Below are 57,671 nucleotides of genomic sequence, written 5' to 3'. Positions count from 1 at the left end.
AATATTGGCAAATTTATGGGGCTAATGGACCAGCCCGTGCAGCAGGGACTGGTCAGTGCGCTGAATATGGCAGCGCTGGGGGCGGGCCTCATCGTCCTGTCACTGATCGTGGTTATTCTCATTGATGTCCCATTTCAGCTGTGGAATAACGACAAACAGCTGCGTATGACCAAAGAAGAGGTGAAGCAAGAGCATAAAGACTCTGAGGGCGACCCCCATGTGAAGGGCCGTATTCGCCAGCAGCAGCAGGCCATGGCCCGCGGGCGCATGATGAGCAAAGTACCTGAAGCTGATGTTCATTATTACCAACCCAACCCACTATGCAGTGGCGCTGGTTTACCAGGAGGGGCGTATGGGGGCTCCTCGGTTGGTGGCCAAAGGGGCCGATGCTGTTGCCGCTCGAATCCGTGAGATTGGCGAGGAAGCAGGTGTTCCGCGCTTGGAGGCAGCACCTCTGGCGCGCGCCCTGTATCCTCATGTCGACTTAGAAGCTGAAGTGCCCGCCGAACTGTACACTGCCGTGGCCGAAGTGATGGCCTGGGCCTACCGCCTGAAACATGTTGCACAACAAGGAGGCGAGGTGCCCCCCACACCCGATAATTTACCGGTACCCCCGGAAATGGATAGTCCCGGCCGTCGTGCCGATGGCAATGAGGCGCAACCATGAAAGGCTTAAGCCAGTTGATCAATCAGCGTAACTGGATGAACGATGTGAGCATGAAGCTGCTCGCCGGTCCGCTGCTGATTTTAATGATTCTGGGCATGATGATTCTGCCCCTTCCGCCGTTCGCGCTGGATCTGCTGTTCACTTTTAATATTGCGCTATCGATCATGGTGCTGCTGGTCAGTATGTTTGCCGAGAAACCGCTGGATTTTGCCGCGTTTCCGGCCGTTCTACTGTTTACCACACTGCTGCGACTCTCCCTTAACGTGGCTTCGACTCGTGTGGTATTGATGGAAGGCCATGAAGGGGGAGATGCGGCCGGCAAGGTCATTGAGGCCTTTGGTACGTTCCTGGTAGGTGGTAACTTTGCGGTAGGCTTGGTGGTCTTCTTAATCCTGGTCATCATCAACTTCATGGTGATCACCAAGGGTGCCGGCCGTATTGCCGAAGTGGGCGCTCGCTTCGTGCTTGATGCCATGCCCGGTAAACAGATGGCAATTGATGCCGACTTGAATGCCGGCCTGATTGGCGAAGATGATGCGAAAAAGCGCCGCGCCGAAGTTGCTCAAGAAGCTGACTTTTATGGCTCAATGGACGGTGCCAGTAAGTTCGTCCGTGGTGATGCCGTGGCAGGCTTGGTCATCATGGTAGTCAATATCATTGGCGGCCTGCTGATTGGCATGATGCAGCACGATCTGGGATTTGCCGATGCTGCCCGCACTTATACGCTGCTAACGATTGGTGATGGCTTGGTTGCCCAGATTCCGGCGCTGGTGATCTCCACGGCGGCAGGTGTGACTGTTTCACGCGTCAACACCGAGCAGGATGTTGGTCAGCAGATGATCAGCCAACTGTTTGTGAACCCCCAAGTAATGATCTTGGCGGCCATGGTAATGGGCCTGTTAGGCCTAGTACCTGGTATGCCCAACTTCGTGTTCCTGCTGTTTACAGCGCTGCTGGGTGGTTTAGCCTGGTACCTGATCCGTCGAAAAGAGCAGACCTTGGTGAAGGAAGAAGTCTCCGCTGCACCGCCTCAAATACAGGAAACCCCTGAAGCCAGCTGGGAAGATGTTCAGCTGGTAGACACGCTTGGTTTAGAGGTGGGGCATCGCTTGATCCCCTTGGTGGATTCCCGGCAGAAGGGTGAACTGCTGGGCCGTATTAAAAGCGTACGCAAGAAGTTTGCCCAGGAAGTGGGCTTCCTGCCGCCCGTGGTGCACATTCGCGATAACTTAGAACTACCACCCAATACCTATGTGCTCTCCATGAAGGGAGCGGAAATTGGCCGCGCTGAGGCGCAGACCGGTAAATGGCTAGCCATTGATCCTGGTCAGGTCTCTGGGGAGCTTCAGGGTACACCGACCCAAGACCCTGCCTTTGGCTTGCCAGCAGTATGGATTGACGCTAACCAACGGGAGCATGCTCAGGTATACGGGTACACGGTCGTGGATGCTAGTACGGTCATCGCCACGCACCTTAACCATCTGCTGCACCGTCACTCGCCTGAAATGCTGGGCCGCCAGGAGGTTCAAAAGCTGCTGGACAAGTTGGGCGAAGATCAAAAATCGCTGGTCGAAGAAGTAGTGCCGAAGTCCATCACCCTCACCGTGCTGCAGCGCATTTTGCAGAACCTACTGGATGAGGATGTCTCGATTCGTGATATGCGTACCGTGCTGGACACCCTGGCAGAGTATGCGGGTCAGCAGAAAGATCCCAACGAGCTAACGGCTCTGGTGCGTATTGCGCTGGGCAGGGCCATTACCCAGCAGTGGTTCGCGGGCCAAGATACGCTGCATGTGATGGGGCTGGATGCGCAGTTAGAGCAAGTGTTGTTGCAAGCAATGAACGGCAATGGTGCGATGGAGCCAGGGCTGGCGGATACCTTGATGAATCAAGCGCAGCAAGCGCTAGAGAAACATGAAGGCAGTGGTGAAGCGCCTGTGCTGGTGGTTCAGCACTCGCTACGGGCCGTGTTGTCGCGCTTCCTGCGCCGCCGCATGCGCCACTTAGTGGTGATGTCTCAAGCGGAAATTCCCGACGACCGCACCCTGCGCGTTACTACGCTGGTGGGTGGCCGCTAATGGCCACACTTCGAACGGTAACAGCCTTTTACGTTTTGGCAACAGGTGAAACATGAGCGTTAGACGTTTTGTCGGAGCAAACAGCCGCGACGTAATGCGCCAAGTGCGCGAAGTGTTAGGTGATGATGCACTTATTGTCGCCAACCGTCGCACCGAAGGCGGCGTTGAAATTCTCGCCATGGCGGATGACGCCGTTGACCAGTTCGACCCGTCGCCGACGACGCCAGCGGAGGAGCCGAAGGCTAGCCCCGCGCCAGCGCCTGTCTTTTCACTGCCAAAGCAACCAGACCCCCTAGAGGCGATGAGTGAGCGTCTGCTTCGGGAAATGCAAGATATGCGCGAACTACTGGCCCGCCGCCAGCCGTTGCCAACGACTCAAAGCGGTGCAGACACCGCCTACGAGCACCTACGGCAGTTGATGGCCCGGGTTGGCTTCAGTGCAGAGCTGAGCGAAGAGGTGCTGGAAGCATTGCCAGATGAGTTGAGCGCGCTCGAGGCTACTAACGACGCGCCGCTTAACTGGCTGCGTGAGCAGTTAATGGCACGGCTTAACGTGCTGCAGCACGAAGAGAGCTTCTTTGATCAAACGGGCATCGTCGCATTGGTTGGCCCCACTGGAGTGGGTAAAACGACCACTACTGCGAAGCTTGCGGCACGCTTTGTGATGCGCCACGGCACTCGCCCAGTGGCGCTAGTGACCACCGATAGCTTCCGTATCGGCGCTCATGAGCAGCTGCGCATTTATGCACGGCTCTTGGATACGCCAATGTATGCCCTAGACGCTGAACAGCCGATTGATGAATTGGTTGGTCGGCTACAAGGCAAACAGTGGGTGATTATTGATACCGTGGGGATGAGCCAGCGGGATCAGCGGGTGATTGAACAGATCGCCCATTTACAGGGTGGAAAGTCCACCGTGCGTCTGGTGCTGTTGCTCAACGCCGCCAGTCAGCCGGAAACGCTAGAAGAAGTCGTATTGCGCTACCGCCAAGCGGCGAGAGCCGCAGGTGCCGAGTTAGACGACTGTATCATCACGAAGCAAGATGAAGCTGGGCGGCTTGCGCCGGTATTAGACATCGTCATGCGCCACGGTATGAGGGTGCTGTTTGGCTCCTATGGCCAGCAGGTGCCAGAAGATATGGCGGTCGCGACACCACCCGCGCTGATTGATCAAGCACTGTCGGCCAACGTTTCGAGGAGCGCGCGTGCTGAAACAGCCCCACTCAGCTTGCCACGCTGGTCGCGGGATGTGTTAGGGCAGGGGCGCAGGCTCTCCTCGGTGTTAACCCGCTTGCGTCAGCGTGTCGTCGATTTTCACCGCTTGGAAGCCGCCTGGGACATCGCAGCGCTGCCGGGGGTGATACAAGACCAGCGCCTAGATGAGCTGCTAGCCGGAGCCGCCGCCACTCGTGACGCGTTAGGGGTGGTTTGGTCGCCCCGCCGTAACGAGCGAGGTTGTGACTGGTCGATGCCAGATGTTGCTCTGAATGAGCAAGGTGCTTGGCTGGCGCTGACTCGCCTTCAGCACCGTCAGCCAGCGGGCTGGCAGCCACGTTTGGTGCGTTGTGCAGGAGATGTTGCGGTTCATCTTCTGCCTACCCTGCCAGACGCTGAGGCGCTGGCTTGGCTAAACGCTCAGCATCTGACGTGGGTCAGCATGGTGCCCGCGAGCCAGCGGGTACACTGCCAGGGCGAGCGCTATACTCTGCGCTCCCTGTTCCAAGAAAGCACCTTAACCCATAGCGTGGGCATCCGTTTCCGCGGGCAAAGCATGCAGCTTTCCAGCGCCTATGTTGAAGCGCAGGACGTATCAGGTAACCCCGTATTGGCGTGGGTCGGTGAGGTAAGCGACCCTGAAAGCACTAAGCGAATCGTGCGCGCTACTGGCTAACGCCTGCACGTTTGGGCAGCGATGTGTTAACGCTTTTAATCACCCAACTGCAGAGTGACGGACTGGCATCGCTCACCAAGCGTGCTTGGCAGCAGCTTAAAGAGGCCGACGGTGGTGATGTCAGCAGCGAGCTGCGCCTGCTGATGGCCAGCGGCGCGGCTGCAGTAGCCGGCCATCTAGATATCGTTGACGATGAGGACGCTCAGGCCCTGCGAGCCGATTTGCTGCGCTTGTTAGGAACCCAGCGCAAGCGGCGTGATACGGCACTGCTTGATGCATTAGTACACGTTCTGATGGCGCGCGATGCCATTCGTCAGCTAGGTAGCGTCAGTCGTGAGGGCGTGGTTTGAGTGGCCAGGATCAGGCGGCTGGCCTGCGCAAATGGGCCGATTTACAGCGCCAGCAGCGTGGTGCTGATGAAGTCGGCCATAACGTGGAAAGTGACGAGACAGTGCCTGCCGCTCCCGTTAACGAAGAGGAAGCCGCCGCGTATACCCAGGAGGCCATGGCACCTACGGTAGCTGCTGCTGCCGAGCCTGCCACCGTGGCGCCTCCAAGACCGAAAAAAACGCTAGTGGTAGTAGGCTTACCTCATGCTGGTGTAGCGCAGGTGGACAAAGTGCGAGGTCGGCTGGGGCAATGGTCGGCCCTGGGGCGGCAATGGGCAGGTGACCCACAGGATTGGGATATTCATATTGTCATGCCTAACAGCGCCTCGCTGACTGACTTAGCCGAGCGTTACTCACGCTGGGCGTTGTGGATCAACAGTGATGCTGACGCCTTTGCCACCAATGTACCGAGTGTTGCGCCAATTACGCGAGCATGGTGGTCCGCAGCGTCTTCTAGCGGTTCATGAACCCCACCTGCCGCGCCAGGGGTTGCTGGATAGTTTGGGCAATGATTCCGCTCGATATTTAGATATTGAGCTTCTGCTGCTGGCGCGCTAGCGGCGGGCCAGGGGGCATTTGTCGCTCCAGGGGAGAGTTATGCAGAGTTTGGGGGGGTGGGTAAGTAACGCTAAGCAGATGGCTATTGAGGCGTTGATAAAAACTGCAAAGTTGTTAACAGTAAGAAAAATGGGCTGTTTAGGACTAGTAGCGGGGTTATGGTTTTTCGCGTTGAATACGCAGGCCGCAACCGGTAGTTGGAGCAGCCAAGTGCCTAGTGTGATGGTAGCAATGAGCGACCGTACCAGCAGCAGCCAGGCGATAACCCCGCCAGCGGGCGTCCCGCTGCGTAATGCTGCGCTGTCGCGAATTCAATGGCGCTTTGAGTCACCGCCGGGAACGCCTGTGAACGCTTGGCTATGTCATCCTGAACGCTGTGTTGCACTATCAGGCATGCGCGGTAGCACGGCCGCTCTATCGGGAATGTTGGCGAGCGCACCGCTGTACTTTCGGTTTACGCTGCAGCCAGGGCAACGCCCTGTGCGAGTACAGGGGTTACAAGTGATCGTGAACTATCAGTCAAGGTTGTTAAGCCGCGAGGCACGAGGATGTATACAGCACAAGGCAGGATCAAACAGAGTGAGCTGTTAACTCAATACATGCCACTGGTGAGACGTCAGGCCTTAACGCTGCAGGTAAGGTTGCCCGCAAGTATTGAGCTGGATGATCTGATCCAGGCGGGTATGGTGGGCTTGGTAGAGGCGTTAGGGCGCTTTGATGCTGCCCAGGGAGCAACATTTGCTACCTTTGCAAGCCAGCGCATCCGTGGCGCGATGATGGACGAGCTGCGCACTCGTGACTGGCTGCCCCGCAGGTACGCCGCTCGGCACGGGCGGTAGATGATGCTGTGCGTCGTTTAGAGCAGCAGCTGGGGCCCCCCCGGAAGAGGGGGAGATTGCCCGTGAACTGGAGATGCCGGCTAAGTGATTACCAGCAACTGCTCAACGATACCAATAGCGGGCAATTATTGCCGTTCGAAGAGCTCATTGCGGATGGCAGCGAGCCTGCGGGGGACGACACTCACCGACAGCCGTTTGAACAATTATTGGATGAACAGCAGCGGCAAACGCTGATCGACGCCATTGAAGCACTTCCCGAGCGCGAGAAGCTGCTAATGGCGCTGTATTACCAAGAAGAGATGAATCTAAAAGAAGTGGGCGCTGTGCTCGGTGTCACCGAATCACGGGTTTCACAGCTTCACAGCCAGGCGGTGAGTCGGCTGCGTGCTCGCCTACATGAGACTAATTAACCCTCTCACTCACTAACCATAACCGGCGAGGAGCCGTTGATGAATCCATCTACGCTGATCGGTATATTTGCCAGCATGCTGCTGTTGGTAAGCGTTTTATTTTTTACCGCAGAGTCGCCCGAGAGCTTTATTAACTTACCGGGGCTTGCCATTGTGGTCACTGGCACGCTGGCGGCCACGTTTATCAGCTATCCGCTGAAAGAAGTGCTGCGTGTGGTGCGTCTGGTTGGTTTAGTTTTCCGCCGTGAAAACACCTATGTGCGAGATGACATCAATGAGTTGGTTTCCATGTCGCGCCTTTGGTTTAAGGGGGATGTTAGAGCGGTTGAGAAAGAACTGGAACATACCCGTAATCCGTTTTTGCGCACCGGTATCCAACTGGTCATTGCGAATACAAAAGAGGATGAAATCTTCGACATGCTGCGCTGGCGTATTGCGCGGCTGAAAGCCCGCGAGCATGCTGAAGCCCAAATTTTCCGCACCATGGCCACCTATGCACCGGCCTTCGGCATGATTGGTACTTTGGTAGGCTTGGTCAACATGCTCGAAGTGATGGATGCGGGTGACCTGGAAGTAATTGGGCCCCGGATGGCAGTGGCGCTGTTGACTACTTTCTATGGCATCCTGTTGGCCAATTTGGTGTTTAAACCGATTGCCGTGAAGCTAGAGCGGCGTACGGAAGAGCGTCTTATCACTATGAACATGGTGCTGGAAGGCATTTCGCTAATTACCAAGCGCCGTCTGCCATCGTTTATTGAAGAGACGCTTAACTCCTTCGTAGCGAATTACCACGACGAAATTCGTGACGCGAACGTTAAGCCTCGGCCCGATATGGGTTCCGCATTAAAAGGTTACCGCCATGCTCGACCGCGATTCACGGCATGCTTTGGAGCTTCCCGCCGAAGTGGGGGAGAGTGACGAGAGCTGGCTGACCAGTTACCTGGATGTATTGACGCTGCTGATTACCCTGTTTGTACTGCTGTTGGCGCTTACGCCATCCGGCGGTGGCGAAGGGAGTGAAAGCAGTATCATGGATCCCTCGAATGCCGTTACGTCACTGCCATTGGCTAGCTTAGCCACAGGAATACTTCCCCGCCACGATGGCTTACATCCCCAAATGGCAGGGCTTGATATCCCTGGAAGTGAGTGTCTCCCAGGGGCAAGAGGGCGTTACGCTACGTATTGACGATAGCCTTTTATTTCCCAGTGGCAACGATGTACTAACGCCCCAGGGGCAAGTTGTGTTAGAACGGCTCTCTTCGGTGCTACAGACTTTTGATGGTCAAATTTCCATTGAGGGCCACACCGATAATGTGCCGATCGCGACCGCTCGGTTTCCGTCTAACTGGGAGCTCTCAGTGGGACGAGCCATCGCAGTGGTACGCCAGTTAGAGCGGCAAGGTATTGCCATTTCACGTATGCGGGCCGTCGGCTATGCCGACACCCAACCCATGGAAAGTAACGCTACTGCGGCAGGGCGAGCTGCCAACCGACGCGCTGAGTTGTTGCTGAAGCAACAGGTCAAGGGGTAAAGAGATATCTCGAGGCTATCTTCGTGTCGAAGCATCATTCGCTACTTCAATCATTTGGTGCCGTTCTGGTACTGGATGAAGAGTGTAGACACATTCAGGCGGTGAGTAATAATCTCACCCAGCTGTTGGGCATTGCTGAGCAAGAGCACTCGCAACTCTCGCTCAGCAGTGTGCTGGGTAAACGGCTAAGTCAGCGGTTATGCAAGGAGCTGCAGGGACAGCAGCGACTAGCGGGGCCACTGGCATTTAGTCGTGCCCAGCGCGCTACCCGCTTTCAACTGCACGCTTACCGCACCGAGAGTAGCGTGATAGTGGAGATTGAGCCGTTGAACCCACTCGGCAAACGCCGCTTGTTGGGCACCGTCAACGAGCGGCTAATGCGCCTAGCGGAAGCCACCCAACAAGAAGAGCTGTTGGATTATCTCGTAACGGCGGTGCAGCAGCTAACTGGGCATACCGTGTCTCCGTTTGCCATTTCGACACCGATTGGCATGGACTGATTGTCGCTGAAGCGCGGGGGGGGCATCTGCCTGCCCTTTTAGGACAACGTTTTCCGGCCAGTGATTTTCCCCTGACGCTGCGGCGCGCTTATGGAAGCCATCCGGTTCGGCTGATTGAAGATACTGATGCGCCAAGCGAACCACTTGTGCCAAAAGGCACAGGCGCAAACCTGCGTCACTGCTTTCTACGTGCGCCTGCCCCTGCCCGTCGCGCTACTTACGTCGTCTTGGCGTGCGGGGTGCGCTGAGTATGGCCATGCAGGGTGATGCCGGCTTATGGGGGCTGATGTTTTGCCACTCGGCCCCTCCCCATCCAGGAGCGCCGCCCGTACGTGACGCGGTGCGTACTCTGGTACAGATGGCCACCCAGCGGCTGCTGTTACTCCGAGCACGCCAAGAAGCTCGCTACCTGCAACGCGTTCAAGATAGCTTGGTACTGTCGGCCAATGCCCGTTTAGAGCCGCAAAGCCCACAGGAGATTACCCATCAGCAGGCTGCAACGTGGTGTTCGCTATTTCGTGCCCACGGCGTTGCGCTATCGCTGAAGGGCCGTGCTCATGCGAGTGGTACTACACCAGACTCACCTACCATTAGCCAGTTTGTTAAGCGTCTTGAAAAAGCACATCAACATAGTGGCCCCTGGTGTACGCGGGGGATTGCCGCTGAGCCGCTAACGTCATCGCTTTGTATGCCTGAGCAGTGCGGTATCCTGGCTGTACCACTTCCGATGAGCCCGGCGCAGCGAGGGTGGGTGATCTTCTTTCGCCCAGAACAGGTGGAAACACTCTATTGGGCGATGCAGCCAACCTCCGTACCCCAACCCCAGCCTGCGATTATGATGGCGCCTTCTGCTGCCTGGCGTGAAGAGGTAGTGGGAAAAAGCGAGGCGTGGCAGCGTGTTGAGCGACTTGCCGCTAAGGACTTAGGCGAAGATTTGACGCTGGCAATTTCCGCCTATGAAATCAGTACATTAAATATGCACCTGGAGCGGGCACGCATAGCGTTAGCCGATGCCAATCAGCGCTTAGAGCAACTGGCGCATTTTGACCCGCTCACCCAGGTATGGAACCGCTACCGTATTGAGCAGGCTATTGATGCTGAGCTGGTGGCCGCCAAACGCTATGGGGCTTCTTTTGCGCTACTGCTGTTTGATGTTGACCGTTTTAAACAAATTGATGATACCCACGGCCACCATGTAGGGGATGACGTGGTCGTGTCGCTGGCGCGTCTAGTCGAGGAGTCACTGCGTGGCTGCGACCATCTAGGCCGTTGGGGCGGTGAAGAGTTCGTGGTATTGGCTACCCACTCCGATATGGAAGCGGCGGTAGGGCTTGCCGAGCGCCTGCGTGGCTTGGTGGCCACCCTGCAGGTAGAGGGAGTTGATCAGCCAATTACCATTAGCATTGGTGTCGCTGTCTGGCAGCCAGGCGACAGCTGTAAAACGCTGATGGCCCGGGCCGATGCCGCTATGTATCAAGCCAAGCACAGCGGCCGTAATCGCGAAGAGGTTGCGGAAGAGCGTGCGCTTAACCCGGAGGAGCAGGTGCCTCTGTGAGAGAGGCGCCGCTACACAGCGACTGCATGCGTTGAATGGCATCGCCAGCACCTTCCAAACTAAAGGTCATGTACCACGGTTCCTGCTCACCCTGGTCAAATCCTAAAACCAGCTGCTCGCCCGACTGCATCTCAGCGATCAGCGTCTCCATATCGCTCAAATAAAAATGGGCATAAAAGCCGTCATCGCCCCGCTCGGTAATAAACTCCGCCATGGTATCGACAATCGGGTTGTCACCAATCCGCAGCCGAGTGGGTACCAGATTCACCGCTCGGCTCTCTCCCTGCTGCTGCGCTAGGGTGACGCGCATCTCCAGCCACGGTAAATCACAGACTTCTTGAGTAGCATTTATGCTTAGCGTGGCATCGGAGTAGCTGTGGGTCTCTACAGCACGAAAGTGGCGCTCTTCTCCTAGGGTCAGCGCCATGGATTGCCAGTGCCCATGGGTAGCCACTGATTCCACATTAAATGTAGCGGCCAATGAAAGGGGAGCTGTGACAAGCAGCATGGCGGTGACGGCGAAAGTTGATGTTTTCAGGAAGTTCATAGGTCGTATCGTCATCGAAAACCTTAAGCCTATAGCGTGTTGGGAATAAGCAAAAGGGTAAGGTGCTGATTTTTCTCTATCTAGTGTTGTTAACGTCAAAAAACGGCCCATATAGTAGAAAGTCGGGGCTATACTCCCCTACGATGCCACGTATAATCGGCCCGTTTTTTAGCGCTATCGCTACCCATCGTGAAGGAGTTTCGTGAACATGAGTACCGCAGCCAAGGCGATGAAGACATCCAGTGAAGTCCCTATGCAGGCTCCATCTAGGGAAATCTGGGATGCCAAATATCGGTTAAAAGATCGTCATGGCCAACCGGTGGATCAAGATGTCGCAGCGACCTTTGAGCGCGTGGCTCGTGCCCTAGCCGCCGTAGAAGGTGAAAAGGCCGATGAGTGGCTACCCAAATTTCGCTGGGCGCTGAAATGGTGCTATTCCCGCTGGGCGAATTCTCTCTAATGCGGGGGCCGAAGCCTACAAGCCCGCCGTCAGTCTGATTAATTGCACCGTTTCTCGCACTATTCGTGACTCCATGCGCGATATCCTCGACTCCGTGGTCGATGCGGGTATGACATTGAAGTCGGGCGCCGGTATTGGCTACGACTTCTCGACCCTGCGCCATAAAGGTGCCTTTGTGTTTGGCGCAGGAGCAGGCACCAATGGCCCGCTGGCGTTTATGGATATCTACGACAAGATGTGTTTTACCGTGGCGTCTGCCGGAGGCCGTCGCGGCGCTCAAATGGGCACCTTCGATGTGGGGCACCCGGACGTGCGTGAGTTCATCCAAGCCAAGCGCGAAGCAGGGCGGCTGCGTCAATTCAACTTGAGCCTACTCATCACCGATGAGTTTATGGAAGCGGTGAAGCACAACGCCGATTGGCCGCTGGCCTTCCCACTGCATCCTGGTGAGAAAGAGGATGTGAGTGCTGAAGAGGTGATTTACCGTGACTGGCCGGTAGTGGAAGAGGGCTACACGGTGGATGCCGAAGGGCGCGTGGCCTGCCGTGTTGTCGAGGTGATTAAAGCTCGTGAGTTGTGGGACACGATTATGTCCTCTACCTACGACTACGCCGAGCCGGGCTTTATACTGATTGATCAAGTGAATCGCATGAACAATAACTGGTTCTGCGAGGATATCCGCGCGACTAACCCCTGCGGCGAGCAGCCGCTGCCGCCGGAAGGCGCGTGCCTGTTAGGGTCTATCAACCTGACGAAGTTTGTGATCGAACCGTTTAGCGCCGAGCCGCGGTTTGATTGGGAGCGCTATCGAAAAGTCGTAGCGATTTTCACCCGTATGCTCGACAACGTGGTGGAAATTGCTGGCCTGCCGCTCCCCCAGCAACAGCGCGAAATTGAAGCTAAACGCCGTCACGGCATGGGCTTTTTGGGTCTTGGTTCGACCCTGACCATGCTGAAAATTCCCTACGGCTCCCAGGCGTCGCTGACGTTCACTGAAGAGGTCAGTCGTCATTTAGCGTTGGAAGGGTGGAAGCAGGCGCTGGAGCTTTCTAAAGAGAAGGGCATGGCGCCAGTGCTTGAAGAGGAGCACACCATTACGCCCAAGATGATGCGCGAGCGCCCTCAGCTCGCCAGCGACGGCTACGAGGTAGGTGACAAGGTGCCGGGGCGGATTCTGCACGCCCGCTACAGCCAATACATGGCCAAAGTGGCCGAGCTTGAGCCGGAACTGGTGGCACAGTTGGCCGAGCACGGTGCGCGGTTTACCCACCACAGCTCGATTGCCCCCACGGGTACCATCTCGCTCTCCATGGGCAACAACGCTTCCAATGGCATTGAGCCGTCGTTCTCCCATCGCTATTTCCGCAACATCATCCAGTCCGGTAAAAAGACCAAGGAGCAGGTGGAGGTAGTGTCGTTTGAACTAGCGGCCTACCGTCACTTTATGGCTGCCGATGCGGTAGAAAGCGATCTGCCGGACTACTTCATCCGCAGACTCTGTCACTCCCGAGCAGCACGTCGCCGTTCAAGCGGCAGCTCAGCAGTGGGTGGACTCGGCGATTTCCAAAACGGTCAATGTACCCACCGAGTTCCCCTTTGAGCAGTTCCAAGACCTCTATCTGCAGGCCTACGAGAGCCGTTTGAAAGGTTGCACTACCTTCCGCTTTAACCCGGAAGCCTTCCAAGGCGTGTTGGTGCGTGAGGATGACCTGAAAAACACCACCTATGTGTTTGAGCTGGAAAATGGTGAAACCCTTGAGCTAACCGGCGATGAGAAGGTGCTTTACGACGGTGAAGAGCATAACGCCGCTAACCTGTTTGATGCCTTGAAAGAGGGCACCTACGGCAAATGGTAATCGTAAGCGCAAGCAAGGCTTAGCTTGATGAGCTGTCTAAAGAACTGGGGAGAACGTTATGGCGGTTGAAATTACGTCGAAAATTGTCGGTTACCGTATTAAGCAACAAGGGCAGCCCGCGCCTGCTCCAGAGCTACCAGATGAAGACCCATTAACGGTCCGCATTCCATCGCGCCCGGAAGGCACACTGGAAGCAGTGTCTGAAAAAATCTCTTATGTGGGGGCTGAAGGGCGCAAGAAGGTCTACTTGCTGGTCTCGTTTATGCCAGTGGAAGGCGTGATTGGCGGCCAGCGTGTGGTGATTGAGCGTCCGGTGGAGTTCTTCTTTCCCTCGGGCCAGCTCTCCAGCGAGCACCAGTGGATTACTGCGACCATGCGCAGCCTGTCGCTTGCAGCGCGTGGGGGCTATGTCACTCAAGCCGTGGCAGACCTGCGCAAAGTCGCCTGGGACAAAGGCTTGGTACGCTGTGGCATGAATCGCTGGAACAAGCCTATGTTTCACGACTCGGAAGTGGCGGCGATTGCTTGGTCGATTCAGCGGATTCTCTATCGGCGCGGTTTTTTAGATCAGGAGGGCAACCAAGTGCCGGTGGAGACGTTGGTTGCACGCTATGCGCACCGCATGCAGCATGGACATGCTTGGCAGCCGGAGGAGCCCCCGGCGGCTGAAGACTCTGCCGTCGCATCGGCTTCTGGCGAAGCAAGCGGCGGCCCCGCTACGGTAGGTACGTGCCCTGAGTGTCGAGGTGATTTGATCATGATGGATGGCTGCCCGACCTGCTACGCCGGTTGCGGCTGGTCAAAATGCGGTTAATAGCACGCTGATGAAACTGCCGTGTGCTTGGCAAGGGCGCGGCGTTTTATTGTCGCAACCTCAGTCCTTAAATAGCGGCCTGACATTATCGGTAAGATAGCAGTCGTCAAACTCACCTTCCGTGGCCAGCGCCTCAAGGTTTGGAATCGAGACATGGTGGCGGTCGCGGAAGACCAAGCCATCTTCGCTCAGCGCGCTAAAGGTGCGGCTCACGTGTACCGGGCTTAAGCCTAAAATATCGGCGAGCTGCTCCTGAGAGAGCGGAAGACGAAACTGCCCGCCAATATCGTCGTTGGTTTGGCGCAAACGCAGGTACATCTCATGGAGAAAGTGTGCCATTTTCTGGCGTGCGCTGCGTCGGGCCAAGTTCACCAAACGCTCAGTGAGCAGCGCTTGTTGACGGCTGCCGATGGCAAACATGACCGACGTGAGCGGCAGTGACTGGCTAAATATATCCAGCATACGTTTATGGGGGAAATGGCACACCACGCCATCGGTAATCAGGCGCACGTTCTCAAGGCGTTGAGAAAAGGCAAATTCCCGCAGGCCAATGATATCGCCCGGGAGAAACACTTCGAGAATCTGCCGATCACCGTTTTCCAGATGACGGTAAGAGTAAGCCCAGCCGCTGCGCAGCGTGCAAAACTCGTTGGCTGGCGAGCCCATTTCCCACAGTAGTGCGCCTGACTTAATCTCAGTCGGGCTCTCCTCTAACGAGTTTAGCAACTGCTTCTCATCGTCCGTCAGCGTACAGTAGTGGCTAAAGTGGCGAATAATGCAGCTTTTGTCCTGATCCACAGCGTCCTTCTCCTAAACGGTATCAACCATTGTTAAACGGCATCGCTACATACTATAAGAAGTACCCGTTGGGCTTGCTTACTCTTTTGATGTTCCCGGCCCGGGTGCCGGGTAGCTAAGCGCTAGGAAGTGGATGATGCGCGTTTGGCCCGCTCCAGTAGTGGCGCCAGGAAGCGCCCGGTATGCGAAACGCTCTGCTTGGCAATCTGCTCGGGCGTGCCCTCAGCAATAATTTGCCCGCCGCCAGAGCCACCTTCCGGCCCAAGATCAATGAGCCAGTCGGCGGTTTTGATCCCATCCAAGTTGTGCTCAATCACGACAATCGTATTACCGTGATCGCGCAGTCGGTGGAGTACGGTCAGCAGCTGGCGAATATCTTCAAAATGTAGGCCTGTGGTAGGTTCATCCAAAATGTAGAGCGTTTTGCCGGTGTCGCGCTTAGCTAGCTCTCGGGCCAGTTTGACACGCTGTGCTTCACCGCCGGATAACGTGGTGGCGCTTTGCCCTAAGCGAATATACGAGAGCCCTACGTCCATTAGCGTTTGCAGGCGGCGGGCAATGGCGGGCACCGGGCTGAAGAATGCCAGCGCGTCTTCCACGGTCATTTCCAGCACTTCGTGGATGGTCTTGCCTTTATAGTGAATATCCAGCGTTTCGCGGTTGTAACGCTTACCTTTACATACATCGCAGGGTACGTAGATATCCGGCAGGAAGTGCATCTCTACCTTGATCATGCCCTCGCCCTGACACGCTTCACAGCGCCCGCCCTTAACGTTAAAGCTGAAGCGGCCCGGCTTATAGCCCCGCGAGCGCGCCTCTTGGGTACCCGCAAACAGCTCGCGAATGGGCGTGAAAATACCGGTGTACGTCGCAGGGTTAGAGCGCGGCGTACGGCCAATGGGGCTCTGGTCGATATCGATCACTTTATCGAGCTGATCAAGCCCTTCAACCTTCTCATAGGGCGCTGGGGTCAAGGTGGTGGCGCGGTTAAGCTCACGGGCGGCAATGGGCATCAGCGTGCCGTTAATCAGCGTTGATTTACCCGAGCCAGAAACCCCCGTCACGGCAATAAATAGCCCCAAAGGCAGGCTCAGCGTGACGTTTTGCAGGTTATTGCCTGTCGCGCCGCGCACGACCAACTGCTTTTCCGGATTGCCGGGAATACGGTAGGGCGGCACGGCGATTTCACGAGTGCCGGAAAGATCCTGACCGGTGGGCGAGTTGGGATTACCCATCACTTGCTGGGGCGTGCCTTGGGCGACGATTTCACCGCCATGAACACCGGCGCCGGGGCCGATATCCAGCACATGGTCCGCCGCGCGAATGGCGTCTTCGTCGTGTTCGACCACAATCACGGTATTGCCGTGGTCGCGAAGTCGCTCCAGGGTTTTCAACAAGCGGTCGTTGTCCCGCTGATGCAGGCCGATAGAGGGCTCGTCCAGAATGTACATGACGCCCACCAGCCCCGCGCCGATTTGGCTGGCTAGACGGATGCGCTGGGCCTCGCCACCGGAAAGAGTGTCGGCGCTGCGCTCAAGGTTCAGGTAATCCAGGCCCACATTGGCCAAGAACTCAAGGCGGGCATGGATCTCGTTGACGATCTTATCGGCAATTTCGCCTTTACGCCCCGGCAGGGCCAGCTCGGCAAAGTAGCGCCACGCCTCGCCAATGGGCAGGTGCACAATATCGGCAATGTTACGGTCATCCACATAAACGTGGCGCGACTCTTTGCGCAGCCGTGAGCCACTACAGGTAGTGCAGGGCTGAACCGCAATATATTTGGCGAGATCGTCGCGTACCATATTGGATTCGGTTTCCCGGTAGCGGCGCTGGATATTGGGCAGCACGCCTTCAAAGGCGTGTTCCCGAGTGACTTTGCGGCCGCGATCGCCTACGTAGACAAACGGAATTTGCTCGTTGCCGCTGCCGTTAAGAATAATCTCGCGCTCGTGGCGAGCCAGCTCCTGCCAGGGGGTTTCCAGCTCGAAGCGGTAGTGCTTGGCGAGTGTCTGCAACTGGGTGAAATAGTAAATGTTGCGCCGATCCCAGCCTTTAATGACGCCTTCTGCGAGGGAACGCTCTGGATGGCTAATCAGCTTATCTGGGTCAAAGTACTGCTGAACGCCGAGGCCATCACAGGTAGGGCAGGCGCCCGCAGGGTTGTTAAAAGAGAACATGCGCGGCTCAAGCTCTGAGAGCGAGTAGCCACATACCGGGCAGGCAAAGCGCGAGGAGAAGGCGAGGTCTTCCTGCTCGCCATCCATAAAGTGAATCATCGCCGTGCCGTCGGCCAGGTTTAGCGCGGTCTCAAACGATTCCGCTAAGCGCTGGGCGATATCGTCGCGCACTTTAAAGCGGTCCACTACCACGCTGATATCGTGCTTTTTGCGCTTATCCAGCGGCGCGATATCGTCTAACTCCAGCACCTGACCGTCGATTTTCACCCTGACAAAGCCCTGGGCGCGAAGTTCGGCGAGCAGTTGCAGGTGCTCACCCTTGCGGCCTTTTACCACAGGGGCCAGCAGCATTAGCTTGGTGTCCTCGGCGAGGTTCATCACTTGATCGACCATCTGCGAAATGGTCTGGGCTTCTAAGTCTTCACCGTGCTCTGGGCAACGGGGCGTGCCTGCGCGGGCAAACAGCAGACGCAGGTAGTCGTAAATTTCGGTGATAGTACCCACGGTTGAGCGCGGGTTGTGGGAGGTGGATTTCTGCTCAATAGAGATCGCAGGAGAGAGACCTTCGATGTGGTCCACATCGGGCTTCTCCATCATCGAGAGGAATTGGCGTGCATAGGTAGAGAGCGACTCCACGTAGCGACTCTGCCCCTCGGCATAGAGCGTGTCAAACGCCAGCGATGACTTACCGGAACCGGAAAGCCCGGTAATGACGATAAGCTTGTCGCGAGGCAGCTCCACATCGATCTGCTTGAGGTTGTGGGTGCGGGCACCCCTGACCAGAATGCTGTCCATCAACACCTCGAATCGCGTGGCAAAAGCGTAATTATACGATTGCTGTCCCCTTCCCGGCAAAACTGTCTCTGCCTGCGTCACCGCGCTTGGCGTTTCCAGCGTGATGACAAAGCGCTAGAATGGACGGTTATCTCAGGCCGTTCGGCCCATCCACCATACACAAGGGCATTATGCGCAAGGTTTCCGCACTGCTGCTGGTCGCTGAACGCCGTGCAATCAGCGGTTTGGCCGGTCTTTACGCGTCTCGTATGCTGGGACTGTTCATGGTTCTGCCGGTGCTCGCGCTTTATGCCGACACGTTGACAGGCGCTACGCCGTTACTGGTTGGCGTGGCGTTAGGCCTTTATGGCTTAACCCAGGCGACGCTGCAAATCCCGTTTGGTTTGCGCTCTGACCGCATTGGTCGTAAGCGTGTCATTGCGATGGGGCTGCTGATTTTTGCTTTTGGCAGCGTGGTAGCGGCCATGGCAGATAGCATTGGCGGGGTAATTTTAGGTCGCGGCCTTCAGGGGGGCGGTGCCGTGGCGGCCGCCATAATGGCTCTATTGCAGATCAAACCCCCGAGCAGGTACGCACGGCGGCCATGGCCACTATTGGCCTTTCGATCGGCGTATCGTTTGCCCATTTCCATGGTGCTTGGCCCTTGGTTAGCCTCCTGGGCGGGGCTCTCTGGGGTGTTTTGGTTTGCCGCGCTCCTAACATTGGTGGGACTGTTATTCCTTTGGCGCTGGGTGCCGCCTGCGCCGCGCCGGTTACGCCACCGTGACGTAGGGCTGGATCGGAAGCAGTTTAAAAGTGTGATTACCCGGCCGGATTTGTGGCGGCTTGATCTATCGATTTTTGCGCTGCATCTTGTCCTCATGGCAATCTTTGTGGCTATCCCCTTCCGCTTACTCAATGCGGGGGTAGCAGTGGAGTACCATGGATTAGCCTACCTAGGCATTATGGCACTCTCTTTTGTGGCGATGGTGCCGCTGGTGATCATAGCGGAAAAGCGCCAGCGTATGAGGCTGATGTGCCTATTGGCGATTGGAGCCATCGCTGCCAGCCTAGCCAGCCTAGGGTTGTCGCTTTCCCAGGGGCATTGGCTGTTTGTTTGGCTATTTGTTTTCTTTACCGGCTTTAATTTGCTGGAGGCAACGCTGCCTTCCATGCTTAGCAAGTTGGCCCCAGCGTGTGCTAAGGGCACCGCAATGGGGGTGTATTCCACCAGCCAGTTTCTCGGCGCTTTTTTAGGTGGCACGTTGGGCGGCTTGCTGGCGAATACCTGGGGGCTTAACGCAGTATTTATTGGTTGCGCGGTGCTAGCGCTGGCTTGGTGGGTAGCCATGTGGCGGATGCCTTCTCCTCCGCCGCTCTCCAGCGAAGTGGTGGCGTTACACGATACGCAGCCTGATGCGATCAACTTATTGATGGAGCATCTTGCCGACGTGGTTGGTGTGGAAGATGTGATGGTCGTGCCGGAGGAGCGCCTCATGTATTTGAAGGTAAACCGCAAAGAACTCGATCAAGCGGCGCTGGCAAAACTGATTCCACCGCCGCGACCCTAAAGAATTAGCGCTCACCTGCTAAAAACCAGCAGGTAGCGACCTACTCAGTTATTTGTCCGATTACGTAAAGGAGCGACCTCATGGCGCGCGGTATTAACAAAGTTATTTTGATTGGCAACCTGGGCCAAGATCCTGAAGTGCGATTCACCCCTTCTGGCACGGCGGTAGCAAATTTAAACCTAGCCACTTCCGATACCTGGATGGATCGCCAAAGTGGCCAGCGCCAGGAGCGCACCGAGTGGCATCGCGTGGTGCTATTCAACAAAACCGCTGAAATCGCCCAGCAGTACCTTAAAAAAGGCTCAAAAGTGTATATTGAGGGCCGCCTGCAAACGCGCAAATGGCAGGACCAGAACGGTCAAGATCGTTACAGCACGGAGATCGTGGCTAACGATATGCAAATGCTGGATAGCCGTGGCGGCGACTTCCAGGGCGGTGGAGCCCCGCAGGGTGGCTACGCTCAGCAGGCCCCGGCTCAGCAAGCGCCTCCTCAACAGAACTATGGCCAAAACCAGCCCCAGCAGGGCGGCTACCCGCCTCAGGGTGGGGCTCCTCAGCGCGGTGGACAGCCAGCGCTGCAGCACCCGCAGCCGGCACCGAATAACCAAAACAACAGCTATGGCGCCCCCGATCCGGGCAATTTTGATGATTTCGACGACGAAATTCCGTTCTAAAAAGACCTTACACACGTTCGTCGATGCGTGGCGCAGTTGCCGCCACGGTTTTGGGTTGAGTGGGAGAGGCTGTCTTGAAGCTGCTGATACTAGATGCCGGGCACTGCTTAAGTTTAGCGCTAGCCCGTGAAGCGAGCCGGCGCGCGGATACCGAGCTAGTCATTGAGCAAGGCCTTGCTGTTTCGCCGAGTCAGCTACAGGCGATAGCGCCCGATGCGGTGCTCATTCCCCCGCTGGCGCACGCGCTGAGCATGACGCCCGCCGAGGTGAAAGCCCATGCGGATGCCGTTGATCGCTGTGTGGATGCCTGCCAAGCCCAAGACGTGGCGTTGGTGTGGTGTGTCTCGGATCAGCCCTATGAAGAGGGATTTGATATCCCGATTGATGAGCATGTCGTGCCTGCCCCACGTGATGAGTGTTTGCGTCGATTGGTGCAAACAGGCGATCGTACCCGTGCCGAATACCATCGCCATCTGATTGTGCGCTTAGGGCCGCTGTTTGCGTTGGAAGGTAGCCACGCCTGGCTGAGTGAAATTATCGACAGCTTTATCACGGGGCAGACGGTGCGCGCAGCAGAGGACGTAGTGTTTTGCCCCACCTCTGCCGACGCGGTCGCCATGGCGTTGATTGGCATGCTACAGCAGCAGGCCTGCGGCGCTGACGCCTGGGGAGCCTATCACTTGGCGGGCACTGAGCCGGTCAGTGCGTTCACTTTTACATCAATGGTGCGTACTCAGCTGGCCACTCACCTAGAAGGGCGTGGCGAACATATTGATTTAGGGGAGATACAGGCCCTTAATCATCATCACGACGCCAAGCTGCGTCGGGTATTAAACTGCCGTCGAGTGTTGGATGTTTTTGGTGTGCATCAAAAACCTTGGCGGCTGGAAGTGGGACGCATGCTGGATGCGTGGTGCTTAACCCGTGACCAGCAGCGTGATGACGTTGGGACAGGAGAATCAGTTTGATCAATGTGGTGCGCAGCCTGGTGTTCTAAGCGGGTTATTTTACTGCCATGCTGCTTATTGGCGTTCTGTTTCTACCCATCGCGCCGTTTCTGCCGTTGGCGGGTCGCTATCGATTGTTAAACCTCTATAACTACTTTTTGGTGGTTTGGTTTCGCATTGCCTGTGGCGTGCGCTATGACATTCAGGGGCGAGAGATATTCCGTCAGGGCCCTGCGTAATTCAGGCGAACCACCAGTGCGAGTGGGAAACCGTATTTCTGCAGGTAATGAAGCCGCCGGTATGTACTGTGCTAAAGCAGGAGCTACTGCGCTTTCCCATCTTTGGTTGGGGGCTGCGTCTGCTACGCCCGATTAGTCTTGATCGCTCAAAGCCAGCCCGCGCCATGAAGCAGGTACTTACTCAGGGTGTTGAACGCTGAGGCACAGGCCTTTCCGTGCTGATTTTTCCCGAAGGTCCTCGCGTTTCCCCCGGCGTGCGTAAGCGCTACAACAAAAGCGGTAGCGTGGTGTCGTGCCGTGCAGGTGTGCCAGTCCTGCCGGTGGCACACAACGCTGGTGAGCGCTGGCCTGGGCGGCACTGGGTAAAGCATCCAGGTGTACTGCGGGTGCGCATTGGAGCGCCCATTGAGACCTCCGGGCGTACGCCCGATGAAGTCTTGGAAGATGGTAGGGGCTTGGATAGAGGGTCAGCTACAGGAAAGTTCAGAGGTGCCACGGCCAGCGTCTCGCTAATCGTTTTATAACGCAAAACGGCGCCTCGAAAGGCGCCGTTTTTATGCTGCTTAAGTGCTGATCAACCGTTATAGCGCTGGAAGACTAAGCAAGCGTTCGTACCGCCAAAGCCAAAGCTATTAGACAGCACGCGGTCGATGGTGACGTTATCGCGACGCTGGGTCACAATATCGAAGCCATCGGCCTGCTCATCCAGCTGATCAACGTTTGCCGAGGCAGCTACAAAATTGTGCTGCATCATCAACAGTGAGTAGATGGCTTCTTGTACGCCTGTTGCTCCCAGGGAGTGGCCCGTTAGCGACTTGGTCGAGCTCATAGCAGGCGTTGAGTTGCCAAACACATTGCGGATGGCCTTCAACTCAGCCACATCACCAACCGGCGTAGAGGTGCCGTGGGTATTGATATAGTCGATATCGCCCTGCACGGTCGCCATCGCTTGGTGCATACAGCGTGTAGCACCTTCGCCAGAGGGAGCCACCATGTCGTAGCCATCAGACGTTGCGCCATAGCCCACCAGCTCGCCGTAAATCTTCGCGCCACGAGCTTTGGCATGCTCCAGCTCTTCAAGCACCAGCATGCCGCCGCCGCCAGCGATCACAAAGCCGTCGCGCGCCTGGTCGTAGGGGCGAGAAGCCTTGTCAGGCGTGTCGTTGTAGTGGGTGGAGATGGCGCCCATTGCATCAAATACGCGCGAGAGCGTCCAGTGCTCCTCTTCGCCACCACCCGCAAACACCACAGCTTGCTTGCCTAGCTGGATCTGCTCCATGGCATTGCCGATACAGTGAGCTGAGGTTGCACAGGCGGAAGAGATTGAGTAATTCACACCTTTGATTTTAAACGGCGTTGCCAAGCACGCAGACACTGTGCTGCCCATGGTGCGGGTAACACGGTAGGGGCCTACGCGGCGTAGGCCTTTCTCGCGCATGGGGTCGGCAGCTTCAACTTGGTTGGCGCTTGATGCACCCCCCGAGCCTGCAATCAGCCCCGTTCGCACATCAGAAGCCTGGGCTTCAGTTAGCCCGGCGTCTTCGACTGCTTGAGCCATGGAGACATACGCATAGGCTGCTGCGTCGCCCATAAAGCGGTGCAGTTTGCGGTCGATTAACGCGTCCAAGTCGATATCAACGCTGCCTGCTACATGGCTACGGAAGCCACGCTCAGCGTACTCTTCCTTAAAACGAATACCGCTGCGCCCGTTTTTGAGCGCGTCTAGGACCTGTTGCTGGTCGTTGCCTAAGCACGACACGATGCCAAGGCCGGTGACTACCACTCGTCGCATGGGAGCCTCCTGTTAGAAATTCGCAGTGGAGGTGAATAGGCCAACGCGCAGGTCATTAGCCTGGTAGATGTCGCGTCCGTCAACGGACACAGTGCCGTCGGCAATGCCTAGGATAAGCCGACGAGTAATAACGCGCTTCATATTAATGCGATACGTCACTTTTTGTGCGTCGGGCAAAATTTGGCCGCTGAACTTCACTTCGCCACAGCCTAGCGCACGGCCACGGCCAGGATGGCCAAGCCATCCCAGATAGAAGCCCACCAGCTGCCACATCGCATCAAGCCCTAAGCAGCCGGGCATCACGGGGTCTCCTGGGAAGTGGCAATCAAAAAACCACAGATCAGGTGTGATATCCAGCTCGGCGATCAGTTCGCCCTTGCCATGCTCACCGCCTTCTTCGTGAATGTGCTTAATGCGATCAAGCATCAGCATGTGTTAGGAGCTGGCAACTGTGCATTGCCGGGGCCAAATAGTTCGCCGCGCGAGCATGCCAGCAGTTCTTCGCGATCAAAGGCATATTGCTTGGTCACTGAATCGTTCCGAGTATGAAGATGGTTGTTGCGCCTAGTCTACTTCCCGAAACCGCTGAATGCACGTCGCGGGCGGCTTATCGTAACGTTCTAACACTTTTTAATGGGTTGCCGATAACCCAGGTTACCTTATTGTGCTGTTCGGATTAGTGAATTCGCCCAATAAACGGTGTATTGACGTAATATGCTCTATCCAAGATTTTAGTGAGACGGCATGATGTCGTCATCGTTTATTTTTATTAGTGACTGATTAGGACAACAAGAATCGCCATGTGGCTGCCTGTCTCTCTTAATCGCCCGTTGGTATGGGTGGCGCTGATGGCGCTACCTGCCTGCGTGTGGATCCCCGATGCGGCGCTGCGTATGGTCGCGGCTAGCTTCGTTACTTTAGGCTTGTGGGATGCCTGGAACCAAGTGCGTCAGCAGCGTCTACGCCTGCGTCTTTCACAGGATGCGTTGGGGTTGTCTGGTGATGCGATGGTCATTAGTGATGTCCAAAACCGTGTGCTAGCGGTGAATCCGGCGTTTACCGAAATTACCGGTTATGAAAGCCAAGAGATGATAGGCCGAAAGCTAGACACCCTGGCGGCTCAGCGCCATGACAAAGCGTTTTATGAAAACTTTTGGAGCACCCTAAAAGCCACTGGGCGGTGGGAAGGCGAAATGTGGAACCGTCGCAAACATGGCGATGAGTACCCTGAATGGCTCAAAGTGCGTGCCGTCACCGACAAGCGAGGCAAAATCACCCACTTTATCAGCTGGTTCTCCGATATTTCGGCACAAAAAGCTCGTGAGAACGATTTAAGACGTATCGGCTATGAAGATCCGCTAACAGGCCTACCTAACCGGCGTCGCTTGCATGACTTAATGGCGTCCAGGCTGCGCCACCTGCGTGCAGGTGAAAGCTTGGATATGGCGCTGATTGATATTGACGGACTTAAGTCGGTTAACGATAGCTTAGGCGTTGAGCAGGGCGACCGGCTGCTGGCTCGATTTGCCCAGCGGCTCACCAGCTATATGGCGGGAAGCGGAGTGGGGCGGCTGGGGGGTGATGAGTTTATGGTGATTCGCACCACCACCTTTGATGACCACGACAAGTGGCTAGGGAATCTGCGCGACCATATGTGCAGCCCCTTCGAGATTAATGAGCAGTCGCTGCGATTAGGCCTCACCATTGGTAGCTGCCGTGCGCCGGAAGATGGTCAAGATTCCAGCGTGCTGTTTCAGCGTTTAGAGTCAGCGCTTTACAGCGCCAAGCGGCTGGGTCGCAACCACAGCCTGCGGTTTCGCCCCGCGCTGGATAAGCAGGATAATCCCCAATTAGCATTAGTCAGCGACCTGCGTGCCGCGCTGATCTCCGGTGACCAGTTAGAGCTTCACTACCAAACCCAACACCATCCCGGTAGCGGTGAGTTGGTAGGTATGGAAGCACTGCTGCGCTGGCGTCACCCCAAAGGTGGCATGATATCGCCGGGAGAGTTTATTCCCCTGGCCGAGCGTCACGGCTTGATGGCAGAGTTAGGCAGTTGGGTGATCGAAAAGGCCTGTGCTCAGCAAGCGCACTTGCAAAATAGCGGCATGCCGAAGACCACTGTTTGGGTCAATATCTCTGCCCTTCAGCTCTTTCAGGGCGATCTAGAAACCCAGCTTGCCACCTGTCTTGAGCGTTACCAGCTAGAGCCGTCACAACTTGGTTTGGAGCTGACCGAATCGGTGTTACTAGACGAGCGAGCAGGGGACATGGGGCCACGTCTGCAGGCACTAAGAGAGCTTGGCTACTCAATCGCTATTGACGACTTTGGCACCGGTTACTCGTCGCTGGGGTATTTGAAGCGGCTGCCAGTAGATAAAATTAAATTAGATCGCGCTTTTATCAGCGAGTTGCCCAACGATCAGGCAGATGCCGCGATTGTTACAGCGGTACTAGCCATGGCAAAAGGCATGGGGCTGGAAGTGATCGCCGAAGGAGTCGAAACCCAGGCCCAGTGTCAGTTCCTGGTAGAAACAGGCTGCACCCTGGTACAAGGATTTTACTTTGCTAAACCGATGCCCGCCGCCGAGCTTGAGCAGCGCTGGGCACCGCTACCGCAGGCAGAAGGCGCACATTAATTAATCACTAGCGGCTAAACGCTGAATGTAACGGCTGATGCCCCAGCAGAGCGCTGCCCAGATGACGGCCGGTGCTGGAAGGAGCCACGGTGCCAAGCTAACGTTTGCCAGCGCTGCACCGCCTAAGTAAGAGAGCGGCCCGCTAACAGCACCGCCCACGGCGGCAACTAGTGGGTAGCGCCACAGCCAAGCCAGGGAGTGAAATACCAGGGTGGCGAACAGGGGCCACAGCATCCATAACCACAGCGGCAATAAACCCGCTATTAACGTCTGCTCGCCAAAATCAAAACCGCCCGCCAAGTGCAGCCCGCCGTCTAACACCAGCCCCAGCAGGGCAAAAGCTGCGATAAAGCGCCATTCTCCTGGCTGGGCGCAGCGCCAGAAATGCCAGCCAAGCAGTACCGCCCCCGTTAGCGCGGCGACCCAGGAGCCGCCCAATACGCACAGCAGCCAGCCGGCTTCAAAACGCAATGCGTTGAACAGCATCATGCGCAGCGGAGTTTGCCGTGGCGCAGGCTGTGCAGCCATTTACAAGGCTCCGGTAAGCGGCACGGGCTTAGCTGCGGGCTTTGCTAATAGTAGGTGGCAGGTGCCGATGGAGCGCTCAATAAAGCCCCCTTCGCAGTAGCACAGATAGTAACGCCACATGCGAATAAAGCGCTCATCGTAGCCCTGGTTGCGTACTTGATCGAGGCTCGCCTCAAAGCGGTGGCGCCACTCCCGTAGCGTACGCGCATAGTGCTGACCAATCTCGTCAAGGGGGACCACGTTCAGCGACGTTTTACGCATCACGCCAGAGAGCATAGCGTGGTGGGAGGGCAAAAACCCGCCGGGGAAAATGTAGCGTTTGATAAAGTCCATATCCCGCTTGGCCTCTTCAAAGCGCTGGTCACGAATGGTGATCGCCTGCAGCATGGCCTGCCCTATCGTCGGTCAGCAGGCTGTCCACCTTCTCCAGATACGTATTGAGATACTGGTGGCCAACCGCTTCGATCATCTCCACGGAAATCAATCGGTCAAAACGTCCGGTGAGTTCGCGGTAATCCTGCTTAAGCAGGGTGATTTTATTTTCCAGCCCCTCTTCTTTGATGCGCTTGGCCGTATGCGCGTGCTGCTCTTCGGAAATCGTGGTGGTGGTGACGCGGCAGCCACGCGTCTTTGCCGCGTGTATGGCCAGCCCGACCCAGCCTGTGCCAATTTCCAGCAGGTGGTGCTCAGGCCGCACATCCAGCTTTTCTAGCATGATATCGAGCTTGTAGGTAGAGGCCTCCTCCAGGCTGGCTTCCGGATAGGGGAAAACGGCGCTGGAGTACATCCAGTGGCGTTTATCCAGGAACGTCGCAAACAGGTCGTTACCAATATCGTAATGGGCGGCGATATTGCGCTTAGAGCCGGACAGGCTGTTGCGCTGGAAACGGTAAACAAGCCCCAGTGGCCAGCGGGTAAAGCGCGCGCTACCGTTCTCCATATTGCCGTTGCAGTGCTCCAGGTTCGCCGCAAATAGGCGCACCAGAGCCACCAAATCATCGGCATCCCAATCGCCATCCATATAGGATTCCGCAGCGCCGGCCGTGCCGCCAAAGGCAAGCCGTTTCCAAGCGCGGGAGTGTCGGATCACCACGGTCACCTGGATTTCTCCCTCCTGGCCTAGGTGGTGGCATTGGTTGCCTTCAATCAGCGTAATTCGGCCGCCGCGAAAGGCACCCAGCTGCGCCATTAAGCGCGGCTTTAGCCAGCGGGTGAAGCGATCTTGACGCGCTGGCTGACTGTTGGGGGGTGTGGTACGCAGGGTGGTCACTTTGAAGTCTCCTTGCGCTTAGGGTGGTTATAAACGGGGATGCACTTAAGCCATAGGCGAAGCGCTTCAAAATGGATTCCCGCGACCGTTTTCAGACTCATCCAAGGGTGCTTGGCGAGGGTTCCCAGCAGCACATCGCGCGTGGCGGGCGCTGCCTCAAGGGTGAGCGTGGCATCAAAATGAAGCTGCTCGTGCTGCCAGTTTTCCATGTGTAGATAGAGCTGCTCGCCGGGGGCCGTTGAACTTCCAGCGGTAAGTCATCTCCATGGGATTAAACGGCGATACGTGCATCGCTTTGGCAAAGCTTGCCTGATGGGTATGACGGCCAGTCTCAACGTGGCAGGCGTAGCAGGTGCGCTCTCGCCAGGGCATATTGGTGACTTCGCCTAATACAGCCGCTAGGCGGCCATGCTCATCGTAAGCGTAATACATCGTAATCGGGTTAAACATCGTGCCCAGGATGCGTAGCTGGGTCAGCATGCAGATCCGCCCGCTGGGAGCGCTGCCCAGCTGGCGGGTTAGCTCTTCACGCACGGCGGTACGCAGTGGCCGGTCAGTAGGGGCCAGATAATCTTCGCGGCGAAAGCGTGCCAGTGCAGGCCTGCGGGCGCTAAACCCAGGCACGCCGTCGAACAGCGTCGGCAGCCCATCAAGGTCGAGCCAGGCCATCCACACTTGGTAGCTAAATGCATGAGTCTTTGGCGTAAAGCGGCGGTGGCGTAGCGCACCGCGATAGATGCGCGAACGCGGCGCGGCAATCATCCCAGCCCCCCCCCCACGCTATTAGGCATCAGTTCATGCGCAGGTAGCGCGGTAGGCGTGGCAGGTGGCTCTGCTGCTTCATCGCAGCCGAGCGCCTGCGCCACGCGTAGCGCGCTCCAAACGCCGTCTTCATGAAAGCCGTTGCGCCAATAGGCACCGCAAAAGTGAGTGCGTCGCGCTACGGGCGAAATTTCATCGTGGCGCATTTGCGCCGCTTGGCCCGCCAGGGTGAACTGGGGGTGGGCGTAGGTGTAGCGTCCCAACACCTTGGCAGGGTCGATGCTGTCTGAATCGTTGAGCGTGACGCAGAAGGTGGTATCCGCCTCTAGGCATTGCAAGATATTCATGTTGTAAGTCACTGAGACGCGCTCATCGACACCTCGCCCGTCCAAGCGGTAGTTCCAGCTTGCCCAAGCGCGCTGACGCCGGGGTAGCAGCGCTGTGTCGGTATGCAGCACCACCTCGTTATCCTGGTAGGGCATCGCCGATAGAATATCGCGCTCGTCAGGTGTCGCATCGCCTAACATGGCCACCGCTTGGTCGGCGTGGCATGCCAACACCACCTGATCAAAACGCTCGCTGCCTTGGGCGGTTGTAATGGTCACGCCGGTATCGCTACGAGTAATGTTGGTCACCGGTGTATTCAGGCGAATACGTGCGGCATAGGGAGCGGTCAGCGCCGGAATATAGCGCTTTGAACCGCCTATCAAGGTGTACCACTGGGGGCGGTGATTCACCGACAGCAGCCCGTGGTTACGGAAAAAGGCGCACAAAAAACGTCAAAGGAAAGGCGCGTAAGGTCGCCGAAGCTGGCTGACCAAATGGCAGCTCCCATGGGGAGTAGGTAACGGCGCTGAAACGCCTCTCCATAGCCGTGTTGGTCAAGGTTCTCACCCAAAGTCATGTCGGCAGGTAGCCGCTTGCTCTCAAGGTCGGCCGTGGCCTGCTTGTTAAAGCGCAAAATGTCGCTGAGCAGGCGATAGAACGAGGGGTTGAGCAGGTTGCGCCGCTGGGCGAACAACGAGGCTAGCGTATGGCCGTTGTACTCAAAGTCCACATCCGTCTCGTGAACCGAAAAGCTCATTTCAGTGGCTTGGCTGGGCACGCCAAGGGTGGCCAGCAATCTCTGAAAGTGCGGGTAGGTCCAATCGTTGAAAACGATAAATCCAGTGTCGATGGCGTAAGGCGTGCCGTTCACCGCAACGTCCATGGTGGCGGTGTGGCCCCCCAGCCGGCTATCGGCTTCAAACAGAGTCACCTCAGGCTGACTGGAGAGGTACCATCCGGCAGCCATGCCGCTAATGCCGCTGCCGATGATAGCGATGCGCTGTGACGCTGAGGCGCTCATGAGTGCTCCTTGGTTTGCCGCGTCATACGCGGGCCAATCCACCGCCGCAGGGCAGGGGGTAAAATGCCCAAGCATTTCACGATATAGGTGAAGCGCCGTGGAAAATGAATATCCAAACGTCCTTTTGCGAGCCCAGCAATAATTGCTTCGGCAGCTTCATCGGCAGTGACTTGCATGGGCATGGGAAAGTCGTTGCGGTCGGTAAGCGGCGTTTTCACAAAGCCTGGGTGAATCAAGCTCACGTCAATCCCTTCCTGGTGAAGATCAAGGCGCAGAGACTCCAAGAAGTAACTCACGGCGGCTTTTGAAGCCCCGTAAGCCTCCGCGCGGGGCAGCGGCAGATAGGCCGACGCGCTCGAGGTAGCGGCCAAGCGGGCAGGTTTGCCCTCTCGGCGGGCGGCACGCAGTAGCGGGAGTGCGGCTTCAACGCCGTAAAGCGTGCCAAACAAGTTAGGAGTAAAAACGCGCTCGACTAGCGCCATATCGAAGTGTCGGGCATCCAGGTACTCACAGGTGCCGGCATTGAAGAGCGCAATGTCTAATGCGCCCAGCCACTCTGCGATCTGTTCCCCCGCCGCAAGCACGGCTTGATGGTCGCTCACATCCAGCGGCAGCGGGTAAGCGTTGCTATGACCATCGCAAAGGGCATTGAGCGCCTCTTCGTTGCGGGCGCTCAGAACAACGCTGTGGCCCTGGGCGATGAACTGCTTGGCCAGCGCCTCCCCAATACCGGAGGTAGCACCGGTTAGCCAAATGCGTTGGGGCGTTTTCCCATGTGCTCATCCTGCTCTCCTATAGCGGCCTGTTAGCACGCAACGGGCGTGCACATAAACGAGGTCACCCTTTTTTCAACTAAGGCGTTGCTTTAACCAGCGTATGACGCGCCCCATGATAGGAAGGTGCTCATACAGCATGGCGCCAGCGTCAAAGTAGTCACGGGCGCGCGATACTCTCCCGTCCTCTTCAAACGTTAAGGCGCTGCAGCCTTCAACACGAATCGGCTTGCCACCCGCCAAGCGTGGATGAACGAACTCCATTGTCCATGTCACAAAGGCCTGATTCGCTTGTCGTTGCTGCGAGTGATAGGTGAAACGGCCGCGTTCAACGTTCTCATACATCGTGGCGAGATAGCGCTCAAGCGCGTCTCGACCTTCAATGTGATGCAGCGGATCGTTGAAAACAACACCCTCAGTATATACCTCGTATAGTTTTTCTGTACAGGTATTGTCTAGTTTATTAAAGAAGGCGCAAAAGTTGGCCAAGGCTTGATCGTTGTTCATCACGGATTCCTTGCCTGGTTGCGTTGCGTGTTGGGGAAGAGGGACGCGATAGTTGCAGAATAGCGGCGGGACGCCGCTATGGAGAGGTGCTGAGGTTAACGTTATTTGGAGAGCGCTTTGAAGGCATCCAGCGCCCGCTGGCGAGCCGCTTTGTGGTCAACGATGGGCGCTGGGTAGTCAATCGGGTTGAGCATGTCCTGAGGCGGCGCATGGCGCGCTTTGGCAGGCAACGTCTTGAGCTCGGGTAGCCACTGAGCAATAAATTCGCCGCCTGGGTCGAAGCGCGTGGATTGGGTCGTGGGGTTGAAAATGCGGAAGTAAGGTGCCGCATCGGTCCCCGTTGAGGCTTCCCACTGCCTGCCGCCGTTATTGGCGCAAAACTCGCCATCGACCAAGTGGCGCATAAAAAAGGCTTCGCCCCGCCGCCAGTCAATCAGCAGATGCTTGCTGAGAAACATGGCCGTAATCATTCGCAGGCGATTGTGCATCCAGCCGGTCGTCACTAGCTGGCGCATGGCGGCATCCACAATCGGATAACCGGTGCGGCCTTCGCACCAGGCGGCAAACCCTTCGTCGTCATCCCGCCATTGCAACTGCTTGGTGTGCGCTTGAAACGGCTGGTAGCGGCATACCTGAGGAAAGCCGACCGCTACATGCTGATAAAACCCGCGCCAGATGAGTTCGTTTACCCAGGTGGTAAGGCCTGCATCGCCATCGGCAAGGTGCCCGCCGTTTTCGCTCATGACCGCTTGCAGGCACTGGCGGTGGGAAATAACGCCCAGCGCTAAGTAGGGCGAAAGCTCGCTCGTGCCGCGCACCTTAGGAAAGTCACGCTGATCTTTATAGTGACGACCCCGAAAGCGTAAAAAACGCTCAAGGTTATCGCTGGCAGCATTTTCACCCGCAGGCCAGAGACGCCCATCCAGCGGCTCATCATCTAGCGTTGGCAGTGCTGGTAATGGATCACTGTCAATGGCTAGCGGTGACTGCACGCTGGGCGTGTCGCGCAGGGCTAACTGCTCGGCGGTAACTTGCTTGTGCCACGCTTTTGAAAACGGCGTGAAGACGCCGTAGTAGTCGCCTTTGCCTGTCTGCAAGGTACCGGGGGCAAACGCCACCGCGTCGTGATGGCCTTGGGCGGTAATACCGGCCTGCTGAAAAGTCTCCAGCACCGACTGGTCGCGGCGCTGCTCGTTCAGCGGATACTAATAATTGAAGTGGAGCTGCTTGATGCCATGCTCGCGGGCAACCTCTAAAAGCGCCTTGGGGGCGTCGTCGAAACGCCCAATATCGCGATGCAACAGCGGAATATTCAAGCCATTGAGCGAGGCCTTAAGCGCGCTAACACCACGCGCCCAGAAATCGAGCTTATTTGCGCCGTGGCCGTGGTCACGCCACTGCTCAATGCTACGCAAAAAAACCGCCACTACCGGCCCTTTGGCGGCAGCGGCGGCGAGTGCGGCATTGTCATGAATACGTAGATCACTGCGAAACCAAACAAGCTGCAGGTTCATGCAAAGCCCTTAGGTTGGCGACTTTTCGTGCGCTTAAAGAATGCCTGATTCACGCAGCAGAGGGCGTAGTCGGGCGATCGCCTGGGGTAGATCGTCGCCCAGCATATGAACAGGACCGTCGCGCAGATCGTTCTCACGCAGGCGCGCGACTTCACCGCATACGCCGATAGTCACGCCCAGCGCTTCAGCGGCTTTGGGTAGCGCTACGCGAATATAGTTGTCGCATTTCCCGCTGGCCGCTAGAGAGCAGAACCATTGAGGAGTGCAGGCGAGACACCGCTTGTGCAAGGTCTTCGAGTGCCAGCGAATGATCAAACAGCTGGACTCGGTAGCCCTGCTCGCTGGCCATCAGTGCACTCATCAGTACCCACAGCGGGCCTGGGTCATCGGGCATGGCGCTGAGCAGAATCAGCGGGCCGCGGGTTGCCTGGTTGGCGTAGTGCAGGCGAGTACCCACCTGACTACGCAAAAAGGCCTCAAAGGTGCGGCGCACCAAATCATCTGGCTGCGCCGCCCATTTAGCTTCTAGGGTTAGAATGACGGGCTGCCACAGCTCGTTAATCGCCACGCTTAGCGGATAGAGCGCTAGGCTTTGATGGTAGAGCGCTTCCAGCTTGGGAAGGTCGACGGCTTCAATGACCGCCAGAAGCTGCTGGCGCTGGCTAGACCAGTCCCCGCATCTGGGGCGGGGGCCTCTACCGTTTCGGGCTGGTCAAGCAGGTCGGCGACCTGGCTGACCGGCACGCCTCGGTTGAGCCACTGGAGAATGCGTTCAATACGGCTGATATCGTCCTGGGCATAGAGCCGGTGACCCTTAGGGGTCCGCTGGGGGCGAATTAATCCGTAGCGTCGCTCCCAGGCGCGCAGGGTGACCGAGTTCACACCCGTTAAGCGGGAAACTTCCCGAATCGGATAGAGCGGGGTATCGGGTGGGTGGGTCGCCTTGTTGCTCATGGGCGCCATTGCCTCTTGGTTGCCTGCGGCAAATGCCGCAAGGGTCTGTCAATAATTGCGGTGGCCGTGTTGTCGCACCAGTTCGGCGCTAGGCCACTTAGTCGTGTAGCGATTTGCTGAATAGCACCTAATCGGTTAGATAGGTTCACGCTATTATAGGCACCTTTGTACAACTTGTGGCTACTAGGTACAACCTTTGCTGTGTCCCTTTGGGTGTGGCCTCGCGTTAGCTTCCATTAGACCGACCGGCCTAATAATGCCTCTCCCAACTCGTCACCGGAGAGCCATGCATCCTCCACGCGGCTGCCACGAAAGCTGCCGCCGTATAGCCATAAACCGCGCTCGCTGTATAAGAATGACTGACTGCCCGCAGCGCTTTTGCCTGGGGAGGCGGCGCGCTGATCACCACATGATCGAAGTGGCCATACTGTTCAGTCGGCAACTTTGCTCGCAAAGGTGGGCGCGGTGGAGGGAGTGAAGGTTACACTTGCCGGTTCAGCCATAAATCCTCGCGAGTAAGGTAGTGCTCAACTAAATTTATTGTAGCAGTTATGTATAAGTATTGTACAATTAAGCGCTATGCAACGTGCGCGACGGTGCGGTGACCACTTTTTGATATCAACCATCTGATGGATCAGTCGTGGCGACTACGCTGGCGCAAGTGACGTCCAACGCCAAAGGAGTGACACCATGCGGGTATTAATTACCGGGGGAAGCGGCTTTGTAGGCCAACGGCTCTGCCAACAGCTCATTGCCCAGGGGCACGATGTACAGGTGGTATCTCGCACGCCCCACGACGTGCGGGGAAAACTACCCAAGGCATGCGATATCCGTGATAGTGCCCAAGCCTTTGTGGATACACCGCCGGATGCGTTGGTAAACCTAGCGGGGGAGTCCATCGCGGCAAAGCGCTGGAGCGCCGAGCAGAAAGAGCGGCTGATTCGTTCACGGGCGGAAAGTACTCAGCAGCTGATTGCGCTCTGTGAGCAGCTGGCGGCCAATGGTCAGCCCTTACCGAAAGTGATGGTGAGCGGTTCGGCCATGGGCTACTACGGTGATCAGGGCAGCAAAGTGGTGGATGAATCCACCACGCCCCATGACGAGTTCGCCCATCGGTTGTGCGCTCAGTGGGAAGCGGCGGCCAAGCCCGTGGAGACGATGGGCATCCGGCTGGCGATTCTGCGTATTGGGCTGGTGCTCGAAGCGGGGGGCGGTACACTGCAGAAAATGCTGCCGCCGTTCAAACTCGGCCTAGGCGGGCGATTTGGTGATGGTCAGCAGTTCATGCCCTGGATTCACCGGGATGACTTGGTAGCGGCGATTATGTTTCTGATCAACGAGCCGACCTTGTCAGGTGCCTTTAACGGCAGCGCACCGCATCCGGTGACCAACGCCGAATTCACCCAAGCGCTGGCCAAGCAGCTGCATCGTCCGGCCATGTTTCCGGTGCCCGCTTTTGTGCTGAAAGCGGGCTTTGGGGAGATGTCACAACTGCTGCTTACCGGTGCGGATATGCGCCCGGCGCGCTTGAGCGAGGCAGGCTTTCATTTCCAATACCCGACGCTGAAGCAAGCGCTGGCGGCGATTTTATAGCGCCACCAGCGGGTACTTGCCTAGTTCAAGCGGTCGGGTCGACGGTGATAATGACCCGTACGGAGTCAAGCCGCAGGCGGGTATTCTCAATCGCGCTGCTCAGTGCTTGGCGCTCCTGTTTCAGCGCTTCCAGCTCTTCGCTGCGTACTGCCGGATTGTGCTCTGCCAGCGCCGTCAGGCGGGCCCGCTCGGCATCCAGTTGGGCACGCATACGGGTTTCAGCGGCCTCAACAATGCTCGGCAGCTCCCGTTCGGCTTCTCCTTCCCCTTGTGGGAGGAGTTCGCGTAGCTGGTCATGGCGGCGTTTGATCAAGTCCCGTGCAAGCGAATTGTTCACCTTCTGCAGATTTTTGCCCAGCCCGGTGAAGGAGATCTTGCTGGTCAGGTTAGCCCCTGATTCATCCAACAGTACCCGCACGGCGGTGGGTGGCAAAAAGCGGTTCAGGTGCAGCGATTTGGGTGCCGGGCAGTGGGTGCGGAACACCAGTTCCGCCATTAAGCGCCCGCTGGGGATCGCTGGGTGGCGCAGCAGCGCCAGCGCCGTGTTGCCCATGGTGCCGTCGAGAATGCGGCCCATCATTTCGCGCAGCAGCGGGTGTTCCCAGGAGAGCCGCTGAACATCATCCCGCGCCAGCGCCTGAGTGCGGCTATAGGTGGCGGAAAAGCCCTCTTCGCCTTTTACCAGCCCCGGCAGGCCATCCAGCATATGCTGGCTGGGCTGAAGGTGGAGCAGGCCATTGCCGATCTCCTGGCTATCGACCCCGAAGATATCCAGCGCGCGCTCCACGTAGCGGGGCAGTGCCGGGTCCTCGTCCAGCTCGCGTACCGCCTCAATCACCTGCTGTGCTCGTGCTGGGCGGCAAGCATTAAGCTCCAGCAGGCGGTTGCGACCCGCATCCCGTTCGGACAGCTTGGCAGTGAACATCTCGCGCGTCTCTTCGCTAATCTCGTCGAGCGCTTCATCGTCGAGCAGCGCCTCGGCCAGGGCATCGCCAAAAGCACCGAACAGGTCGCTGCCCACCCCATGGGGCGCGCTGAAGGCATCCATACCCTCGTGGTACCAACGCATCAGACGCTCGCTGGGGCTGCCGGTGAAGTTGGGCACGTGCAGCTCGATGGCGTGGCGCTGGCCGATCCGGTCAAGGCGGCCAATACGCTGCTCTAGCTGGTCGGGGTGCTGCGGCATGTCGAACATGACCAGGTGGCGGCAGAATTGGAAGTTACGCCCTTCGGAGCCAATCTCAGAACACACCAAGACCTGGCAGCCATCCTCTTCATCGGCAAACGCGGCGGCGGCTCGGTCGCGCTCGACGAGCGACAGCCCTTCGTGGAAGACCGGCGCATGGTAGCCGCCCAAGACCCGCAGGCCCTCCGCGAGCCCTTCGGCGGTTTCGCGATGGTGGGCAATGACCAGTACTTTGTCGTTGGCAAAGCCCGTCTCGCTGTCGTCGCTGAGTTTTTCCAGCAGCCAGTTGACGCGGGGGTCGATATGCCACCAGGACTCGGTGTTCAGCGGATCGTTGCTTAACTCGCGGTACATGGCGTCCGGGTAGATCAGTACGTCCGGGTGGTCCATGCCGGTTTCGATCAGCAGCTCGTCCAGGTAGTCGTCGTCGCGCTCCAGGCGGCGCAACACGCGGCGGTAAGCCGACGGCAGCTCCAACTCGGCCAAGTGCAGGCGGCGCTCAGGGAAGCCACCCACATGGCGGCGGCTGTTGCGGAACATCACGCGGCCGGTGCCATGGCGGTCTAACAGCGCATCGCGCAGCTGGACGCGGGCGGCGTCCTGCTGCTCAGGGCTTGCCTCTGGGTGGCACAGCGTGGCGAGCAGCGCTTGGCTATCTCGGTCGTCGGCTACGGCGGCGACGCGTTCACGGGCGCTCGCGGTCTGGGGCAGTTCCTCGAGAGCATCGATGGCCTCGGCCACCGCCACGTAGTGCTGCTCCTCCTCTTTGAAGCGCTCGATATCGTGGTAGCGCTCGGCATCCAGCAGGCGCAGGCGCGCGAAGTGGCTCTCCAGCCCCATTCTGTTCTGGCGTGGCGGTGAGCAGCAGCAAGCCCGGGATCTCAGAGGCGAGCTGTTCCACGCACTGGTAGCCGGGGCCGCTGCTTTCTGGGCTCCAGTCCAGGTGATGCGCTTCATCGACAATCAGCAGGTCGAAGCGGCTGGCCAGGGCTTGGTCCTGGCGATGAATGTTGGCGAACAGCCAGCCTTGGCTGGCCAGCACGAGCTGGGCGCTCTCGAACGGGTTGGCGCTGCCGTGGGCTTGGCTCTGGTGCTCGTCCAGCAGTGTCACGTTTAGTGAGAAACGGCGCAGCAGCTCTACCAGCCACTGGTGGGTCAGGCTGTCGGGCACCAGAATCAGCGCGCGCTCTACCCGGCCTGCCAGCAGCAGGCGGTGGAGAATCAAGCCCGCCTCAATGGTTTTGCCCAGGCCTACCTCGTCGGCCAGCAGTACCCGCGGCGCATGGCGTCCGGCCACTTCGTCGGCGATATAGAGCTGGTGGGGAATGAGATCAATACGTGGCCCAGCAAAGCCCAGCGCGCTGTGCTGCTCAATGCGCTGATAGTGGTGCAGCGTACGAAAGCGCAGATCAAACCAGTCGTTACGGTCTACCTGACCGGTCAGCAGGCGGTCACGGGCTTGGTCAAACTGCATGGTGTCGGCCAGCTTCGCCTCAGGCAGTTCGCGCAGGTTGCCTTCGCTATCTTCACCAATGTAGGTGATCAGGCCGCGGGTCTCTTTGCTGTCATCAACGATCATCTGCCAGCCGTCGGCAGAGAGCACGCGGTCGCCGCTGCCGAACATGACGCGGGTGAGCGGTGCTTGGCGGGTGTTGTAGGTACGGGTTTCCTGGCTGGCACTGAACAAGATGGTAACGCTACGGGCGTCGCAGTTAAGCACGGTGCCGAGTCCAAGCTCAGCCTCGCCGTCGCTAATCCAGCGCTGGCCGGGAGAAAAATCGCTCATGATGCCTCGAGGAAGTCGTCAAAATCGGTCGTACGCCGCTGGGCAGGTCACCAGTGGCAAACAGGGCGGGGGATTCTAACGCAAAGCAACGGGGGTATTAAGGTCTATCGTGGTCAATCGCTTAACCAGCGCTCTAACTGTGCTCGAGTGAGCTCTCCCACATGGACGTCCAGCGTCTTGCCTGTCTGGTCAAATAGCACAGTAGTGGGGAGGCCTGGGGCTTGAAACTGGGCCATTAGGGTTTGCTGTGGGTCGCGCAACGGGTAGCGAAAGCTCAGCGACTGCTCGTCTAGGTAGCGTGCGATAGGTAGTAAGTCCTCGCCCTGATTGGCCACCACGACAGTAACGCCCTCGCGCTGGTCGGCCTCTTCCAGCAGCGGCATTTCACGCAGGCAGGGGGGACACCAGGTGGCCCATAAATTCACGATAATGAGCTCATCTTGATTCGTCAGCGAGGAGAGACTAACCGCGTTTCCATCGAGGTCTTCCAGGGTGACGTCGGGCAGTGATGCCACGGCAAATTGCTGGCCTAGCGGGGCCAGCGTGACCAGCACCAACCAGAGGCTAACGGCCCCTACCGTCATGGCGAGTCCGCCGATCATCGCCAGCAGACGTGCACGCAGTGTCCAGCCGGTCCACAGTAAACCGGCAAGTAGTCCACCCAGCGCGTGATAGCCCGGCTGCCACACTTTTAGGGCGTCGAGCGGGGTAGCGCTATAACTCTCCCAGTTAAGGGCCACAAACGCCACGCGTGCCCCCAGTAGCCACACCACCAGCAAGCCATTAAACCAACGGCCATGCTGCTTAGCGGGCAGCCCCAGCAGGTAGCGACTACTGACAAGCAGCAGCAGTGCACAGCCAAAGGCATAGAGGCGGGGTGTGGAAATCAGCAGTGGACCGAGAGCAATGGCATTCATAGTCGTTCCGATAAGCAGGTACACTGGGCCACCATACCATGCACGCTTCACATGACGGAGATGTCGATGCCGCAATCCTCTTTTGACACCCTGCGCGCCCTGGCCATAGGTACCCAGGCACTTGGCCTGGCGCTCATCATTACCCTCGAAACCGTCCTCGGCGACGCAGCACGCCCCTGGCAGGGCGGTGTGCTGGCCGCTATGGTGGCGTGTGCACTGGTCATTGCGCTGGTGCGTATGTACCGCAACAAGCGCCGCCAGAAGCGCTTGGCAGAGCGACTAGACGCGTCGGCGTCAGAAAACCACGAGTGTTAGAAACCGTTGCTTGTGTTTTTGGCGTGACGGTTCCAGATTAAGCCCGGCTTATTCATGAGGCCGACCTGATAACGAAGATAGCGAATGGTATTCTCTTGAAAATTCAGTGTGTTCCGCCAAGAACCTGAACCAAGAGAGCCATCCGCTATGGGTGAAAGCCTATCCATCTGGACGCCCTCATGCAACGGCGATGCACGCGGCATGACGCCCCTGGTCCAGGACCGGCCGTCTCAAGCCACGCTGTCGCGGCTGCTTGGACGGCCGCAATTGATTCCAAAGAGCTATAAGAAAGCGGGAAAATTCCAGCGTTTTGGCATTACTCAACAGCCACTCGCGCTGAAGATGCGAATCCTGATAAGCAATGCCAACAGCCAGTACCTTCAGACCGCTCAATCAGCGCCCTCGTGAATGAGGCGGGGGTAGCTTTACTTTTTGCTAGCGCGCTTACGCTCGTTTTCGGTCAGGTGCTTCTTGCGCAGGCGGATGTGGCTGGGCGTGACTTCTACCAGCTCATCGGAGTCCAGGAACTCGATGGCTTGCTCAAGGGTAAACTTGATCGGCGGCGTTAGAACGATGTTCTCATCGTTACCGGTAGAGCGCATGTTATCGAGCTTTTTACCCTTGGTCGGGTTCACCACCATGTCGTTGGCACGGTTGTTAATACCGATCAGCATGCCCTCGTACACTTCGGTCGCGTGGTCGATGATGAGCTTGCCGCGCTCCTGAAGGGCGTACAGTGCGTAAGCCAGCGCTTTACCGCCTACCATAGACACCAGCACGCCGTTACGACGCTCGATAGACGCATCGGGCTTCAGCGGGCCGTAGTGGTCAAAACGGCTGGTCAGGATGCCGGTGCCGGAAGTTAGCGTCAGGAACTGGCCAGGGAAACCGATCAAGCCACGCGCCGGGATAATGAAGTCCAAACGAACTCGGCCTTTACCATCCGGGTTCATGTTGGTCATCTCACCTTTACGGTAGCCAAGCTCTTCCATGATGGAGCCCTGGTGCTGTTCTTCACAGTCGATGATGACTTCTTCGTAGGGCTCTTGCTTAACACCGTCGATCTCTTTGATGATAACTTCCGGACGGCCAACGGCCAGCTCGAAGCCTTCACGACGCATGGTTTCGATCAGTACCGACAGGTGCAGTTCGCCACGGCCAGAGACTTTGAATTTCTCGGGTGTTTCGCCTTGCTCGACGCGCAGGGCGACGTTGTGAATCAGTTCCTGCTCCAGACGATCTTTGATGTTACGGCTGGTGACGAACTTGCCATCTTTACCCGCGAATGGCGAGTCGTTGACCTGGAAGGTCATAGAAACGGTCGGCTCATCAACAGACAGCGGCGGCAGCGCTTCAACGGCGCTCGGGTCACACAGAGTGTCCGAGATGGCCAGGTCTTCGATGCCTGTGATGCATACGATATCGCCCGCGGTGGCTTCGGTGGTTTGAACTCGCCCAAGGCCCATGTGGGTCATGACCTGACCGATTTTGCCTTTCCGAGTCGTACCATCAACACTGATGACTGAAATCTGCTGGTTAGGCTTCACAGAACCGCGCTTAATGCGGCCAAGACCGATAACGCCGACGTAGCTGTTGTAGTCCAGGCAGAAATCTGCATCTGGAAGGGGCCATCAACTTCAACTTTCGGTGGCTCAACGATGTCCACAATCGCTTGGAACATCGGGTCCATGTTGTCGGCCAGCGCTTCCGGATCCATACCAGCAATACCGTTCAGCGCCGAGCAGTAGATAATCGGGAAATCGAGCTGTTCGTCAGTGGCACCCAGGTTGTCGAACAGATCAAAAATCTGGTCGATAACCCAATCAGGGCGTGCACCGGGGCGGTCGATTTTGTTAACCACCACGATCGGCTTCAGGCCCTGGGAGAAGGCTTTCTGGGTAACGAAGCGGGTTTGTGGCATCGGGCCGTCTACGGCGTCAACCAGCAGCAGAACCGAGTCCACCATGGACATAACACGCTCAACTTCGCCACCGAAGTCGGCGTGCCCAGGGGTGTCCACGATGTTGATGTGGTAGCCCGTACCATTTACCATCCTGCCACTGAATAGCGGTGTTTTTGGCCAGGATGGTAATACCACGCTCCTTCTCCTGGTCATTAGAGTCCATGATACGCTCTTGGCCTTCGGCCTTACGGTCGAGCGTGCCGGACTGGCTTAACAGTTTGTCTACCAAGGTAGTTTTACCGTGGTCAACGTGGGCGATGATGGCAATGTTGCGAAGATTCTCGAATCACGACGCGATCCTGCTGGAAAAATAGGGCGGCATTATAGGGTCTGGGGGCGGTCCACTACCAGCGCTGTCTTAAATAAAGCAGCAAGTCAATAACCTAAACGCGGCAGTTTTCGCTGTTGTGACGCTTCCGTTAAGATAGGCGTTTTCCCAGTTGGGGCAAGCACATGACCATCGGTAACCTGATGCGTTTGTTGAGCGATGGCGAAGTTCATTCCGGTGAACAATTAGGCGAAGCGCTGGGCGTTTCCCGAGCCGCCGTGTGGAAACAGCTAAAAAAATTAGAAGCGCTGGGCGTGGAGCTGGTCGCCGTGAAAGGGCGTGGCTACCGGTTGGCACATCCGTTGGAACCGCTAGACGGTGCCAAAATCGTCGAGCGGCTGCCTGCCGATGCTCGCCACTTGTTGGCACGCTTATTTGTTGAAGATCAGCTTCCTTCAAGTAACGAGTACCTGCGCGAGCGCTTTTCACAGGGGGCCGGGCCATGGCGAGGTGTGCTTCGTCGAGCTGCAAACTGCCGGGCGCGGTCGCCGTGGACGAGTGTGGTCGACCCCCTGGGGGCAGAGCCTAATGGTGTCGACAGGCTGGCGCTTTGAGTCAGGCATTAATGCCCTGGAGGGGTTAAGCCTAGCAGTCGGCGTGGTGGTCTCTCAGGTGCTTGAGCAGTATGGCGTATCGCCCAAGCTAAAGTGGCCTAACGATGTACTGCTGGCCGAGAAAGGTGATGAGTTAGGTAAGTTGGCTGGTATTTTGATTGAAGTGACCGGTGATGCGGCAGGCCCTTGTGAAGTAGTGATTGGCATGGGCATGAACCTGTCGTTACCGGATAGCTTGCGGGCCACCATTGACCAGCCGGTGGCGGCGCTGTTTGATGCCAAGGCAGGTATTTCCCGCAACCAGTTGGCTGCCGATATGGTGTCGGGGCTGTTGGGTATGCTGGCGGGCTTTGAAAACAGTGGCTTTGCGCCTTGGCTTGATGCGTGGAATCAGCGCCATGCTTATGCAGGCCTACCCATCCGAGTGATTCAAGGTGAGCGCTCAAGCGATGCTGTGGCGGGAGATGTGGATGAGAGTGGTAACCTGTGGGTTACTGAAAACGGTCACTCGCGACGCCTATCGGGCGGTGAGATCAGCGTACGTAGGCGCTTATGATTTTGGATTTGGATATCGGCAACACGCTGTCGAAATGGCGGCTTAAAGATGCCGAGAGCAGTGAGATCCGCTCGCGAGGTGCCGTGTGGACACGGGAAGAGTGGCGCCCGGGGGCGGATATTCCCGACCTGGATGTCGTCGAAGCCGTGCGGATATCCAGTGTGGCCAGGGCTGCTGTGCTGGATGAGACTGTGACGTTGCTACGCCGTCAGGTGCGTCACGTTTATGTGGCGCGCTCAACGCCAGAAGCGCTCGGCGTGGTCAATGGTTATGAAGAGCCGGGCCGGTTGGGCGTTGACCGCTGGATGGGAGCGCTGGCGGGCTACCAGCTGGCGGGTGGTTGCTGCGCGGTGGATTGCGGTAGCGCCATTACCATTGACTTCGTACTACCTGGCGGTGTGCACCTGGGTGGTTTCATTATTCCCGGCCTGCGGCTCATGAAAGAGAGTCTGAAGCTAGGAAAGCGCAACGTCGCCATCGACCCGGAAAGCGAAGCCGATGCATTGCTAGAGCCAGGGCGGCGCACGGTGGATGCTGTGAATCACGGTATCTATATGGCAGCCGTCAGTGCGATTAACCGTATCTATAGCGAAGTGTGTGACCAGCAGGGGGTGGCGCTACCAGTGCTGCTCACCGGTGGTGATGCCAGAGTCGTTTCCCGCGGTGTGCAGGTGCCCCATGCGGTATGGCCCGATATGGTATATGGCGGGCTTGAGGCCAGTTTTCCGCTCACCTTTGCCGAACGGGCGGGCAAGATGTCAGGTGCTCCTCGGGTTCCAGAACCGGTATCATTAGAAAAAATTCGCGCAGGCCTTGCATTCTCGATGCTTCTTTGACAGAATGCAGCGCGTTCCAGAGCGGAAGCTGCGCTTAAGAAGGCGTTGCATCCAGCAGGCTTTGATAAATAAAGAGTTTGCAGGCTTGACACCGTTTTGGAGGCTGGCATAATGTGCCGCCACAGCTGGAGAGGTTCCCGAGTGGCCAAAGGGAGCAGACTGTAAATCTGCCGCGAAAGCTTCGAAGGTTCGAATCCTTCCCTCTCCACCAGTTTCATCAAGCGCTGATTTAATCAGCGTTTGGCAATGAAAAGCCGGTAAGCGGGCATTAGCTACTGTTTCTCGTGCAACGGATTGTCATTCTATAGGCAAGTTCGGCGGGCGTAGTTCAATGGTAGAACCTCAGCCTTCCAACTGATGGTGCGGGTTCGATTCCCGCCGCCCGCTCCAGTTTGATGTGGTTTGGCTCATGTAGATCAGGGGGAGAGCACACCCTTGGTAAGGGGGAGGACGACGGTTCAGTTCCGTCCATGAGCTCCATATTGCGGAAAAAGCGAGCGAAGCTCGCTTTTTTTGTCTCTGCCCTTCGGTGGTTTGGGAAGGGTAAAAGTAAGGGTTGTCAGGCGGAGGTTTCTCCGCTATTATGGCGCCCGCTGTTGCGTAGGCGTTTGCTTGCGTGCATGACGATACAGGCCAGTAGCTCAATTGGCAGAGCAGCGGTCTCCAAAACCGCAGGTTGGGGGTTCGATTCCCTCCTGGCCTGCCAACCTTCCCCAGGTTGGTATGTCTTTTCTAGAATTCCTTTCTCGCTCGCTGCACCCTTAGGAGTCTCGTTTTTATGAAGCCTAGTTCCGTAAAACATGGCGCAGAGGTGCAACAGGCGCGCCATGACGGGCTCAAGTGGGCGGCGGTTGTGGCGCTGCTTGTCGTTGCAGTCGTTGGTAATACCTATTTCGCCGATATTGGCCTGCTCTACCGCGTCTTGGGTGTGGTGGTGTCGTGTGCGCTTGCTGGTTTGATCGCCTTAACAACCACAAAAGGTCGGGTTGTAGTTGAGCTTGCCATAAGCGCCAAGAAAGAGATTCAGCGCGTTGTATGGCCGACCCGCCCTGAAACCATTCAGACAACCGCCATTGTGCTGGTAGCTGTGTTGGTGGTGGGTCTGATGCTGTGGTTGATCGATACTCTTCTTGGCTGGGCGATGTCCGGCGTCAGTGGTTAGGAGCATTCATGTCCAAACGTTGGTACGTGGTCCACGCTTATTCCGGGTTTGAAAAGCATGTCATGCGCTCGCTTATCGAGCGTGTGAAGATGTATGGCATGGAAGATCGCTTTGGCGAGATCCTGGTGCCGACGGAAGAAGTGGTTGAAATGCGCGACGGTAAGCGGCGTAAGAGTGAGCGCAAATTCTATCCCGGCTACTTTTTTGTCGAGATGGAAATGGTAGACGAAACCTGGCACCTGGTGAATGAAACGCCACGCGTCATGGTATTTATTGGTGGTACCAAAGAGAAACCCGCCGCGATTACTACCCGCGAAGCCGAAGCAATTCTGCGTCGTGTGAAAGATGGTACCGACAAGCCGCGGCCCAAAACTATGTTTGAGCCGGGTCAGTCTGTCCGCGTTATTGATGGTCCGTTTGCTGAGTTCAACGGTGTCGTTGAAGAAGTGAACTACGACAAGAGCCGCCTGCAGGTCAGCGTACTGATCTTTGGGCGTGCGACGCCTGTTGAGCTTGAATTCTCTCAGGTAGAAAAAGAGTAAGTTCATAATATTGCAGGGTGGGGCGGAGTGCGTGCCACTCTGGATTCATGTAAAGCAGCCCAGCGCTGCTTTACGCGTACCGGGGAGCCGTCAGGCGCTATCACCCAACTGGAGTATTTACCATGGCCAAGAAAGTACAGGCTTACATCAAACTGCAGGTTGCTGCAGGTAAAGCCAACCCGAGTCCGCCCGTAGGCCCCGCGCTGGGTCAGCACGGTGTGAACATCAGGGAATTCTGTAAGGCGTTTAACGCTGCCACTCAAGAAATTGAGCCAGGTTTGCCGACGCCTGTCGTGATCACTGTCTACTCTGACCGTAGCTTCACGTTCGTCACCAAGACACCGCCGGCTGCCGTTCTGCTGAAAAAAGCAGCGGGCATCAAGTCTGGTTCTGGTGAGCCGAACAAGAAGAAGGTTGGTACCGTGACTCGCGAGCAGCTCGAAGAGATCGCTAAGACCAAAGAGCCGGATATGACGGCTGCTGATCTCGACGCCGCGGTGCGCACCATCGCTGGCAGCGCTCGTAGCATGGGCTTAAACGTGGAGGGTCTCTGATCATGGCTAAACTGTCTAAGCGCGCGAAAGTTATTCGCGATAAAGTAGGCCCACGCCAAGCATACTCTTTGGAAGAAGCCGTTGCGCTGCTTTCTGAGCTGTCTACTGTTAAGTTCAACGAGTCTCTTGACGTTGCGATCAACCTTGGCGTTGACCCGCGTAAATCTGACCAAGTTGTACGTGGCGCCACCGTTATGCCTAATGGTACTGGCAAAGACGTACGCGTAGCGGTCTTCACCCAAGGTGCTAACGCGATGCTGCTAAAGAAGCAGGCGCTGACATCGTGGGTATGGACGAGCTGGCTGAGCAGGTCAAGAAAGGCGTGATGGACTTCGACGTGGTTATCGCCTCTCCGGATGCGATGCGCGTTGTAGGTCAGCTGGGCCAGATTCTTGGTCCGCGCGGCCTGATGCCGAACCCGAAAGTTGGGAGCGTAACGCCTGACGTGGCGACTGCGGTCACGAACGCCAAAGCGGGTCAGGTACGTTTCCGTACCGACAAAAACGGTATTATCCACACCACGCTGGTTAAAGTTAATTTTGAAGCGACCGCTGTTCAGGGCAACCTGGAAGCGCTGGTTGCCGACCTGAAGAAGCTCAAGCCGAGCTCCTCTAACGGTATCTACTTTAAGAAGATTACCCTGTCCTCTACCATGGGCCCGGGTTTGACTATCGACCACTCTGCGCTGGTATAAGCGAGTTGTCGGCAGGTTTTTAGTAAGAACCGAGCAAGAACTTTGCGGTCCCTCGTTTGGTGTTATGCCAAGCGAGGCGCCGTCAAAGACCGCAGGTGCCGCCTTGTCTTTTGAAGATGGGGCGGCTTAATCGCCCTAGAGCGCCTGCGCAGATGGTGTGGCCGCCAGTTGGTTAACGCTTTTCGCAAGCCGCTTTCTGGTGAGCACCATCCCCTAAGGCTTCCAGGGTTAGCAGTCATAACCTGGAAGAGATGGTAACCACCGGAGCCTTTTATGGGTTCCGGCACGAAGGAGAGATCACTGTGCCACTAGCACTTGAAGGCAAGAAAGCGATTGTTGCCGAGGTCAGTGAAGCGGCCAAGGGCGCACTCTCCGTCGTAGTTGCCGATTCTCGCGGCGTCACGGTTGGTAAAATGACCGATCTGCGTAAGCAGGCGCGTGAGAACGGTGTAGAGCTTCGTGTTGTTCGTAACACGCTGGCTCGCCGCGCACTCGAAGGCACTCAGTGGGAGTGTCTGAACGAGAGCTTTGTTGGTCCTACTCTGTTGGCTTTCTCTACTGAACACCCGGGCGCTGCTGCTCGTCTGTTCAAAGAGTTCGCTAAAGACGAGAAGAACTTCGAAGTTAAGGCGTTGGCCTACGAAGGTGAGCTGATTCCGGCTGCTGACATCGATCGTCTGGCAACCCTGCCGACTTACGACGAGGCAATTGCCAAGTTGATGTAGGTAATGAAAGAAGCCTCCGCTGGCAAGCTGGTTCGTACTCTGGCCGCCCTGCGCGACCAGAAGCAAGAAGTAGAAGCTGCCTAAGCAGCGTTTCTTGCAGGCGGCGTGAGCGATGTGATCGATACGCTGCCTGAGCCGAGCAATGAACCCCGAGCTCTCGGCCGACCGAGACTCCCGCAAAGTTAGGAATGAAACAATGGCACTGACCAAAGACGATATCATCAATGCTGTAGCCGACATGTCCGTAATGGAAGTTGTCGAGCTGATCGACGCGCTGGAAGAGAAATTCGGCGTTTCTGCAGCGGCAGCCGTTATGGCTGGCCCGGCTGCTGGCGGCGCAGCAGCTGCTGAAGAGCAGACTGAATTTGACCTGGGACTGGCTTCCGCTGGTGATAGGAAAGTTAACGTCATCAAAGCTGTTCGTGAAATCACCGGTCTTGGCCTGAAAGAAGCCAAAGGTGCCGTTGACGGCGCGCCGGCGACCATCAAAGAAGCGATGTCTAAAGACGACGCTGAAGCAGCTAAGAAGAAGCTGGAAGAAGCGGGCGCAACCCGTCGAGCTCAAGTAATACTTGTGCTGATGGCTTTACGCGCTGCGTAAGCTTCCACGGCTGGCGGCGGGCTATCCCGCTGCCGGCCTTTTTCTGTTGTAGTATGCTGCAAGGCAACAGCAGAAGCGCTGCGGTAAAAAGCAGCAAAACAGTAAGACCGTTGTTGTGAAGCGTACGTTGTTGTAACGCGTAAGTTGTGAAGCGCGAGTGATGCTAGCAAGCGACAGCAAAGCGCGAACAGCACTACTGTAACACTGTTATCTATCAAGATTTTTGACGGCGAGCTACCGATTTAGGAGCTTGCTGTCTGCGTCTGAAACGCCCGCGGGGCAGATGACCACGCATCGGTCACCCAATGGTGAACAAGCTGGGGAATACAGATGGCTTACTCATATACTGAGAAAAAACGCATCCGCAAGGATTTCGGCAAACTGCCCCAAGTGATGGATGTGCCTTACTTGCTGGCCATCCAGCTTGATTTCTACTACGACTTTCTCCAGCAGGATCGTTCGCCCGACGAGCGCCACGAGGTTGGCTTGCACGCGGCGTTCAAGTCCGTGTTCCCGATCGAGAGCTTCTCCGGCAATGCGGCCCTGGAATACGTCAGCTACCGCTTCGGTACGCCAGCGTTCGATGTCAAAGAGTGTCAGCTGCGTGGCGTGACCTATTCCGCTCCGCTGCGCGTCAAGGTTCGCTTGATCATCTATGATCGCGACTCTTCGAACAAGGCAATCAAGGATATCAAAGAGCAGGAAGTCTACATGGGGGAAATCCCCCTGATGACCGAGAACGGTACCTTTGTCATTAACGGTACTGAGCGGGTTATCGTTTCCCAGCTCCACCGCTCGCCCGGTGTGTTCTTTGATCACGACAAAGGTAAGAGCCACTCCTCTGGTAAGTTGCTCTACTCTGCTCGCGTGATTCCTTACCGTGGCTCTTGGCTGGACTTCGAGTTCGACCCGAAAGACAACGTCTTTGTACGTATTGACCGTCGCCGCAAACTGCCGGCCTCGGTACTGATGCGTGCGCTGGGTATGAGCACCGAAGAGATCCTGGCTGAGTTCTTCGAAACCAGCAAATTCCACATTGAGAAGACCGGCTTTTCTGTGGAGCTGGTACCGTCACGCCTGCGCGGTGAAACCGCGACCTTCGACATCAAGGATGGCGAAGGCGACGTGATTGTGGAAGAGGGCCGCCGGATTACCCAGAAGCACATTCGTCAGCTGGAAAAAACTGGCCTTGAGCGTCTGGAAGTGCCGATGGAGTACCTGTTCGGCAAAACGCTGGCCAAAGATCAGATCGATACCAAAACCGGTGAGCTGATCTGCCCGTGTAATACGGAAATCACTCCGGAAGTCCTTGAGCGTATGGCTCAGGGCGGTATCACGCATATCGAAACCCTCTATACCAACGACCTCGACTGCGGTTCGTTCATTTCCGATACCCTGAAACCGGATACCACCGGTTCTCAGCTGGAAGCGTTGGTAGAGATTTACCGCATGATGCGCCCAGGCGAGCCGCCTACCAAAGAGGCTGCCGAGACGCTGTTCCATAACCTGTTCTTCACCGAAGACCGCTACGACCTGTCGGGCGTTGGTCGGATGAAGTTCAATCGTCGCCTGCGTCGTGAAAGCGACACCGGCTCCGGCGTGCTGGATCGCAAGGACATCCTCGATGTGCTGCGCGAGCTGATAAATTTTCGTAACGGCTTCGGCGAGGTGGACGATATCGACCCCCTGGGTAACCGCCGTATTCGCTGCGTTGGCGAAATGGCCGAGAACCAGTTCCGTGTAGGCCTGGTGCGCGTTGAGCGCGCGGTGAAAGAGCGTCTTTCCATGGCGGAAAGCGAAGGTCTAATGCCGCAAGACCTGATCAACGCCAAGCCCGTAGCGGCGGCGGTGAAAGAGTTCTTCGGTTCTAGCCAGCTTTCTCAGTTTATGGACCAGAACAACCCGCTGTCTGAGGTGACTCACAAGCGGCGTTTGTCTGCACTCGGCCCGGGTGGTCTGACCCGTGAGCGTGCAGGCTTCGAAGTACGTGACGTTCACGCTACGCACTACGGCCGCCTGTGCCCGATCGAAACGCCGGAAGGCCCGAACATCGGTCTGATCAACTCGCTGGCAACGTACAGTCATACCAATAGCTACGGCTTCTTGGAAACACCGTACCGCAAAGTGAATGCCTGTCAGGTCACTGACGATATCGTGCACCTGTCAGCGATTGAGGAAGGTGACTTTGTTATCGCCCAGGCGTCTGCGGCGGTTGACGAGTCCGGCAAGCTGATTGATGACCTGGTACAGGTACGCCACCGCGGTGAGACCACCTTTATGCGTCCTGAGCAAGTGACGCTGATGGATGTATCTCCGCGTCAGGTCGTATCGGTCGCGGCGGCACTGATCCCGTTCCTTGAGCACGATGATGCTAACCGCGCCTTGATGGGTGCGAACATGCAGCGTCAGGCCGTTCCGACCCTGCGTGCTGATAAGCCGCTGGTAGGTACCGGCATGGAGCGTTTCGTTGCCCGTGACTCCGGCGTCTGTGCCGTGGCGCGTCGTGGCGGCGTGATCGACTCCGTCGATGCGCGTCGTGTCGTGGTTCCGAAGATGAAATCATCGGCGGTGAAGCTGGCGTTGATATCTACAACCTGACCAAGGAAACCCGTTCTAACCAGAAAACCTGTATGAGCCAGCGCCCCATCGTGCGTCCTGGCGACAGCGTTGCACGTGGTGACATTCTGGCCGATGGCCCGTCTGTCGACATGGGCGACCTGGCGCTTGGCCAGAACATGCGCATCGCGTTCACGGTTACAACTTCGAGGACTCCATCCTGCTGTCAGAGCGGGTTGTTCAAGAAGACCGTTTCACCACGATCCACATTCAGGAACTGACCTGTGTGTCTCGCGACACCAAGTTAGGGCCGGAAGAGATCACCTCCGATATTCCCAACGTCGGTGAGTCCGCGCTGGGTAAACTGGACGAGGCGGGCGTTGTTTACATTGGTGCTGAAGTTGGTCCCGGTGACATTCTGGTCGGTAAGGTAACGCCCAAAGGCGAAACCCAGCTGACGCCAGAAGAGAAACTGCTACGCGCCATCTTTGGTGAAAAAGCGTCTGACGTAAAAGATACCTCCTTGCGTGCCCCGACCGGCATGAAAGGTACGGTTATCGACGTTCAAGTATTTACCCGTGACGGCGTTGAAAAAGACTCCCGCGCACTCTCCATCGAGCAGATGCAGCTGGACGAAGTGCGTAAAGATCTTCAGGAAACCTACCGTATTGCCGAAGACGCTACTTTTGAGCGTCTGAAGCGTACGCTGGATGGCCAAGCGGTTAATGGCGGCCCGAACCTGAAGAAAGGCGACGTGCTGGACGAGGATATCTCGACGAGCTGCCGCGTCAGCAGTGGTTAAAACTGCGCATGCAGGATGAAGCCTACAACGAACTGCTGGCCCAGGCTGATGAGCAGCTCGAGAACCGCCGTAAAGAGATGGACGAGCGTTTCGAAGATAAGAAGCGCAAGCTGACCCAGGGCGACGACCTCGCACCGGGCGTGCTGAAAATCGTCAAAGTCTATATGGCGGTCAAGCGTCGCATTCAGCCCGGTGACAAGATGGCCGGTCGTCACGGTAACAAAGGTGTTATCTCCGCGATCATGCCCATCGAAGACATGCCGTTCGACGAGAAGGGCGAGCCGGTCGACGTGGTGCTGAACCCGCTGGGCGTACCGTCGCGTATGAACGTCGGTCAGATCCTGGAAACCCACCTGGGTATGGCGGCACGTGGTCTCGGGGTCAAGATTGACGCCATGCTGCGTGATGCTCGTGGCCAGCAGGTTGCTGAAATTCGCGACTTCCTGGGTCAGGTGTATAACACGCCGGGTACCCGCGTTGAGGATATCGACTCGCTGACCGATGACGAAGTCATCTCGCGCTGGCGAAGAACCTCAAAGGCGGTGTGCCGATGGCCACGCCGGTGTTTGACGGTGCCAAAGAGCACGAAATCAAGCATCTGCTGAAGCTGGCGGACATTCCTGAGTCTGGCCAAATGGCGCTGTACGATGGCCGTACTGGCGACGAGTTTGACCGTCCGGTCACCGTTGGCTACATGTACATGCTGAAGCTTAACCACTTGGTAGACGACAAGATGCACGCGCGTTCTACCGGTTCTTACTCGCTTGTTACGCAGCAGCCGCTGGGTGGTAAGGCGCAGTTCGGTGGTCAGCGCTTCGGTGAGATGGAAGTGTGGGCGTTGGAAGCATACGGCGCCGCGTACACGCTACAAGAGATGCTCACCGTCAAGTCGGACGACGTCGAAGGCCGCACCAAGATGTATAAAAACATCGTGGATGGCGACCACACCATGCAGGCAGGCATGCCGGAATCCTTCAACGTACTCGTGAAGGAAAATCCGCTCGCTGGGCATCGATATCGAGTTAGAGAGCTAGGAGCCGTCATATGAAAGATTTGGTGAAAGTACTCAAATCGCAGTCTCAGTCCGAAGAGTTCGACGCGATCAAGATTACCCTCGCGTCGCCGGACATGATTCGCTCCTGGTCGTTTGGCGAGGTGAAGAAGCCTGAGACCATCAACTACCGTACCTTTAAACCGGAGCGGGACGGTCTGTTCTGCGCCAAGATTTTTGGTCCGGTCAAAGACTACGAGTGCTTGTGCGGCAAATATAAGCGCATGAAGCACCGCGGTATCATCTGTGAGAAGTGTGGCGTTGAAGTCACCAAGGCTGCCGTGCGCCGTGAGCGCATGGGCCATATCGAGCTGGCATCGCCGGTCGCTCACATTTGGTTCCTGAAGTCACTGCCGTCGCGTATCGGTATGTTCCTCGATATGACCCTGCGTGATATCGAGCGCGTGCTGTACTTTGAAAGCTTTGTCGTTATCGACCCAGGCATGACCACGCTGGAGCGTGGTCAGCTGTTGAACGACGAGCAGTACTTCGAAGCGCTGGAAGAGTTCGGCGACGACTTCGACGCCCGTATGGGTGCCGAAGCCGTTCAAGAGCTGCTGAAAGACATCGATCTGGAAGAAGAGATTAACCACCTGCGTGAAGAAATTCCGCAGACGAACTCTGAAACCAAGATCAAGAAGCTGTCTAAGCGCCTGAAGCTGCTAGAAGCGTTCTACCACTCCGGCAACGCGCCGGCGTGGATGGTCATGGAAGTACTGCCTGTGCTGCCGCCGGACCTGCGTCCGCTGGTACCGCTGGATGGCGGCCGCTTCGCGACCTCGGATCTCAACGACCTTTACCGTCGGGTGATCAACCGTAACAACCGTCTGAAGCGTCTGCTGGATCTGAATGCGCCGGATATCATCGTGCGCAACGAGAAGCGGATGCTGCAGGAAGCGGTCGACGCACTGCTGGATAACGGCCGCCGTGGCCGTGCGATTACCGGCTCTAACAAGCGCCCGCTGAAATCGCTTGCCGATATGATCAAAGGTAAGCAAGGTCGTTTCCGTCAGAACTTGTTGGGTAAGCGCGTAGACTACTCAGGCCGTTCGGTCATCACCGTCGGTCCGACCCTGCGTCTGCACCAGTGTGGTCTGCCGAAGAAAATGGCGCTCGAGCTGTTCAAGCCGTTCATCTACTCCAAGCTTCAATCGCTGGGCCATGCGTCCACGATCAAAGCGGCGAAGAAGATGGTTGAACGTGAACTGCCGGAAGTGTGGGACATCCTGGCCGACGTTATCCGCGAACACCCGGTACTGCTTAACCGTGCGCCGACGCTGCACCGTTTGGGCATCCAGGCGTTCGAGCCGCTGCTGATCGAAGGTAAGGCGATCCAGCTGCACCCGCTGGTGTGTGCGGCCTACAACGCCGACTTTGACGGTGACCAGATGGCGGTCCACGTACCGCTGACCCTGGAAGCACAGCTCGAAGCACGTGCGCTGATGATGGCGACCAACAACGTGCTGTCGCCTGCCAACGGCGAGCCGATCATCGTCCCGTCGCAGGACGTTGTTCTGGGTCTATACTACATGACCCGCGAAAAGATCAACGCCAAAGGCGAGGGCATGGTGTTCTCTGGCCTCAATGAGGTGGAGCGCGCGTTTGGTACACATTCGGTCTCACTACACGCCCGCGTGAAAGTGCGTCTTGATGAAGTCGATGTCGAAGAAGAGACCGGTGAGCGTAGTTTCCACCGTCGCATTTACGACACCACCGTGGGCCGTGCGCTGCTGTTCCGCATTCTGCCGGAAGGCGTGCCGTTCGCGCTGATTGATCAGCCGATGAAGAAGAAGGCGATCTCCAGCCTGATTAACGAAGTGTATCGTCGTGCTGGCCTTAAGCCGACCGTCATCTTCGCTGACCAACTGATGTATACCGGTTTCCGTCTCGCGACGTGGTCCGGTGCCTCTATCGGTGTTAACGACTTCGTTATCCCCGATGCCAAAACCGAGATCGTTGACGCCGCCGAAGCGGAAGTTAAAGAGATTGAAGATCAGTTCTCTTTGGTCTGGTAACGGCGGGTGAGAAGTACAACAAGGGTATCGATATCTGGTCCAAGGCGAACGATAAAGTTGCCAAGGCGATGATGGTCGGTATCTCGAAGGAGACGGTCGTTGATCGTGACGGTAATGAAGTTGAGCAAGACTCCTTCAATAGCGTCTTCATCATGGCCGACTCCGGTGCTCGTGGTAGTGCTGCCCAGATTCGTCAGCTGGCGGGTATGCGTGGCTTGATGGCCAAGCCGGATGGCTCGATCATCGAAACGCCGATCGTGGCTAACTTCCGTGAAGGTCTGAACGTACTTCAGTACTTCATCTCGACCCACGGCGCGCGTAAAGGTCTGGCGGATACGGCCCTGAAAACGGCCAACTCCGGTTACCTGACTCGTCGTCTGGTGGACGTTGCTCAGGACTTGGTCATTACCGAGACCGACTGTGGCACTGAAAATGGCCTGACACTGCACCCGATCATCGAGGGTGGTGACATCATCGTACCGCTGTCTCAGCGTGTACTGGGCCGTGTGGTTGCGCAGGACGTGGTTGACCCGAGCACTGAAGAAGTACTGATCCCGCGTAATACACTGCTTGATGAGAAATGGTGTGCATCGCTGGATACCATGGGTGTGGACGAAATTATCGTTCGTTCAACCATCACCTGTGATACGGCTCACGGCGTATGTTCGTCCTGTTACGGTCGTGACCTTGCCCGTGGCCATCAGGTCAACATCGGTGAGTCTGTGGGTGTTATCGCCGCACAGTCGATCGGTGAGCCGGGTACCCAGCTGACCATGCGTACGTTCCACATCGGTGGTGCGGCCTCGCGTTCATCGGCGGTCGATAGCGTTCAGGTGAAGCACGGCGGTAAAGTACGCCTGCACAACATCAAGCACGTAGAGCGTGCCGATGGCAAGCTGGTGGTGGTGTCTCGTTCAAGCGCCTTGGCGGTTGCCGATGACCATGGCCGTGAGCGTGAGTACTACAAGCTGCCCTACGGTGCCGAGCTTTCCGTACGCGACGGCGATGTTGTCGATGCCGGTGCGGTCGTGGCTAAGTGGGATCCGCACACGCATCCGATCATTGCCGAGGTAGAAGGTAAGGCGCAGTTCATCGACCTTGACGAGGGTGTCACCATGCACCGCAGCGTCGATGAAATGACTGGTCTGTCGTCTATCGAAGTAATTGAGTCTGCAGCACGCCCGATGGCGGGCCGCGACAAGCGACCGATGGTGATGCTGAAAGACGCTGCTGGCGAGAACGTTTCTGTATCCGGCTCCAACACACCGGTTCAGTACCTGCTGCCGGGCAACTCGATTATCTCCGTAGACGATGGCGCGACCATCGGCGTGGGTGAGGTCGTTGCACGTATTCCGGTTGAAGCGTCTGGTAACAAAGACATCACCGGTGGTCTGCCGCGGGTTGCTGACCTGTTCGAAGCGCGTAAACCGAAAGAGTCTGCGATTCTTGCAGAAATCAGCGGTGTTATCAGCTTCGGTAAAGAGACCAAGGGTAAGCGTCGTCTGACGATTACCCCGGAATCTGGTGATCCGTTTGAAGCGCTGATCCCGAAATGGCGTCAAATCGCCGTCTTCGAAGGGGAAGCGGTTGAGAAGGGTGAAGTCATTTCGGATGGCCCGAGCAACCCCCACGATATCCTGCGTCTGCTGGGTGTCGCGGACCTGGCTAAATATATCACTGCCGAAGTGCAGGACGTTTATCGTCTGCAGGGTGTAGGCATCAACGATAAGCACATCGAAGTGATCGTGCGTCAGATGCTGCGTAAGGTAGAGATCACCGACTCCGGCGACTCTGACTTCATCACCGGCGACCAGGCCGAGTTGGTGCGTGTGCTTGAACAGAACGCACGGCTTGAGAAAGAAGGTAAGTTCCCGGCCAAGTATCAACGCTTGCTGCTGGGTATCACTAAGGCCAGCTTGGCCACTGAATCGTTCATTTCCGCAGCGTCGTTCCAGGAAACGACCCGCGTACTGACCGAAGCAGCGGTAACCGGCAAGCGCGACTACCTGCGCGGCCTAAAAGAGAACGTGGTGGTTGGACGTCTGATTCCGGCAGGTACCGGTCTGACTCACCACGCAGAGCTTCGTCGGAAGCGCGAAGACGTAGAGCGTCTGTTCAATCCCTCGGCCACCGAGGTAGGGCAGGAGCTTGGCGCTCAGTTGACAGCCCTTGATTCAGACGACGATTTGTAATCACTGGTAGGCAACGAGCAACAACGAGTGGCTGGCCCTTATGGCCCAGTCTTGCTGGCGAATTCGCCAGCAAGACTTGATGCCACCTAGGGTCAGCCTTTAGAATGCGCAGCCTTTAACAGTGGGGCGGGTGCGCCCGCATCCGCTGCTAGTACTTTTTAAAGGCTAAGGCAACCATTGGAGTCCGCTAAACACCATGGCACCGATTAATCAGCTAGTGCGCAAGCCGCGCAAGCGCCCCGTCACTAAAAGTGACGTGCCTGCGCTTCAGGCATGCCCGCAAAAACGTGGCGTTTGTACGCGCGTTTACACCACTCCCCCTAAGAAGCCGAACGCGGCCCTGCGTAAGGTCTGCCGTGTGCGCCTGACGAATGGCTTTGAAGTGTCTTCTTACATTGGTGGTGAAGGTCACAACCTCCAAGAGCACTCTGTTGTTCTGATTCGCGGCGGCCGTGTAAAGGATTTGCCAGGTGTGCGTTATCACACCGTTCGTGGCGCCCTTGACACCTCTGGCGTACAGAACCGTAAGCAGGGTCGTTCTAAGTACGGTACTAAGCGTCCGAAGTCCTAAGACAGCTTATCGCAGCGCCCGTCGCGCTGTGGCGTTACCTTTCACACGAATATGACGGTCTGATAAGAGTAAGGTCGGGCAACGCTGAAAGCGCATGTTAGTCCCGGGTTTACCTGAAGGATCCTTAATTGAGGGCTTATCATGCCTAGAAGAAGAGTTGTAGCTAAACGCGAACTCCTGCCGGATCCTAAGTTCGGAAGTGAGCGTCTGGCGAAGTTCATGAACCACCTGATGGTCAGCGGCAAGAAGTCCGTAGCTGAGCGCATCGTTTATGGTGCGGTGGACAAGGTTGCCGAGCGTAGCAAAGAAGAGCCGCTGGAAATCTTCGACAAAGCGCTGGAAACCATCCAGCCGATGGTCGAAGTAAAATCGCGCCGCGTTGGTGGTGCGACCTATCAGGTACCGGTTGAAGTTCGTCCGTCACGCCGCCAAGCGCTAGCTATGCGCTGGTTGGTAGACGCTGCGCGTCGTCGCGGTGAGAAAACGATGGTTCAGCGCCTGGCAGGTGAAATGCTGGATGCCGCTGAAGGCAAAGGCTCGGCTGTTAAGAAGCGTGAAGATGTGCACCGTATGGCAGAAGCCAACAAGGCCTTCTCTCACTATCGTTTCTAAGCTCGGCGTTTCTAAGTTTGTGTTTTCTGCTGTCGGTTGCGCTGCGTTAAAGAAATTTTTCGTCATGCTGCCACACGCCGCTGCTATCGTTATCGATGGCGGCGGTGGCATAGGCAGAAATAGCACCGCTGGATTAACGAGCATCGCCAACTAACGGGAGCTTCACCGTGGCACGCAAGACTCCACTAAATCGCTAT

The 57,671-nt window shown here is 57.0% G+C and carries 28 protein-coding genes, 4 tRNA genes and 21 pseudogenes (2 of these 53 cut by a window edge); 37 read left to right on the top strand and 16 right to left on the bottom strand.

Annotation, left to right across the window (positions count from 1 at the left end):
- From flhB to B4967_RS19820, 10 genes and pseudogenes are all read left to right on the top strand, one after another.
- Positions 1-667 (top strand): annotated as a pseudogene (gene flhB, locus B4967_RS15780) (flagellar biosynthesis protein FlhB) (it extends 501 nt beyond the left edge of the window).
- A complete protein-coding gene (flhA, locus tag B4967_RS15775; RefSeq protein WP_083026253.1) occupies positions 664-2,745 on the top strand; it encodes a flagellar biosynthesis protein FlhA in 2,082 nt (693 codons plus the stop codon). The pseudogene flhB and the gene flhA overlap by 4 nt, the downstream one beginning before the upstream one ends.
- A gap of 94 nt (positions 2,746-2,839) precedes the next feature.
- Positions 2,840-4,986: pseudogene (gene flhF, locus B4967_RS15770) on the top strand (flagellar biosynthesis protein FlhF).
- Positions 4,983-5,492 carry a hypothetical protein gene (locus B4967_RS15765; RefSeq protein WP_243470642.1) on the top strand — a complete coding sequence of 170 codons (510 nt, stop codon included), beginning with the start codon at positions 4,983-4,985 and terminating at the stop codon, positions 5,490-5,492. The pseudogene flhF and the gene B4967_RS15765 overlap by 4 nt, the downstream one beginning before the upstream one ends.
- Positions 5,493-5,622: 130 nt before the next feature.
- Positions 5,623-6,174 (top strand): flagellar protein FlhE, encoded by a 552-nt coding sequence (locus tag B4967_RS15760; protein WP_340638794.1) that lies wholly within the window; start codon positions 5,623-5,625, stop codon positions 6,172-6,174.
- Positions 6,132-6,832 (top strand): annotated as a pseudogene (locus B4967_RS15755) (RNA polymerase sigma factor FliA). The gene B4967_RS15760 and the pseudogene B4967_RS15755 overlap by 43 nt, the downstream one beginning before the upstream one ends.
- A gap of 39 nt (positions 6,833-6,871) precedes the next feature.
- Positions 6,872-7,750: a motility protein A gene (locus B4967_RS15750; protein ID WP_083026251.1), complete on the top strand. Its 879-nt coding sequence runs from the start codon at positions 6,872-6,874 to the stop codon at positions 7,748-7,750.
- Positions 7,692-8,364: pseudogene (locus tag B4967_RS15745) on the top strand (OmpA/MotB family protein). The gene B4967_RS15750 and the pseudogene B4967_RS15745 overlap by 59 nt, the downstream one beginning before the upstream one ends.
- Positions 8,365-8,387: 23 nt before the next feature.
- Positions 8,388-8,864: a hypothetical protein gene (locus B4967_RS19825; RefSeq protein ID WP_243470641.1), complete on the top strand. Its 477-nt coding sequence runs from the start codon at positions 8,388-8,390 to the stop codon at positions 8,862-8,864.
- A 256-nt stretch (positions 8,865-9,120) separates the two neighbouring features.
- Complete coding sequence (locus B4967_RS19820) at positions 9,121-10,419, top strand: sensor domain-containing diguanylate cyclase (protein WP_243470640.1); 1,299 nt, start codon at positions 9,121-9,123, stop codon at positions 10,417-10,419.
- Here B4967_RS19820 and B4967_RS15735 read toward each other — a convergent pair.
- Positions 10,391-10,981 carry a hypothetical protein gene (locus B4967_RS15735; protein ID WP_139794524.1) on the bottom strand — a complete coding sequence of 197 codons (591 nt, stop codon included), beginning with the start codon at positions 10,979-10,981 and terminating at the stop codon, positions 10,391-10,393. The genes B4967_RS19820 and B4967_RS15735 overlap by 29 nt on opposite strands.
- 193 nt (positions 10,982-11,174) lie before the next feature.
- Here B4967_RS15735 and B4967_RS15730 point away from each other — a divergent pair.
- Together B4967_RS15730 and B4967_RS15725 are read left to right on the top strand one after the other, a co-directional pair.
- Positions 11,175-13,282: pseudogene (locus B4967_RS15730) on the top strand (adenosylcobalamin-dependent ribonucleoside-diphosphate reductase).
- A 58-nt stretch (positions 13,283-13,340) separates the two neighbouring features.
- A complete protein-coding gene (locus tag B4967_RS15725) occupies positions 13,341-14,096 on the top strand; it encodes a ribonucleoside-diphosphate reductase (protein WP_083026248.1) in 756 nt (251 codons plus the stop codon).
- Positions 14,097-14,156: 60 nt separating this feature from the next.
- Here the strand turns inward: B4967_RS15725 and B4967_RS15720 are convergent, their stop codons facing one another.
- Together B4967_RS15720 and uvrA are read right to left on the bottom strand one after the other, a co-directional pair.
- A complete protein-coding gene (locus B4967_RS15720; protein WP_083026246.1) occupies positions 14,157-14,894 on the bottom strand; it encodes a Crp/Fnr family transcriptional regulator in 738 nt (245 codons plus the stop codon).
- Between the two features lie 122 nt (positions 14,895-15,016).
- Positions 15,017-17,866 (bottom strand): excinuclease ABC subunit UvrA, encoded by a 2,850-nt coding sequence (uvrA, locus tag B4967_RS15715; RefSeq protein WP_083026243.1) that lies wholly within the window; start codon positions 17,864-17,866, stop codon positions 15,017-15,019.
- Between the two features lie 170 nt (positions 17,867-18,036).
- On the opposite strand from uvrA, the gene B4967_RS15710 reads away from it, so the two are divergent.
- The 4 genes and pseudogenes from B4967_RS15710 (at position 18,037) to B4967_RS15695 (ending at position 21,789) form a co-directional block, all read left to right on the top strand.
- Positions 18,037-19,416 (top strand): MFS transporter, encoded by a 1,380-nt coding sequence (locus B4967_RS15710; RefSeq protein WP_243470639.1) that lies wholly within the window; start codon positions 18,037-18,039, stop codon positions 19,414-19,416.
- Positions 19,417-19,496: 80 nt separating this feature from the next.
- The gene (locus tag B4967_RS15705) at positions 19,497-20,090 is read left to right on the top strand and encodes a single-stranded DNA-binding protein (RefSeq protein WP_083026239.1); all 594 of its coding nucleotides are present in this window, start codon (positions 19,497-19,499) and stop codon (positions 20,088-20,090) included.
- A gap of 74 nt (positions 20,091-20,164) precedes the next feature.
- Complete coding sequence (locus B4967_RS15700; protein ID WP_083026237.1) at positions 20,165-21,058, top strand: sugar nucleotide-binding protein; 894 nt, start codon at positions 20,165-20,167, stop codon at positions 21,056-21,058.
- A gap of 47 nt (positions 21,059-21,105) precedes the next feature.
- Positions 21,106-21,789: pseudogene (locus tag B4967_RS15695) on the top strand (lysophospholipid acyltransferase family protein).
- Positions 21,790-21,850: 61 nt separating this feature from the next.
- Here the strand turns inward: B4967_RS15695 and fabB are convergent.
- Both fabB and fabA read right to left on the bottom strand, forming a co-directional pair.
- Positions 21,851-23,068, bottom strand: a complete 1,218-nt coding sequence (fabB, locus tag B4967_RS15690) for a beta-ketoacyl-ACP synthase I (protein ID WP_083026236.1) — start codon at positions 23,066-23,068, stop codon at positions 21,851-21,853.
- Positions 23,069-23,080: 12 nt separating this feature from the next.
- Positions 23,081-23,598, bottom strand: a pseudogene (gene fabA / locus B4967_RS15685) (3-hydroxyacyl-[acyl-carrier-protein] dehydratase FabA).
- 270 nt (positions 23,599-23,868) lie between these two features.
- Between fabA and B4967_RS15680 the strand changes: the two are divergent.
- A complete protein-coding gene (locus tag B4967_RS15680; RefSeq protein ID WP_083026233.1) occupies positions 23,869-25,707 on the top strand; it encodes a putative bifunctional diguanylate cyclase/phosphodiesterase in 1,839 nt (612 codons plus the stop codon).
- Here B4967_RS15680 and B4967_RS15675 read toward each other — a convergent pair whose 3' ends face one another.
- From B4967_RS15675 to B4967_RS15640, 8 genes and pseudogenes are all read right to left on the bottom strand, one after another.
- Positions 25,708-26,235, bottom strand: coding sequence for a DUF2878 family protein (locus B4967_RS15675; protein WP_083026231.1), 528 nt, complete (start codon positions 26,233-26,235; stop codon positions 25,708-25,710). It abuts the gene before it with no gap.
- Positions 26,236-27,505, bottom strand: a pseudogene (locus tag B4967_RS20535) (class I SAM-dependent methyltransferase).
- Positions 27,502-28,267 (bottom strand): annotated as a pseudogene (locus B4967_RS15665) (DUF1365 domain-containing protein). Before B4967_RS15665 ends, B4967_RS20535 begins: the two co-directional pseudogenes overlap by 4 nt.
- Positions 28,264-29,615 (bottom strand): annotated as a pseudogene (locus tag B4967_RS15660) (NAD(P)/FAD-dependent oxidoreductase). The pseudogenes B4967_RS15665 and B4967_RS15660 overlap by 4 nt, the downstream one beginning before the upstream one ends.
- Positions 29,612-30,398 (bottom strand): annotated as a pseudogene (locus B4967_RS15655) (SDR family NAD(P)-dependent oxidoreductase). The pseudogenes B4967_RS15660 and B4967_RS15655 overlap by 4 nt, the downstream one beginning before the upstream one ends.
- Before the next feature lie 65 nt (positions 30,399-30,463).
- On the bottom strand, positions 30,464-30,895 hold the full coding sequence (locus tag B4967_RS15650; RefSeq protein WP_083026229.1) for a nuclear transport factor 2 family protein: 432 nt from the start codon (positions 30,893-30,895) through the stop codon (positions 30,464-30,466).
- A 101-nt stretch (positions 30,896-30,996) separates the two neighbouring features.
- A pseudogene (gene phrB, locus B4967_RS15645) lies at positions 30,997-32,409 on the bottom strand (deoxyribodipyrimidine photo-lyase).
- A gap of 33 nt (positions 32,410-32,442) precedes the next feature.
- Positions 32,443-33,363: pseudogene (locus tag B4967_RS15640) on the bottom strand (MerR family transcriptional regulator).
- A gap of 690 nt (positions 33,364-34,053) precedes the next feature.
- Here B4967_RS15640 and B4967_RS15635 point away from each other — a divergent pair.
- Positions 34,054-34,956: a TIGR01777 family oxidoreductase gene (locus tag B4967_RS15635; protein ID WP_083026227.1), complete on the top strand. Its 903-nt coding sequence runs from the start codon at positions 34,054-34,056 to the stop codon at positions 34,954-34,956.
- Between the two features lie 25 nt (positions 34,957-34,981).
- On the opposite strand, the pseudogene rapA reads toward B4967_RS15635, so the two are convergent.
- Positions 34,982-37,928, bottom strand: a pseudogene (gene rapA, locus B4967_RS15630) (RNA polymerase-associated protein RapA).
- A 113-nt stretch (positions 37,929-38,041) separates the two neighbouring features.
- Entirely contained in the window at positions 38,042-38,845 is an 804-nt protein-coding gene (locus B4967_RS15625) for a TlpA disulfide reductase family protein (protein WP_062373735.1), read from the bottom strand.
- A gap of 66 nt (positions 38,846-38,911) precedes the next feature.
- Here B4967_RS15625 and B4967_RS15620 point away from each other — a divergent pair, with 66 nt between their 5' ends.
- The gene (locus B4967_RS15620) at positions 38,912-39,160 is read left to right on the top strand and encodes a hypothetical protein (protein ID WP_044630330.1); all 249 of its coding nucleotides are present in this window, start codon (positions 38,912-38,914) and stop codon (positions 39,158-39,160) included.
- 147 nt (positions 39,161-39,307) lie between these two features.
- Complete coding sequence (locus B4967_RS15615) at positions 39,308-39,568, top strand: hypothetical protein (RefSeq protein WP_062373733.1); 261 nt, start codon at positions 39,308-39,310, stop codon at positions 39,566-39,568.
- Between the two features lie 17 nt (positions 39,569-39,585).
- On the opposite strand, the pseudogene typA reads toward B4967_RS15615, so the two are convergent.
- Positions 39,586-41,391 (bottom strand): annotated as a pseudogene (gene typA / locus B4967_RS15610) (translational GTPase TypA).
- A gap of 185 nt (positions 41,392-41,576) precedes the next feature.
- Here typA and B4967_RS15605 point away from each other — a divergent pair.
- The 17 genes and pseudogenes from B4967_RS15605 to fusA all read left to right on the top strand — a co-directional run.
- Positions 41,577-42,561: pseudogene (locus B4967_RS15605) on the top strand (biotin--[acetyl-CoA-carboxylase] ligase).
- Positions 42,558-43,397 (top strand): type III pantothenate kinase, encoded by an 840-nt coding sequence (locus B4967_RS15600; RefSeq protein WP_083026225.1) that lies wholly within the window; start codon positions 42,558-42,560, stop codon positions 43,395-43,397. The pseudogene B4967_RS15605 and the gene B4967_RS15600 overlap by 4 nt, the downstream one beginning before the upstream one ends.
- Positions 43,398-43,524: 127 nt before the next feature.
- Positions 43,525-43,608: transfer RNA gene (locus B4967_RS15595), tRNA-Tyr, on the top strand.
- A gap of 106 nt (positions 43,609-43,714) precedes the next feature.
- Positions 43,715-43,787 (top strand) — tRNA-OTHER (locus B4967_RS15590).
- A gap of 15 nt (positions 43,788-43,802) precedes the next feature.
- Positions 43,803-43,877 (top strand) — tRNA-Thr (locus B4967_RS15585).
- Positions 43,878-44,027: 150 nt separating this feature from the next.
- Positions 44,028-44,103, top strand: a tRNA-Trp gene (locus B4967_RS15580).
- A gap of 72 nt (positions 44,104-44,175) precedes the next feature.
- Complete coding sequence (gene secE, locus B4967_RS15575; protein WP_083026223.1) at positions 44,176-44,559, top strand: preprotein translocase subunit SecE; 384 nt, start codon at positions 44,176-44,178, stop codon at positions 44,557-44,559.
- An 8-nt stretch (positions 44,560-44,567) separates the two neighbouring features.
- Positions 44,568-45,101, top strand: coding sequence for a transcription termination/antitermination protein NusG (gene nusG / locus B4967_RS15570; protein ID WP_083026221.1), 534 nt, complete (start codon positions 44,568-44,570; stop codon positions 45,099-45,101).
- 122 nt (positions 45,102-45,223) lie between these two features.
- The gene (gene rplK, locus B4967_RS15565; protein WP_083026219.1) at positions 45,224-45,655 is read left to right on the top strand and encodes a 50S ribosomal protein L11; all 432 of its coding nucleotides are present in this window, start codon (positions 45,224-45,226) and stop codon (positions 45,653-45,655) included.
- Positions 45,656-45,657: 2 nt separating this feature from the next.
- A pseudogene (gene rplA / locus B4967_RS15560) lies at positions 45,658-46,349 on the top strand (50S ribosomal protein L1).
- A gap of 302 nt (positions 46,350-46,651) precedes the next feature.
- Positions 46,652-47,158 (top strand): annotated as a pseudogene (gene rplJ, locus B4967_RS15555) (50S ribosomal protein L10).
- 112 nt (positions 47,159-47,270) lie between these two features.
- Entirely contained in the window at positions 47,271-47,675 is a 405-nt protein-coding gene (gene rplL / locus B4967_RS15550; RefSeq protein WP_083026217.1) for a 50S ribosomal protein L7/L12, read from the top strand.
- 330 nt (positions 47,676-48,005) lie between these two features.
- Positions 48,006-52,067: pseudogene (rpoB, locus tag B4967_RS21440) on the top strand (DNA-directed RNA polymerase subunit beta).
- A gap of 10 nt (positions 52,068-52,077) precedes the next feature.
- A pseudogene (rpoC, locus tag B4967_RS15540) lies at positions 52,078-56,291 on the top strand (DNA-directed RNA polymerase subunit beta').
- A 196-nt stretch (positions 56,292-56,487) separates the two neighbouring features.
- A complete protein-coding gene (rpsL, locus tag B4967_RS15535; protein ID WP_083026215.1) occupies positions 56,488-56,862 on the top strand; it encodes a 30S ribosomal protein S12 in 375 nt (124 codons plus the stop codon).
- Positions 56,863-57,003: 141 nt separating this feature from the next.
- On the top strand, positions 57,004-57,474 hold the full coding sequence (gene rpsG / locus B4967_RS15530) for a 30S ribosomal protein S7 (protein WP_083026213.1): 471 nt from the start codon (positions 57,004-57,006) through the stop codon (positions 57,472-57,474).
- A gap of 167 nt (positions 57,475-57,641) precedes the next feature.
- Positions 57,642-57,671 (top strand): annotated as a pseudogene (gene fusA / locus B4967_RS15525) (elongation factor G); it runs 2,094 nt beyond the window's last position.

The sequence above is a fragment of the Vreelandella lionensis genome, from assembly GCF_002087295.1.
GTDB lineage: Bacteria > Pseudomonadota > Gammaproteobacteria > Pseudomonadales > Halomonadaceae > Vreelandella > Vreelandella lionensis.
Note: the sequence above shows the minus strand (reverse complement) of the source record. Positions and strands in the feature narration are given on the sequence as shown.

Bases quoted from the DNA above. Each gene is read 5' to 3' on its own strand.
- B4967_RS15625 (WP_062373735.1), bottom strand. From the start codon at position 38,845: ATGAATGCCATTGCTCTCGGTCCACTGCTGATTTCCACACCCCGCCTC.
- rpsG (WP_083026213.1), top strand. From the start codon at position 57,004: ATGCCTAGAAGAAGAGTTGTAGCTAAACGCGAACTCCTGCCGGATCCT.
- B4967_RS15675 (WP_083026231.1), bottom strand. From the start codon at position 26,235: ATGGCTGCACAGCCTGCGCCACGGCAAACTCCGCTGCGCATGATGCTG.
- B4967_RS15750 (WP_083026251.1), top strand. From the start codon at position 6,872: ATGAATCCATCTACGCTGATCGGTATATTTGCCAGCATGCTGCTGTTG.
- B4967_RS19820 (WP_243470640.1), top strand. From the start codon at position 9,121: ATGCAGGGTGATGCCGGCTTATGGGGGCTGATGTTTTGCCACTCGGCC.
- rplK (WP_083026219.1), top strand. From the start codon at position 45,224: ATGGCCAAGAAAGTACAGGCTTACATCAAACTGCAGGTTGCTGCAGGT.
- B4967_RS15680 (WP_083026233.1), top strand. From the start codon at position 23,869: ATGTGGCTGCCTGTCTCTCTTAATCGCCCGTTGGTATGGGTGGCGCTG.
- uvrA (WP_083026243.1), bottom strand. From the start codon at position 17,866: ATGGACAGCATTCTGGTCAGGGGTGCCCGCACCCACAACCTCAAGCAG.
- B4967_RS15705 (WP_083026239.1), top strand. From the start codon at position 19,497: ATGGCGCGCGGTATTAACAAAGTTATTTTGATTGGCAACCTGGGCCAA.
- B4967_RS15615 (WP_062373733.1), top strand. From the start codon at position 39,308: ATGGGTGAAAGCCTATCCATCTGGACGCCCTCATGCAACGGCGATGCA.
- nusG (WP_083026221.1), top strand. From the start codon at position 44,568: ATGTCCAAACGTTGGTACGTGGTCCACGCTTATTCCGGGTTTGAAAAG.
- secE (WP_083026223.1), top strand. From the start codon at position 44,176: ATGAAGCCTAGTTCCGTAAAACATGGCGCAGAGGTGCAACAGGCGCGC.
- flhA (WP_083026253.1), top strand. From the start codon at position 664: ATGAAAGGCTTAAGCCAGTTGATCAATCAGCGTAACTGGATGAACGAT.
- B4967_RS15600 (WP_083026225.1), top strand. From the start codon at position 42,558: ATGATTTTGGATTTGGATATCGGCAACACGCTGTCGAAATGGCGGCTT.
- fabB (WP_083026236.1), bottom strand. From the start codon at position 23,068: ATGCGACGAGTGGTAGTCACCGGCCTTGGCATCGTGTCGTGCTTAGGC.
- B4967_RS15710 (WP_243470639.1), top strand. From the start codon at position 18,037: ATGCGCAAGGTTTCCGCACTGCTGCTGGTCGCTGAACGCCGTGCAATC.
- B4967_RS15725 (WP_083026248.1), top strand. From the start codon at position 13,341: ATGGCGGTTGAAATTACGTCGAAAATTGTCGGTTACCGTATTAAGCAA.
- rplL (WP_083026217.1), top strand. From the start codon at position 47,271: ATGGCACTGACCAAAGACGATATCATCAATGCTGTAGCCGACATGTCC.
- B4967_RS15760 (WP_340638794.1), top strand. From the start codon at position 5,623: ATGCAGAGTTTGGGGGGGTGGGTAAGTAACGCTAAGCAGATGGCTATT.
- B4967_RS15620 (WP_044630330.1), top strand. From the start codon at position 38,912: ATGCCGCAATCCTCTTTTGACACCCTGCGCGCCCTGGCCATAGGTACC.
- rpsL (WP_083026215.1), top strand. From the start codon at position 56,488: ATGGCACCGATTAATCAGCTAGTGCGCAAGCCGCGCAAGCGCCCCGTC.
- B4967_RS15650 (WP_083026229.1), bottom strand. From the start codon at position 30,895: ATGAACAACGATCAAGCCTTGGCCAACTTTTGCGCCTTCTTTAATAAA.
- B4967_RS15735 (WP_139794524.1), bottom strand. From the start codon at position 10,981: ATGACGATACGACCTATGAACTTCCTGAAAACATCAACTTTCGCCGTC.
- B4967_RS15635 (WP_083026227.1), top strand. From the start codon at position 34,054: ATGCGGGTATTAATTACCGGGGGAAGCGGCTTTGTAGGCCAACGGCTC.